The sequence below is a fragment of the Paenibacillus sp. FSL H8-0537 genome (genome assembly GCF_038051995.1).
Taxonomy (GTDB): Bacteria; Bacillota; Bacilli; order Paenibacillales; family Paenibacillaceae; genus Pristimantibacillus.
Genome location: NZ_CP150290.1, coordinates 5,575,001 through 5,632,671, shown reverse-complemented (window position 1 = coordinate 5,632,671; position 57,671 = coordinate 5,575,001). Strand labels below are relative to the sequence as shown.

Below are 57,671 nucleotides of genomic sequence, written 5' to 3'. Positions count from 1 at the left end.
GCTGCGAGCAGTCAGCAATAAAATCGGCAGCTCGGATATGCTGAATCGTTTGCGAATCGTTTGAGTCAACTCATAGCCCGACATTTGCGGCATCATAACATCGGCGATAACTAGATCCCACTCCTTCGTTTCAAGCAGCTTGAGTGCTTTTTTGCCGCTCGTGACGGTAGCCACTTCATAAAACTCTGAATCCAGCAAGCTGGATAATATTTTTAAGTTAATAGGATCATCATCTACGGCAAGGACAGTGGCTTTATTTTGTTCTGTGTCGGATGCCGCTTGTCTCTGATCAAGACGCAGTAATTGAGAATTAGCAGCAATGACGGCTTCTGTAGACACGGCTGTTTCAGCTTCGCTTGGCAGCGTAAATTCTGGTTCGTCGGCAGCTGCATGGGCGTCAAGGAGCATGGTGAAGGTGAACGTAGAACCTTTACCCGGAACCGACTGTACCGTTAGCTCACCCCCGTGTAGCTCGACTAATTGCCTGCAAATGCTGAGCCCGAGACCAATACCGCCGCTCATGGCGGTCATGCTGGAATCACCCTGCTCGTAAGCTTGAAAAATAGTGCGCTGTACGTCTGTATCTATGCCGACCCCAGAATCCTGTATGTGGATATAGGCTTTATCCCCAATCGCTGCTGCATGAACGCTAACAATACCCTCGTTCGTAAATTTAACAGCATTATGGATGAGATTAAATAAAATCTGAATCAGCCTATTTTCATCGGCAATTATTTTAGGAAATGAACGGGATATATTCATTTCTAGCTGAACGGGTTTGTCCTCCGTTAAATAACGCAGCATATCAAATACGCCGGAAATGATGTTTTGCAGCCGGATGCTTTCCTTATTCAAATGAATATCTCGTTCCTTAAGACGTGTGACATCGAGCAAATCATTAAGCAGCAGCGACATGCGGCGTCCAACGGTAATGATCAGCATTAAATTATTTTTGCTTGCTTCATTAATGGAATGGGTCGTATTAGCCAATACGGTCTGCGCCATATTAATCATGCCATGCAGCGGATTTCTCAGCTCGTGAGAAGTATTAGCGAGAAATTCATCTTTCGCTTTATCGGCTTTTTGCAGTTTATAAGCAAGCTGCTCCAAATTGGTTCTAGTTTGCAGAAATTGTTTGAACCAGAAGGAAGCAAAACAGATAAATGCAAAAATTAAATCAAATGGATAATAAGGCAAATCCCACTCTGTTCTTAATTTGAGGGTAGCCCAAACAATACTGGAAGCGAGGCTTATAGCAGCAAAAAGGAGGAAAACCATGTTGTCCTCACCCTTAAGTGCTAGGCGCAAGATCATAATCAATATAATTAAAGGCGGAAGTGAGATCGCCATAATCCTAAGGGGGGACAAGGAAATAACTAGTTCATACGGCAGCAACAAAGTGACGATTGCGTAAAGGGCACATAGCAATAAATACACGCGTATGGCTTTATCCTTCCGATATATAGGAAAAAAATTGGCGGAGAATGCTAACAGCATTGTAGATGCTCCAATTAAACTAAGCCTTAATAGTTTAATACTCCACTCTAAAGGGATAGGCAGCCAGGAGAGCAATAATTTATTATCATCCACGAGAGTACCTAGCATCATACAGAAAATAACGATGGACAAATAAATGAGCTCTTTCTTCCGAACGCCAAGCAAAGGAAGAAGGCCTACATAAATAAGATGAAGTATATAGATGACGGCAACCATAAGCTGCATAGCAATTAACAAATAATCTTCACGCTGAACGGCGGCTAACGTCCCGAATTTAATCGGCTTGGTAATACCGCCTCCTTCAGGGAAATCATAATTGGAGATATGAAGCACCAAATTCATCTCATTTGTGTCTGCAACAGAAGAAATAAGAGGATACATCTTCCCTACATGCTCTTGTGGGTTTTCTGATGGTTGGCCGAGCTTGGATACAGAACGGCCGTTAACGAATAACTCATAGCTGCTTGAAATAGCCATCGTCTCGATTCCAAATTGCTGAGTGCCATTGTCAGGAAGCAAAATACGGAGACGATAGGTTCCAAAGCCAAAGCCAGAACCATCAGTGTCTTTATTTAAATAATTACCCCATTTATCTGGAACAGCAGCCCAGCTTTTGCTGCCAGGCGAGGCGCCTAAGGGATCAGGCGTAAGGAAAATATTTGGATAAAACTCCCACTGACCATTAAGCCTTATCGTTTCTTTGTCAGTAAAATGCCAGCTGCGCAAATCTAGTACACCCTGCTTTGCAGCAGGATGGACAGGGGGGTTAAACGCCGCGTTCCAGATGAAATGCAGGCAGGTTAGGAAGCTAATAAATACAACAATATAAATAAACAGTCTGAGTTTGGGTGTGTTTTTAAGTATCATATTATTTACAATTCGACAGAAATAGACAAGTTCCTTTTCAGGTAGTGTCTAGTTACAACAGAAACCTGTATTATGAAGTGATCACTTTTTCTTTATGCTGAAAATGTGTTGGAATTCGCTCCAGCAGACTGTCTTCATAGATATTTCCCAGCTCCAGCTTTGGCATATGGATATAGCCGATATAACATCCGCATTTCTTCATGCCGCAAGGTCGTTCTACGGATAAGCCTTCCAGTCCGTCCCGATAAAGTTGTCCGATGATACGCCGATCTTTGTAGCAATGTTTGACGACACCGCTTCCTTGAATATAGAACACGGAGGACCCGGCGGAGCAGCGCTGACCGAAGCTATCATAGTCCCTCGTATTCCATAGAAAATAAGGATCAACGGCTTCAAGCCGGGCGATTTCTGCTTCTGTGTAATAGTTAGGTTTATCTTTAAAGGCATTCACCCAAACATATACATCCTCTGGCAGGTTGCTGCGAAGCGCTTCAATTTGCTCGAAAGCACTTCGCAGCCCTACGGTTCCAACGCTAAAATTAAGTCCTTGTTGGTGCAACTGCATGCACTGTGACAGCATCTGGCTGAGCGTCGTCTGACCGGGGTGGTAAGTAACCCAAAAAGCAGCTTTCTCTGGATTTAACAGGCTTGTCCAGTCTAGCTTAGTAGAGAGATTCGTCTGGACGGCTACCTTGGAAATATGGGGCATATGTGACAACTCAATCATAGCCTCGCGATACCAGCGATGGATAAGGGCTTCACCATAGGGGTTGAAAAAAATAGATAATTCATGGCCGGCGTGCCCTTGCTCCCGAATCCAATCCATGAAAGTATGCAATTGCTCCTCGTCTTTGCGCAGCGTAGCGGCACTGTCTTTATTTTTGCTAAATGGACAATAAGGACAATCATAGTTGCAGGAGGACAGTGACCCCCGATAATACAGCACAGCCTTCATGACAGCTCGTACCCTTCCATTAATTCTCTAACATCACCGGAGATAAACTCATCGCCGATAGCATCGGAATAAGCCATGCCAAGCTCTGTTAGACGAAGGATTTGTCCGCCATCCATCATTTGGGCAAAGCCGAGTTGAATAAGCTCAGCCAGTTCGGAGTGATCGGCAAGCGCTTCGCTGCGAAAACGTTCTGAATAGCTTGCAAGTGAGAGGCCTTCGGCATGCAGCAGTGCCTTTAAAACAAACCGCCGCTTCTGTTCAGCGACATTTAATTTAAATCCGTAATTCGCGGATTGGAAGTTTTCTGTTGCAACATAATCGGCAATGATGCTTCTTGTAGCCGCTGCGCTTACCCCATAACGGGACGCATAATGCACTTCGCGCGTATAAGAGCGTGCACCACAGCCGAGTCCAGCCATGCCTTCCTCCTGACAGCTAAATGGTAAAATGTTTTTGTGCGTAAACGTTATGTCTTTAGCAAACCGCCGCATGGAAAATTGCTTGTAACCTGCCGCCTTAAGGCGTTCGCATGCAATATGATATAGTTCCAGCCGTGCATCGGTACCCTGACGCTGAATTTGATCTGGCTTTAAAATCGTATGTTCTCGCGTATACAGCGGATAAATGAAAATTTCACCCGGAGCAAAGCTAATTGCTTTCTCCAATGAATATATCCATGAATCGGCAGTTTGTCCCGGCAAACCATAAATCAGATCAATATTCAGCAATGGAAAATCAAAAGCCTGCAGCATCGTAATTGCTTGTTCAGCAAGCTTTGGCTTTTGTGGTCGATAAATGGCCGAAGCCTCCTCATCGATAAAGCTTTGCACACCAATACTAACCCGGTCGGTCCGTCGGTCTTTTAAGATTTGCAGCCGCTCTTCACTCACCGTATCAGGAGAGGTCTCCACAGAAATGGAAGCCTGTGATGTATCCAGCCCCATAACATCCTCAGCAATGGTAAACAGCCGATTTAACTGTGAAGCCTCAAGCAATGTAGGCGTACCGCCACCAATGGCGAAGCGGGAAAAAGGCTTTCCTGTAATAATGGGAGCCCACTGCAAAGCTTGACGTTCAAGTGCATCTACATATTGCTCATGCACATGGGTACGACGATCAGGAAGGGTGAACAAATTGCAAAATCCGCAGCGTACCCCACAGAATGGGATGTGCATATATAAGAAATAATAATCGGCAGCTTCGTCTTTCCAAAGTTCCTCAAGCGGCAGCGCCGGTGTTAGTGTCCGATAAGCGGTTTTATGCGGATAAGAATATAGATAGGAGCGGTAAGGGGAGGCGAACCAGCGCTTGCCCCATTCTGGCAAATCCGCTGGTCTAGTTAGTGATGTTGGCATAGACATCCGGCATCTCTCCTCTTTCATTCTAAAATAAATTCACGGTATGGTACGTTCCATACAACCTCATGTGCGAGTCGATGTCCGTCGTATCCGTCTTCGCCATAGGCGGTTCCATGATCGGAGAAGGCGAGGCAAAGGGTTTTGCCGCGGCTTCGCAGCGCATCGAACAATATGCCAAGCTGGCTGTCTACGTATCTGAGTGCTGCACGCTGCGACTCGATGGAGTCTTTACGTGAACTGCTAGGGAGAAAATAATGATTCGGCCCATGAATAGCTGAGATGTTCAGGAACAGAAACAATCTTTCATTGATATTAGCCTTCTCCAGCAGCTTTAGAGCATGATTGACCTGATGCTCAGTAGAACGAGGGTTGGTTACCCCGAAATTCATGCGCCAGTAGCTTTCTTGAAAATATCCGGGAAGTACTTTTGCCAGCTTATTTTTCTTAGTGAAAAAGATGACTCCTCCAATGCATATCGTTCGGTATCCTTCTTCGGCAAGGCCGCTTACAAGATCAGGTGCATCAAACTGCCATGTGTGGGGATGTGTTTTTAAACCTGTATTTTTGGTGTGGAATAATCGCACATGTGATGCTTTATCCGTATTGGCAGGAGTAGGGAGAAAGCCTCCAAAAAAGGCATGATGTGCAGCATACGTGAAGCTGCCAGGCGTATGCCGCTTCTCCCATGGTCCGTCTGCGCATAAGTTGCGGCAGTTGGATTCTTCGAGCTTGGCTACATCATAACGCAGCGTATCAAGCGTAATCATAACAATATCATGAGAGCCCACGATTTGGTTCATATCTATCATCCTGAGCATCCTCTCCGTGCAGGCTTTTTACTTCTGTAGAAGCGACATTTGCCATTCGTAAGTATTCATTCCCTTATGCTCGGCATGATACAGTAAATCACCGAAGGGATTAACATCGCATATGTAGGTCCGGCCCTGTTTTTTTTGAACAAGCACATCAATTCCAGCGACCGTTGAACCATTAAATGCAGCAAGTGCGGATACAGCTGTATCTTCTACCTGGTTTTTCAAAGCAGCTGAAAGCGTGCCATCTGTTATTAAGCGACGCTCATTGCGCAAATGTAAATTAGTAATAGGAGTGCGGCTTAGCCTTGCTAAGGCATGGCAAGGGGAACCGTTAACGACAAGCTGCCTAATATCATAGCTGCTGCCATCGATACTGTCCTTTTCAATCCAACGCTCAATTTGAGCACCTTCACGACATACCCAGTCAATGATTAATCGGATCGTTGAATGGTCGGTATAACGCTGCAATTTACCAGAATTGTAGTAAATCTGTTCATTTTTATGCTGCTCTATGCCAATCGTTGTAATCGCAATTTCTGAGCCAGTTACAGGATGACGCTGATAGGCGATAACGCCTGAGGCTCCTGAGCCATAAGCAAGCTTAATGAATAAGCGGTTCATACGGCTCGATTGAACAGCCGTCAGCAGCGATTCATAATCTCGGATAGAGCCAGTGGGAGCTGGCAGAGCAGGCGTAGGGACACCATTTTGTGAAAGCAGCTGCTGGCAGCGCCGCTTGTCGAACATAACGGCAACATCCGCCGGATCGTTGACCCAGCGGAATGGAAAATCACTTTGCTGCGCAGCTTCACGAAGCTCGGCTAGCAGGCGACAATAGCCACGGTACCATTGCCCTGGATAAAGGATGCGCCCATATTGTTCGGGAAGCCGCAATGCTTCGGTCGGAGTAACAGATATACCGCTAGTTAAATCTTTTCTGTTGCTTTCAAATTCTGCTCCCCACGCAATTAATTCACGCTCCACAAGTGAATTTTCTCCAGGAGCATCCAGCCGTAGAACAATGGGCTTTCCTTCTATGGGCTGTGAGTTTGTTGCCGCCTGCCGAATCGATTCACCTAAATGGGTAGAACGTTTCAGCAGATCCGAATAAGGAAGAACAATAGCTGGGGGAAGCCCAAGCTTCTGCCTGGCAGCTTGTAGGCCAAGCGTACGTTTGTTGCCTGGGTTCCCAATTAACAAATAGGGTTGTACTGAAACTGTGGCGGTCATTATTCCGTAATATAGGGATAGCGCCAGTCATCCTCATCAGCATCTTGCCCATCGCTAAGGTCAACAGAAAGACCAGTTGCTTTCCAGCGTTCGACCATTTTATCGCTCATATAGTGGTAATTAAGATCCAAATGTTTAAGCTTCTTCACCCGCTCGCTCGTTATGAGGGCTTCTGCTCCCACATCGGTTAGAGTACCGTAAGACAAATCAAGCGTATCCAATTGGTCGACAATTGGAAAATCAGCAATCGCAATTGCAATCTCGTCCTGAATCTCGCTATTTTTCAAGCCCAAATAGGTGAGCTTTGGGAATAGCTCTGGATTAGCGACTGCCAGAACCTCTTCCAGCGATGCATCAAACCCATAATTATCTACACCAAGATACAATTCAAGTCTGCGAAGCTCAGGAAGCTGGGAGCCAGCGATTTGTCCAATTACACTATTCGGCAATCCGCCGCAAATAATTTTCAGTTCTTGAAGCGCTGCATGCTGCAGGGGTTCGAAACTTAAATCGGTGCTTCCTTTAACGGTAAGGGATCGAAGATTAGGATAGGCTTCAAGCAGTGGAGCGATGTTTGTTTGATTAATCCAGGATACTTCACATTCCTCCGAGTCCATATCTCCAAGAAATACGCTGCTCAGCCCTGTGAAAATATGTTTGTGTTTAACGAGTGATTCGATTGCATCATCAGGTCCGTTCTCATAGGCTTGTCCCCAATCACCGATCGTAAGCACGGAAATATTAGCTGCGTTCGGTTTTTCAGTGAGCTGGTCAATAAGCTGGGAAATGCGAACACCATTTTCATATTCATCGTAATCAACGGATAAGCGAATCTCAATCATTCATATCCCTCCAAAAGTTTCCATGTCCAATTTAAAATAACACGCTCTACTCAGCAGCGTCAATCCAGCTGTTTTCCTGAAAATGATTAATAAACAATGAAGCATAAAATCAAAGTTTCCAATAGAGGGTTATACCCGTGCTAAGGAATGCTCAAACATTGTTTCTTTAATGAATTTTCAAATCCACATATCCAAAAACAGAAGGAAGAGGTTGGAATTTCATTGACTAAGAACGTATGTTCCTGTAATATGAATTATAGAACCTATGTTCCCTTTTGGCAAGCCGTAAATATTAAAGGACAATTAAACATACTTGAAGACGAAATAATAAAAATTTATACATTGTTCTATTCATATGCGATAGGTGTAAATAGTCTATATCACGTATTTTTAAGTGTAAAAGGGCCTGGATGTGTAGAGAAAGTTTCATTATTTCCTCCTAAAGGCATGAAGGGCGTCCTTTCCTAAATATGGTACTATTATGGTAGTCAGGGGACATTATAAGTATCCGGAGGTAGTCGGTCATGATTGTGTACATAACGGTGAAGAGTCTTGGAAAGAAGAAAAGCTATTTAAATCGTCTCGAGTGGACACTTACAAATAAACCGGATACGTTGAAAGCGCTAATTACGGACCTGGTTACTGTAAATGTTCAGAAATTCAATCAAAAGGAGACGGACGTTCCGCTTGTGCCATATTTGACGCAAAGTGATGTGGAGCTGCAAGCCGAGACGGGCAAAGTTGGCTTTGGCTCAATATATAATGAGCAAAGAGCAAGTATAGATGAAGCGCTTTGTACTGCAATACTGGCGTTTGAAGACGGACTATATAAGGTATTTATTAATGGCGATGAAATCGAACAATTGGATAGTCCTTTACATATACAGGATGGCGACGAACTCGCATTGATTCGTTTTACTATGCTGGCAGGTAGAATATGGTAGCTGGACTGGTTCATATTTTATTTTAATAAGCAGGAGGCTGTTACAATATGGAGTTAGAAGCGAATAAGGCGTATTTTCAGAAGATGCTGGATAAAGCGGGTACCTTGGATAAGGATGAGTCTTATCACAAACTTGCTAGTCTAGTCATCGAATTTGCTAAACAGAGATATATGGATAGCGACGCGAAGAAAGAATTAAAGCAATTGTTGAAGCAATTGTCAGCAGATGATAGCAGCAAATGGTTCGATCCGCTTGTTGCTATTATGGATAAGCTGTTTGACGCCCCTTATGCAGCTGTATTCCGATATATTGTTAACCGTTGCGTGGAGTATCCGTACAGTAATGGTTATTTGCGCCGCCCATTCCGCACGTCAAATTTAGAAGTACATACGGAAAGAGTGATAGAGAAATGTATCTCTCTCTTTTATATACAGGCGGCGAACTTCAATGTGAAGGATTATTTGACGAAAGTTAATCATTCTTCTCTATCGGATTACAATCACCCAATGCTTGCCGCGGCGGATATGATTGCTTATGAGCTTGATAGGGAAAACGAAGAAACGTTTGAGGATTTGAAAGAAATTATATATGGTGACAATAACACCGCCTTGCTTTCCCGTCCTATGATTTCTGGTATATTTTTGAGCCATAGTAAGCGAGCTTATCATATGATAGGCGAGCTTCTTGTTGCTGCCCGTCTGCAAGAAGGACTCAGACAAAGTATTGTCGAGCAAATGGACTCGGGCACGATTGAGGCCATGCTATTTATGTTGAAAATTGTGGAGGAAAATAATTTAATCCGATTTAGCTCGGTTATTCGCGCGTTGGATGTTTGGACAGGCCTGAATTTGGAAGCCGCGAATGCCCGAGTAGCGAAGCAGTGCCTCAGCTACGTGATCCAGTCCCTCGGAAATAAGGCATTATGTGAGCAGTGGCTGGAAAGCAGCAACGTCAATGAGGTATTTATGGCTCTGTGGACGACAGCTGTGCATGAGGAAAATGATTTGCATGAAAAGATTTCTTATATAATGGGAAGCCAGGATACGTATCGTAAAGTGGTTGCTCAGTATGTTCTTGCACAGAGCACCAATACAGCTATGCGTTTTTCCATTGCTAAAAATTGGCTTGATGAGACAGATTATGAGCTGCAGTATTGGCTTCTTGATAATTACGCCTATGGATACAGCTACGAATGGCATATGGATAGAGATAATACGTTGACTTATACAAGTACACCATTTCTTGAGGAGAAATCGGAGAGACAGAGCCATTTTTCGAAATTTTTCAACATGCTTTCCGGGATGAATGAGAAGGAAATAACGAAAAATTCCCGTGTATTTGATTGGAGGAGCTATACGCTTCATGCCGATGAAATCGTAAGAAAGATGCTCTATCTGATTGCTTATGATATGGATAATGAAATGATTGCCGAAATAATAACTATTAAAGATACATTGAGTCCTAGTATGCGGGGCGAGTTGTTAAAGTATTTCCTTCCCGATCCAGAAAATAAAGCACAAAGAGGCTTTTTATTTGCAAGCCTTTCAGATAAAAGTACAAGCAATCGCGAATTAGCGATTCGGAAAGCTGCAAAGCTCCAAATGAGTGTGGAGGAGCTGTCTTCTATATCCGCTCTGCTGAAGCTTAAGAAAGGAGCACTTCGTCAAGGTGCTATTGAACTTCTGCTCAACCAACCAGCTTCCAGTCTTAAGGCTGTAACAAAGGAGCTTCTGCAAAGTCGGGTGGAGCTGCAGCGTCTGGCTGCGTTGGAATTATTGACTGAGATGAAGGAAGACGAGCAGCATGCGGGGCTGTTTGCTGAGCTTCAGGATCAGGTAGAAGTACTTACCGAGCCAACAGACAAGGAACGGCTATTACTAGCGAAGCTGAAACAAGAGGCTACCTATTCTTTGGCAAATGGCTTTGGCTTGTACAACCTTCCTGAGAAAGTCGATCGGCTTGTACAAATAGAACCAATGCCTTTGTCGGCTTTGGAAGAAGTGAAGCAATATTTCACTTTGCCGGTGGACAAGATGCAGCATTTTTTACAAGGGTTATCTGAGCTTGTTCATGAATATCGGGAACATGAATATGAAATTCAAGATTATTATGAGGCTAAACAGACGGTGCTTCTCGGGACAAGGCTGTCAACAACAAGCTGGCGTTACGACCCCGAAGATAACACACCTGTATTGGAACGTTATCCCCTTACTGACGTATGGAGAAAATATTTGGATTCGAGCGGCTTTGGCCCGCTTGAGTTAATGCAGCTGGAGTTTTATCGTCATGCAGATTTCTTGCATCGCTGCTGCACGGGACAATTGAAAAGGTGGGAAATGTACGATTCCAACTTTCAGGCGCTGGAGTCTTGGGGCAAGGAACTAATAGAAACCATCTATCCTATGGAGAAAGTGGTGGATATGCAAGCGATTTATAATCAATTGGATTATGGGGATCAGGTCAATGAAATTATTGATGCTTATATTTCAGATAGCAATAAACAGGAGCGATTTGACAAGTCGAATCATGCGCTGCGTTTAATTATTAGCTGCTTCCCTCATGACAAAGAGGATGGAAATCAAGGTATTTTAAATGCAGTGACGAATTTCTGGCGGCGCTGGCAAAAGTCTGAACTGCATAGCGATCATTCATTCAAACCGTATTTTGAAGTTTATTACTGGTTATTTGCACTGCAGGGTTACAATGGTTATTTGCTTGGAATTGAGGATTTTGCAAGGGCGTATAGCTTGGAAATACTGACTGAAAATGAACTTATTCGATTATTAATGTCCAGACCACGCAGCAATAATTACATCGGGGAAATGACTAGCCCGAAAAATCATGATTTAAGCTCTTACTCAGAAATCGTTGTTATTAAAAATAGGGTTATCGAGCGGATATTGGAAATTGAACTTAACCGCGGCGATCTTGCGACGGATGTCACGGAGCTCGCAACAAGCATTTCACTTATTCAGGGGACTTCATATTTCCTTCGTATTTTGACTGGGTTGGATAAAGAATCATTCGTCCGGGGCTACATTTATAGCAATGGCAAAAATACGACGAAAAAAGAATCGTTCAGCCAAATGCTTAAAGTATGCCACCCTGCTGCGGGGGAGAACGAAGAGACGTTGAAAGAGCTGCTTAAGGGAAGCAAAGTTAACGAGGTCAGACTGCTTGAAGCAGCGATGTATGCACCGCAGTGGGTTGATATTATAGCAAAATATTTGGGCTGGAATGGTCTACGCAGTGCAGCCTGGTATTTCCACGCTCATATAAATGAGACATTTTCAGGGGAGAAAGAAACGATTGTAGCCCATTATTCCCCGATTTTACCGGAGGATTTCAATGATGGCGCATTCGATGTGAAGTGGTTCCATTCTGCTTATGAAGAGCTTGGAGAGACGCGGTTTGATCAACTCTATCAGTCTGCAAAATATATTTCGGCCGGTTCCAACCACAGACGCTCTCAATTATTTTCCGACGCGGTGCTGGGTAAACTTAAGCTTGCAGACTTGAAAAAATCAGTAGCGGATAAACGCAATAAAGATCATTTGCTGTGTTATAGCCTAGTTCCATTAGAGCAAGACAAACAGCGCGATGTACTGGAACGTTATGAATTTATTCAGCAATTTCTTAAAGAAAGCAAAGCGTTTGGAGCCCAGCGTCGGGCTACAGAGTCAAAAACAAGCTCCATTGCACTTGATAACTTAGCCCGAAATGCAGGGTATAACGATGTGGTTCGTTTAACTTGGGATATGGAAGGACGGAAAATAGACGAGCTTCTGCACTACTTTGATCCTGTCGCTTTGGATGAGGAAGTTACGGTACAGCTGATCATTGACGAAGAAGGAAAAGCAGAGATCCGCTTGCTCCGCAAAGACAAGGAGCTTAAGTCCGTTCCGGCTGCTTATAAAAAGCATGATTATATTGAGACGCTTAAGCAAATTAAATCGGAGCTTTCCGATCAATTCAAGCGGGCGCGCAAGGAACTTGAACGCTCCATGGAAACGGGAAGTCTTTTCACTAAAGAAGAGATTAACAAGCTCGCGAAAAATCCGGTTATTGCCCCTTTAATTAGAACATTGATATTTGGTGCTAATGGAAAGCTAGGTTACTTTGAAAACGGAACGCTGCTCGGAGCAGCAGGGGAAGCCTATGAAGCTGCCGAAAGCGATGAGTTGCTTATTGCCCATCCTCTGCATTTGTTCAACAGTGGACAGTGGAGCTTGTACCAAAAGGATATGTTTGACAGGCAGTTGAAACAACCGTTCAAACAAGTATTTCGTGAATTGTACATGCCGAATGTTGATGAGCTGGCTAGTGGTGCGATTTCCCGCAGATATGACGGACACCAGGTACAGCCTCGCAAGACGGTTAGCTTGCTGAAGGGCCGCTTATGGACGGTAAGCTATGAGGAAGGACTGCAGAAGGTTTATTACAAGGAAAATATCATTGCGAGCATTTATGCGCTAGCTGATTGGTTTTCTCCGTCGGATGTTGAATGCCCAACTCTAGAAACAGTCCGTTTCTTTGATCGCCATACGTATAAACCGATTGATATTAAAAATGTACCGCCACTCGTTTTCTCTGAAGTGATGCGTGATGTGGATTTGGTTGTCAGTGTGGCACATGTAGGCGGAGTAGACCCTGAGGCGAGTCTGACAACAATTGAAATCCGCCAAGCTATCGTTCGAGAATCGTTGCGACTGCTCAAAATCAATAATGTAAGACTGGAAGGCAACCATGCTTTAATTGCAGGGCAATTAGGTGAATACAGCGTTCATCTGGGCAGTGGAATTGTATATAAGCAGGCTTCTGGCGCAGTTGCCATCATTCCGGTTCATTCTCAGCACCGAGGCAAGCTGTTCCTGCCATTCATGGATGAAGACCCAAAGACAGCAGAGATTTTATCCAAAATCGTTCTGCTTGCACAGGATACGAAAATTAAAGATCCGCAAATTCTTGAGCAGATTAAACGTTAAGAAAATCAAACATTTCACAATAGAAAAAGAGGAGCAGATTTTAGAATTCTGCTCCTCTTTATAATACATGGTAGATTCACTTCTAATGCTTAAAAGAACAGTGGCTTATTGTTTGGCAACAAGCAGAACGCGGCTGATTGTTTGCTCGCTAAGCATTGTTGCCGTTTTGCCATCGCTGCTTAGGTGGAACAGTTGTCCGTAGCCTGTATCCTTGGAATCGTCATTGATGTAGTAAATGCCATCCATGTCATCATTGATACGCATGAAATCACCGTTCAATCCAGGAATCTTTTGAACCGACAAATCCGATTTCAGCAAGTAGCTGGCATTGTCTCCGAAAAAGATCGTAGAAGCGATTTTTCCACCCCACATGATGTTGTATACGGAATAAAGCTTAGAAATATTAAGATTTTTTTTGCTAATGACTTTATTGTTTTTTATCGTTGCAACATAACCTTTATTCGCTGAATCAATAAAAGCCATTTTGTCTGTGCCTACATTAGCTACACCGTAGACGCCTGTGCTGTGCAGGGAGAAGGTTTTGCCGCTAGTATTCAGGAGGTAGCCTTTACCGGTGTTATAGTTGAAATGTCCTTCGGAATCAAGGCGAATGTCCTTGTTGAATAGGTAATACGTATTCGTTGCCCATCTACCGGAATAAGCCGCATTTGCATCAATTGGAGCGTTTAAGTTAAGGGCTTTGGCTGCGCCGCCTTTTTTAGGTACGCTATAAAGTACAACGCAGTCAAGGGAATAAAATTGCTCTTCTGGCTTGGTGTTGACAATAATATTGACGGAATTAGCAGTTGTTTGAATATGGTGATCCTGTTCTATGGCACCGGCTGCAATATATTGCACTTGTCCTGCGCCTGTAACTGCTTTGGAGGCTACCCACGTGGAGCGACCATTACGGACGGTATTGTAGTAGATTTTCCCATCAATGATTTTGAATTCTTCAAAGTCTGTATCAGCTTTATCGGCAATTTGCTTTGCTTCTGATACAGCAGCAGCATTAGCAGAAACGGAATAGATTTTTCCGGCGCTTGTCATGTAGTACAGCGTTCCGTTCACAATGGAATAATGCAGCACATCATTATGAAAAATTTCATCCTCAGTTGCTGTACCGTCGATTGGCAAGCGCAATAGTGTAGTTGATCCGTTGTAGGACAGATAATACAAATATTTGCCGCCACGATTCAGAGCAGTACCGGGAACGTCAAAATCCTCCATTATGAGAGCGGCACCAGTGCCATCTGTTTTAATTCGGAACAGGTCATTGTCAGACGTGTAATATACATAACCGCTGGCTGTTATGGCTGCCTCGGCTTTCGGAGCTGTTACTGTGCCGAAGCTAGTAAACAGCAGGGTGAAAATAAAAAGCAAACAAACATTTTTTTTGGTGAAAAGGTGAAGCTTATTCATTACTTAATCTTCCTTTCTAGCGCTGTGGAATAGTATTTGCTGTAAACAACCCTCTTTTAGTAAAAAAAGGAAGTCGCTTGAATACTTATCGGTTTATATGGCGGAAAACATTATACTAATTATATAAATACTTCTACAAATCTTATTGAATAAATAGGGATAAACCTGAGTGAGCTAATTTACTCTGAGATTGTTGAGGCAAGGTTAGTTAGAAATTGCAGGACAGCGTCACGTAACTGTTCAAGCCCTGGCTGCTCAATCGGAAAATGTCCGGCTCCTTCCAGCATTACCAGCTTTTTCGGACAGGCTAATCTTTTATAAAAGCTTTCGCTAAAAGCATAAGGAGTCATGGGATCAAGTTCTGGGTGAACAAGCAGTACCGGACAGGACGTAAAGTTTTCTGGCTGTACTTCAGGTTTCATGTTTAGAAAGGTTCTAAGTAATTTAAGGGGTACACGGGTTGCTGCTGCACGGGGATCATGCATAATAAGCTGGGCTAATTCAGCATGGTTAGCAATCAGCTCCATGCGCGATACTTTGGAAACAGGCAGCCGAAATGAATCCAGTAAAATCGGGAAGGCATCCATTAACCATTTGCCATACACCGCAATATATTTATTAGGGGCAAGCTGGAGGCGCATAGCAGCGTCACTAGTATCTACGAAGGTTGTAGCAATCAGGCCTTGCACATGCGGACTGCGCGCGGCAACATGATAGGCGAGCATGCCCCCAATGCTGGCGCCAAGCAGAACAATAGGTTTGCCATCACGTATATATTCGCTTTCTACTAAATCAACGAGAAGCTGAATCCAGTCTTCATAACGAATTGGTTTGGAGAAAGAGCCTAATTTGCTAAGTCCATAGGGAGGAAGGTCTGGGGCAAGCATTTCATAGCCTTGCATTTGGAGCATTTTTCCATAAGGGGCGAATAAACGGCCGTTGCCTCCAGCACCATGAACGAGTACAATCTTGAGCGGGCTTTTGGCTGCTGGCAACCGGTCTAAATGAATCTCGCAGCTATGCCAATTCCACCATTCCTCGTTGGGCAGGTTATTTTCTTTTAACTGTATTTCTGAAGGGAAAAATCGCTGATAGCTCTCCCAGTAGCTGCTGTTATTATTGTAATCCCTGCGCTTGTTCATTGTTGATCACTCCTATTCTGCTATCTATTATGAATGGATAAATTCGTAAATAGCAACATTTTGAATAAAAGTCTGATTACGCAAATGAGCCATGGACTGCTCGCCCACGGCTCATTTGCGCATCAACTGGATACCATTTTTCTAGAGAATCTGCTGAAGTGCTTCGTTTTCCCTAGCTCTACCTAGAACTTTATCCTTAGCCTTAACGGGAAATGCGGCGACATCACGACGCTTCCATTTTATTTCGGAGGCAACGACAGCAAGCAGCACGAATGCAGCTCCCACATAGCCCAGCGGAGGCAATATTTCATGAGCAAACCAAAAGCCTACTGCTGCCGCAAACACAGGCTCAAGGGAGAAAATTAGCCCCGTCCGTGTTGGGGTCGTGTATTTTTGGGCAATGGGCTGAATAATGAAGCCAAAGCCGCTGCATAAAAGGCTTAGTGCAAGCACAGCGCCCCAGCTAGCGGGTGTTTGCGGCAACGTCGGCGTCTCGAATAGCAGCATGCCGATTAGGCCGAAACCGCCCGCAAAGCCTAGCTGTAAAATACCTAGGTTCAGCGTATTTGAAGCTTTCGCCGCAGAGTTCGTTAATATAATATAAAGCGCATAAAAAACAGCTGACAGCATGCAGAGGACATCTCCGCCACCGATGCTGAAGGGCATTTTCAGAGTGAGCAGCCCAATGCCTACAAGGGCGAGCAGGACACTGACCTTCATAGACGGAGCAAGCTTCTGCTTAAACAGAATGACCGACAGCAGTGGAACGAAGATAACGGTCATACTGACGAGGAAGCCGGCATTGGACGTCGTGGTCGTCTTAAGCCCAAACATGATGCAGGCAAAGACAGCGAACAGCAGGAAGCCGAGCATCGCACTATATTTGATCGTGCGCCAATCGACTTTGCGCAGCGATTTCCAGAAGAGAAGAGACGTCAGCAGGAAGGCGAGTCCAAAGCGCAGGGCAATTAAATTAAAAGCAGCAATGGATTCAAGCCCTATTTTCATAAATAAATAAGAACAGCCCCAAAATACGGTTGCGAGCACGATGAGCAATTCGGCATTTCTAGGTTTCATGAGGGTTATCTTCTCCGACTTTAATAGAATAGGCTTATGGGCCGAAACCTAGTATACTGGGGTTTGACATATAAGTATAACGGGGATTTCTTATTATAAACATGAGAAATACTCATGCAAATAGAGGAGACGCAGGATGAGTATTAATAAGTATGAAATATTCGCACAGGTTGCCCGGCTTGGCAGCTTGACGAAGGCGGCGGAAACGCTGGGCTTTACCCAATCGGGCGTTAGCCATGCAATCAACAGCTTGGAGAGTGAAATTGGTTTTAGACTGCTGCAGCGCAGCCGTGCGGGCATTCAATTGACAGCGGAAGGCGAGCGGCTGCTAAAGCCTATGCGCGAGGTGCTGCAGGCCAATGCTCGTCTGCAAGAAGAGATAGCTGCAATTCGGGGGCTGGAGGCTGGCACGATTCGCATTGGCACATTCACAAGCGTATCCGTGCACTGGCTGCCGCGGATGATGAAGGCTTTTTTAAACGAATATCCGCAAATTGAATTTAAGCTGATGGAAGGGGATTATCAGGAGGTTGAGGAATGGTTGGAGGAGGGGCAAATTGACTGCGGCTTTTTCTCCTTGCCCACGAGCGACAAGCTGGAGGTATTTCCTTTAAAACAGGACCGGATGCTGTGCATATTGCCCCAGGAGCATCCGCTTTGTGGAGCTGCCTTTTTCCCACTTGCTCGGCTTGCGGAGGAACCATTCATTATTCCTAAATTAGGCTCGGATTATGATGTTCGGCGCGTACTTAAGAAGGCAGCGATTACGCCAAACGTCCGATTTGAGGCAGGTGATGATGCTGCTATTATTGCCATGGTTGAACAGGGACTTGGTATTAGCATATTGCCCGAGCTGGTCATTGAAGGGCGCAATCATCATGTCCACGTCATGGAGCTGGAAGAGCCGAGCTTTCGCTCGCTAGGTATCGCTGTCCATTCAATGAAGTTTTGCTCGCCTGCCACAAGGCGTTTCCTTGCACATGTCCAATCGTGGTTGGATGAGCAGCAGCTGCTGCAAGTCAATAACGCATAACTAATTGATAAGAATGGCACAAAGTGGAATACTTGTACATAAGGAGCGTGAAGCAGATGGCAAAAAAATACGAGCTGACGGCGAATAAAAAGGTTGTTTTGAGCAGCATCAATCCAAAGGACAAAGGTCCCTTTGACCATAAGGAAGAGGTGGAGAAGGAGGCGCTGAAGCTGAAGGAGGAATTGGAGCAGCTTCAGGAAAAGCTGGCGGCTTCGAAGGACCAGGCGGTGCTGTTCGTCATTCAAGGGATGGATTGCAGCGGCAAGGATGGTGTAACGAAGCATGTATTTGCGGGGTTGAACCCGCAGGGCGTGTCCGCTCACAGCTTTAAGGCGCCGACAGATGTGGAGAAGCGGCATGATTTTATTTGGCGGGCGCATAACAACGCGCCTGAGCTGGGGCAGATCGCTATTTTTAACCGTTCCTATTATGAGGATGTTCTGATTACACGGGTGCATGGTGCAGTATCCGATCAGGAAGCGAAGCGGCGCTTCAAGCATATTAACCATTTTGAGTCGCTGCTTGCGGATAGCGGGGTTAAGGTTGTCAAAATCTTTTTGCACATTTCCAAGGAGTTTCAGCTGGAGAAGCTGAAAAGCCGAATCGAGGATTCATCGAAAAATTGGAAGTTTGACCCTTCGGACCTTCAGGAACGGAAATACTGGGAGCAATATCAGGGCTATTACGAGCAGGTGTTTGAAAAATGCAGTAAGCACGCGCCTTGGCATATCGTGCCTTCCGACCATCGCTGGTATCGCAATTATGCTGTGCTGCGCATCGCTGTGGATGCCTTGAGAAGCATGGAGCTTCAGGACCCGCCAGCAAATCCGGAGCTGAAAGCCTTTTTGAAGGAAATCAAGGAGCAGGAGCGGCCATAACGAATGCGTTCATTATAAATACGATACGAAAATAACCGGCAATGCATCGCCGATCACATCGCGATATATTGCCGGTTATTTTTATAAGCCGAGCGAATCCCTAGCTCTAGCTAAAGAAAAAATCCAAATACTGCTGACCATGCTTGCGTCCAATCATCACTGGGGCAAGCTCCATCGCGCGTTCAATAAATTCGCTTTTCACTTCGGAATCCTCTTCCGTGGCATCGAGCTCGAATTCTTCCTCCTCTACCTTCATCAACGCAGTGGTCATAGCGAAAAAGTCGGCCAGCGAAGCGGCGATTTGCGAATGCCGCTTTTGAATGCTGCCATATACCGGCCCTTGCGGATCGGTCGTATCAACAATAAGCGCATCGCCATTGTAATCGGCGAAGACGATCCAGCCATCCGGCCACTTCGGATCAGGAGCGAGTCCAGAAGCCGTCATTATCCAGCGCCAGCCCTGCTGCGCCCGTTCCAGCTCCGGCAAGCGAAAAAATTGCACCGCCAAGACACCGCCAATCATCGGATGCTCCTGCAATTCCAGATAGCTATAAAAGGTCCGCAACGCTTCTCCAAGCGGAAGCGGCTCTTGAACGGGTAGCGGCTCATCATGAAAATAAACCTCGCCTAGGTCAATGTCATGCCTCCCAAATACGGAAGCGAATTGCTGTAATTGTGTCATTAATGTATGGTTTGCGCTCATGTAGCATTCCCCTTCGTCGTCCATTTTTCCAAAATATCGATTAAGTCTTGTCTTAATAAATCCACGCGGTAGCTTAGCTTTTTCTTAAGCAGCTTCTCTTCCAGCAGGTCCACTATAACGAGCATATCCGCTCTAAACAGCTGCTGCTGCTCGCTTAAAGGCAGTTCGCCCTCCGCTCTCGTAAAATGCCTGGTCACTTCCAGTTTGAGCTCGCCCTTGCGGGAAGCCAACTTGCCAACTGCAAATTTTGGCCTTATGTAATAACCCTGCTCAAATCCGTCTGGAACATCGTTTTGCTCATGAAAATATTCATATTGCAGCGTACGCTCGGCGTCGTCATGATGGCTAAAGTGGCAATGAATACCGATGTAGCTAAAGGAAGCGCCGTAAAGCTCCTGACGCATATGCTCATCCAGTGCGCGCCGCAGCTCGCTCAGGCTGTCGATGAAGGGCTGGGCTGACAGCTGATAGTTGCCGGAGCGGACGAGGCGCAGCGGATTTTTCGGCAGCAGGTTGCGCTGGGAAGCAAAGGCGGCAATGCCATAATCGGTGTTGTCATTACCTTCATGGATGACGAAGCTGCCCTGCTGCTTGCTCCAGCCTTTGCAACAATCTTTGATTTGCTCGAAGGTGCGGGTGCGCAGCTCGGTGTAATAGGAGCCGTTGATCCATTTGTCCGCTACTGCCTCTACAGGCGTCATAGATGCGCCCCAGCCGGCAACAGCAAGCGCTTCGCATACACGCACTAGCTCATTCCACTGCTTGATGTTGGCATAATGAAAAAGCCGATGATATTCGGTGATTAGCAGTTCGCGCAGCTCGTCCTTAACTGGAGCCGTTTGTATGACTTCGCTTAGCTGCTCGATTGTTTCTGATTCATAGATAGAATTCAGCATCATACATTCCTCCCGTAGAAAAAAATAGCCATCAGAGGCCTCTGACTATCTCTTATTATGCCATATCATACTTTGAATTTCCTGCTTGGCAGATAAACGGAAAAACCTTCGAGCTCCACAGCAGACCATGTGGATTCGAAGGTTTTTCTAAGCTGAAATCATGATGCAGCAATCAGGTCGATGCTTTCCGGAGCAGCTCTACCTCCAACTCGTAATTGCATCTCTCGATAGGCTCATTGTTGATCAGGCGAATTAAATAGTCCATAGCGGTTTTGCCGAGCGAATAAATTTGTTGGGAAACGGTGGACAACTCGGGATATACCATATCCATCCGAATACCGTCGAAGCCAATTAGCTTGAGCTGAGTGGGGACGGTTACACCGAGCTCATGCAGTGCTTTAAGAGCCCCGGCGGCCATAAGATCATTGCCGGCGAATACGCCGTCCACATCAGGATGTTGATGGAAAATATTTTTCATCGCCGCGTAGCCTCCCGCAACGCTGAAGTGGCCGAACGCGATCAGGCTGGGCGTAAACCACGGCAGCTGAGCGCACATTTCCTCATAAGCAAGCGTCCTCTCACGTGCGGAATGCACATGAGAGGGGCCGCATATATGAGCGATTTTACCGCAGCCTGCTTCGAGTAAATGCTGTACGGCGAGTTGTCCGCCGTATCGGTTAGCTGTCGTAATTGTCAAAATCGGATGGTCAGGAAAGCTTTTATCAATGACGACAATTGGGATCGAACGCTTCTGTAAGGCAATAATTTGCTCTGGTGAAATCGTATAAGAAGATATGATGATGCCGTCAATTTGTTTATTGATTAACGCTTCAATATACATTTTTTCCTTATCGGGGTTATTGTCCGTGTTGCAAAGGACGAGCGTATAGCCTTGGGAAGCAGCTGCATCCTCAGCAGCACGAGCGATTTCCGGGAAAAACGGGTTCAAAATGTCGGGTACCATTAAAGCGACAGCAGCTGTTTTTTTGCCTGCGAGGCTTCTGGCAATCGTATTGGGCTTGTAGTTAAGCTTCTCGGCAGCTGCTTGAATGGCGGTCTCCGCTTCCTTGCTCACATATCCGCTCTTATTGTACAGCCGAGAGACAGTGGCAACCGATACGCCAGCCAGCTTGCTGACATCTCTGATCGTAGTCATTTCTGGCAAATTCCTTTCAATGGTCTGGCCTTTTGAACAAGCGAGCTAGCGGGCGAGCAAAACAAGTGTGCTCACGTTTGGGAAAACGTTAGCACACTTGTTTTTGTCCGTCAAGGGAGCAGGAACCAGCTATTATTTTGCAACTGCAGAATCTTTCGTTACAAGCTCAAGATCAACGGGAATTGATTTTTCAACTGTTTCTCCTTTGGCGATTTTAACGGCCGTTTGTACAGCTAAAATGCCCATCATATCCGGTTTTTGAGCAACGGTTGCGCTCATGGTTCCGGCGAATACTTCCTTCACTGCATCATCGGTTGCATCAAACCCTACGACGATAATATTTTTTAAACCAGCTGCTTCGATGGCTTTCAAGGCGCCGAGTGCCATTTCATCATTGTGTGCGAATACAGCTTTAATATCTTTGCCCGCCTGCAAAATATTTTCCATAACGGTCAGCCCTTTTGCGCGGTCAAAGTCAGCGGGCTGCTTTGCAACAATTTCAATGCCAGATGCTTTGGAGATTTCTTCATTAAAGCCTTCGCCTCGCTCACGAGCGGCCGAGGAGCCTGGAATGCCTTCAAGCTCAACAATTTTACCATTTCCGCCTAACTGCTCAGCAATAAATTTTGCTGCTAACACGCCGCCAGCCTTGTTGTCTGAAGCAATATGGCTGGCAATTGTGCCACCATCAGACATACGGTCTACCGTGATAACTGGAATGCCTGCAGCATTCGCAGATTCAACAGCAGGTACAACCGCTGCGGAGTCAGTAGGATTAATGATAATAACGTTAACCTTTTGCTGGATTAAATCCTCAATGGAGGAGGCTTGCTTCGCAGCATCATCCTGTGCATCTACTGTAATCAGTTGTACCTTACCGTCAAGCGCCGCTTTTTCCGCTCCTTCTTTTAAGGTTACGAAAAAGGGATTGCTTTGCGTGGACACAGCAAGACCGATTTTAATAGTGCCGCTTTGCGGAGCGGTGCTGGCAGATGTATTGGATTCGCTGCCTGGAGCTGTCGTTGAGCATCCTGCTAGGGTAAGGGCAGTAATCAAGGAAATGCTGGCGAGTTTAATCATTTTTTTCATGTTGTAACCACCTTTGTCTATTTGTTTGTTTATCATTAGCTGCTAGCCTTCTTGCGATCGAGCAAGACCGCTAGCAAAATAACGAGCCCTTTAACAACCTGCTGATAGAACGATGAGACACCCATCAAGTTCAGGCCATTGTTCAGCACACCTATAATGAGTGCGCCAACCAGAGTTCCGACAATCCAGCCGCGTCCACCTGATAGGCTTGTACCTCCGAGAACGACGGCTGCAATGGCATCCAATTCATAGCCGGTTCCGGCATTTGCCTGTGCTGAATTGAGTCGGGAAGCAAGAATAATGCCGGCGAGAGATGACAGCAGGCCCGTCAGTGTATAAACATAGATTTTAAAGCGCCCCGTCTTAATACCGGACAGACGCGAGGCCTCTTCGTTGCCGCCAATTGCGTATATATTGCGTCCAAACGTTGTTTTCCGCAAAATGAAATACAGCACGGCGAACAAAACAATCGTAATCATAACCGGAACAGGGATACCAAAAAAATAGCCCCCGCCAATCATTGTGAAAAACTCGCTGTTAAATCCAGTAATCGGACGACCATCGGTATAAACAAGGGCGAGTCCTCGGTAGATGGTCATGGTGGCGAGAGTGGCTATAAATGGTGCGATATTTGTCTTTGTAACGAGAAGACCATTCACCGCACCCATTACCGCTCCAGCAAGCAAGCCGATAATAACAGCTGTAATTGGATCAAGCCCGCTGCTCATCATGCCTGCGGTAAGTGCTCCCGATAGAGCGAGAGTCGCGCCAACCGATAAGTCGATACCGCCTGTTAAAATAACGAAGGTCATACCGAAGGCGATTAAAGCATTGATGGAAACCTGACGAAATACATTTAAAATATTGTTAATCGTCAAAAAGTTAGGGCTTGCTAAAATGAGAATGAGAACGATGATGCAAAGCCCGATCAACGGGCCAAGCTTTTGCAAAACGTTTGATAGCTGTCTGTTCTTAATGGCCATTGCTGCTTCCTCCAGTCGCCGCATGCATAATTGCTTCCTGATTCATTTGCGTTTTGTCGAGTACAGATGCGATATGCCCTTCATGTACAACAATGACGCGATCGCTGACACCGAGCACCTCGGGAAGATCCGAGGACACCATTATAATAGCGACACCTTGCTCGCTTAGCTCGTTCATCATGCTGTAAATCTCCTTCTTGGCGCCAACGTCTACACCGCGAGTAGGCTCGTCCATAATAAAGACCTTTGGCAGCTTGCCGAGCCATTTGCCGATTGCGATTTTTTGCTGATTGCCCCCGCTGAGCGATTTTACGGTCTGCTCGGCGTCACGGGTACGAATATTAAAACGTTTGATCATTTGCTCGGACAATTCCTGTTCCTTGCCGCTGCTGATGATACCCTTGTCGGCGATAAAGGGATAATTCGTCAGCGATAAATTTTCACGGACGGACATATTGAGAATTAAGCCCTGATGCTTGCGGTCCTCAGTGACGAAGACGATGCCGGCTGCAATTGCGCTGGCTGGGTCGCTGATGTTGACTATCTTGCCGTCAAGCCAAACCTGACCTTTTTTCTTCTTGTCCGCTCCGAACAACAAACGCATGATTTCTGTTCTACCCGCGCCCATTAAGCCGGCAACACCGACAATTTCACCAGCTTTTACCGAGAAGCTAATATCGTTCAGTTTTTTGCCATCGCTTAGACCATTGACGCGAAGCCGCTCCTCGCCTATAACCGCATGGCGCTGCGGATAGCGGTCGCCAATTTCTCTCCCTACCATCAAACGGACAATGTGCTGTACGGTTGTGTTAGCTGTCTGTTCTGTCCCTAGAAATGAACCGTCGCGCAGCACAGAAATTTCATCACACATGCGGAAAATTTCTTCCATCCGGTGGGAAATATAGACGATACCAACACCTTCGCCGCGCAGCTGATTCATAATTTGAAACAAAGATTCGATCTCGCGGTCAGTCAGAGCCGCTGTAGGCTCATCCATAATGAGCACTTCCGCATTTTTAGATAGCGCTTTCGCAATTTCGATCATTTGCTGCTGGCCGATTGATAAGCTTTCTGCTACTGCATCGGGGTCCAACTCAACGCCGAGGCGCTGCATATATTCCCGGGTCTTCTTTTTCATCTCCTTATCTCGTAAAATGCCGGTCCGACCATATACAAGCTGCCGACCGAGAAACATATTCTCGGCGACCGTAAGCTTAGGAATAATGTTAAGCTCCTGATGAATGATCGCGACACCGCTATTTTCCGCTTCTGTTGGGTTCGCAAAGGTTCTTTCTTTACCTTTTACTTGAATGATGCCTGCATCAGCCTTATAAACACCCGTCAAAATTTTCATAAGCGTAGACTTGCCGGCGCCGTTTTCGCCCATTAAAGCATGAATTTCACCTGCTTTAAGCCGGAAAGCGGCATTTTTCAATACTTGTACGGATGAGAAGGATTTATTAATGCCGGTCATTTCGATTAAATATTCCATCTGCTCTCCTCCTTTGCACTAGCTGGGACAGCTTTACTTAAAAATAACGCCAGCTTGAAGAATGATGTTGGCGTAAGGGGTGGCCTCTCCTGTACGAATGACCGCCTTAGCCTTATGCGTTAACGCTTTCAATTGCTCATGTGAAACTTCTTCAATCGTGATATTGCCCAGTTGCGTTAGCGTTCTTGAGTGTAGTTCTGCGTTGTGCGTCAGTATCTCCGTGGCAATTATAGCCTTCTCTACCTCCATATCTGCGAGCACGGCCCCAAGTGTATCCATAAAAGAGGGGAGGCCGGGCATAAGTGCCAGATCAATGCGCTTTACCGAGTCAGGTATAGGCAGGCCGCAATCGGCAATAACGATGCAGTCTGTATGCCCAAGTCGACCAAGTACGGATGTAATTTCGCTGTTTAGTATGCCTAATTTTTTCATGAAAATATCCTTTCAAATCAAATCAATTTCGGTAGGGGAATCAGCCTGACTGTTTAATAAATGCCTCGACAGCTTGTCGAAGCGGCATACCGCTTTGTGCGCCAAGCTTGGTGACAGACAATGCGCTCGCAGCAACGGCAAATTGGACAGCTTCCTGAAGAGAGGCTCCTTCACTTAGCTTTACAGCTAAAGCGCCATTAAACGTATCGCCTGCCCCAGTCGTATCCACAACTTCGACCGTATGGCCTGGAATATGACCAAGCTCGCCATCTGCTCCCTTGTAATAAGCGCCTCTGCTTCCTGCTGTCATTACGATGGGATTTGGATATTGCTCTAGCAGTTCTTCTGGCGTACTCTTGCGCTCCATCCCCGTTACAATAGCCAGCTCGGATTCATTCGGTGTAATAAGATGAAGCTGGGCTAGCAGTTGCTCGGGCAGTCTTACCGCAGGGGCAGGATTCAAAATGACTGGAATGCCAAGAGAATGGGCAAGCTTAATCGATGCCTCTACGGTTTCAAGCGGTATTTCATGCTGAAGCATAATCATATCGGATGCGGCAATGACTTCTTTCAGCGCAAGCACATCCTCCGGAAGCAAGCAGTGATTTGCACCTGGAATGACGATGATGCGATTGTCGCCTTCCGTGACGGTTATCGCAGCGATGCCGGTTGATTTATAGGGAACCGTTTTCACATAGGTTGTGTCAATGTTCTCAGCATCAAGTGCTTCCCTCAACTGCTGCGCCATTGCATCCTCGCCCACACAGCCAATCATCGTAACTACTGCTCCGAGCCTTGCACAGGCTACAGCTTGATTTGCACCTTTTCCGCCTGTGAAGCTTGAGAAAGCGCTGCCAATTAAAGTCTCGCCTTGCTCAGGTATTACATCCGTTTCTGTTACCATATCGATATTTAAACTGCCAATGACGGTAATTTTCGCTTGAGCCATAGGAACACCTCTATTTGTAGAATGTGTGATGTGTAATCGGTTACACATTGATGTTTCTCATTTTAAGCCGCTAGATGCCAATTGTCAATAGGCAGGCGCAGGAAGAAGGGGATATACTAGTTCTATTGGCATAGCTGAGGCGAATAATCAGTCGACAGGCTGATATTATTGGGTTATTGCCGTATGATACAATTGCAAAATAACATTTTTTTATTAAGTTCCAGGGTCGATTTGCCTTGGCTAGGGGGTGTTTTTATGGGGAAATTAGGAATTGCCTATAGGCTTGAAACGGATGGAGCGGTGTATAAGAACGAGTCAGTTGAAGCATCGGTTATCACAGATATAATTCATGGATTTGATCCGAATTGGGAAGATTTTATCGTGCTCGAGCCGAGCATGCCGCTGGAAAACAGTATCTATTTGCAGGCGGCAACCGAAGGGGAAGGCATGAGCGGCTTCGTTGTGGAAATCCGGTTCGTGTATGCCGATGATTCTTTTAAACACTATGATTACAAAACGACGGATAAAGGCGAGATTGTTCGAATGTTTCTTGAATATTGGGGAGCACAGAAGCTGCCTGATCTGTCGCAATGGAATGATATTACAAGCACATTCGCGTAATCGTTACATAAGCTTAAGCGGAGGCGTAACATGCAGTACAAGCGTTTTATTCTTTTTTCAATAGTCATAGTGTCCTTGCTTTTTTTGCTCTTTAATACCAGCTCGTTTCAGGAAAATGCGGCTAAGGCAGCTTCCCATTATTATGTGCGCTCTCATTATGCGAGCAGTGATTTTACCTTTCTGAAAATGGCCTATGATACCAACCTCGGTGACTACATTGTTACTTATAAGGACAAAGCGGAGCAGCAGTTTAGCTTTACAATGGCTCCGCGCTATTTTCCTGTATTTGTGCGTTCCGATCCTTTGAACAGCGACCTCTAAATAAAAAAGTTCCGATCCTTCCAGCGGAGGATCGGAACTTTTTTGCTATTTAATTAGATGAATTGAGCTCCGCCACAACATCATCGATTTTCATGCTGTTCGCCAGAGGGCCTGAGCTGATCCAATGTCTTGCATTTACGAAAATGACATGGCCCGCTTTAACGGCTGGCACCGATTTCCACACAGCGGATTGCTCAATCGTGCTGAAGCTTTCCTTCGCCTGTTTGATTTCCTCATCCGTGCTGCCGGCTCCGCCGAGCGTAACGAATAAGTAGTCAGCCTGCAATTCGGGCAGCATCTCAAGTGAAATCGTCGCATTTTGAAAATTCGGCTTTTCCTTGTGCCATTGCTGGACGGTTGGATCAAGCTTCATTCCTAGCTCATTGTATAGAACGCCGGGATAGGTTGGCCATTCGATTTGTGTTTTTTCATCGACATAATTAGGGAAATAAACACGGAAATCTTTAGCAGTCATGCGGATGAAAGCTGCACTTTTGTCTTCTGCTAGCAGCTGATTCAGAGCTGTTTTGGCATCGGCAGCCTTCGTATCATAAGCGCTGATTACCGCTTGGGCCTGATCCTCTATACCTAACGCTTGTCCGATGGCTGTAAGCGAATTTTTCCAATCCTCACGATCATATACGATGGTTGGCGCGATTTTGGATAGATTGTCATAACCTTCTTGCATAATCGCGGTGCTTGCAATAATCAAATCCGGCTGAGCTGCAACAATCGCTTCGAGATTCAGGCTATCTCCCCAAATTTCCAAAGCGGCTCCTTGCTCTTTAAGCCGATCGTTTAAATAATAGCCTTCGCCAATCGACATTCCAAATACAATAGGGACATTTAATGCGAGCAGCATATCCTCTAGATTAATCGAAGCAATCCGCTCATGGCTCGTTGGAAGCTCAGTTGTGCCGAAAGGATGTGTGACCTTGAGTGCTTGTGGTTCAAAAGCAGCTTCCGATGAAGAAGTTGATGGCGAAGCAGTTGAGACCGTGTTAGAAGCTGAACTGGACGGCTGCCCGCTTCCCGAGCTGTTCCCACAAGCTGACAACAGCAGAATAGCAGCAATAAGGGCAATAGACAGGAAGGAATGACGGTACATATACATTTTGAAACCTCCGTTTTGACAATAATGTTAAGGCTTATCATGATCAAAACGTATTATACGCTCCCGCCGCTTCGCAAAACATGGACATTCGTGTTTAGTTCATTGTAAACAGTCCTTCTACCTGCTCTACCATGAGATTGTGGGCAAAAGGGGAATAGTCCAGCCAAGGGCATTCCTGTATTCGCCGTACATTTCCCGCCTTTACAGCCTTGAGCTGCTTCCATACGCTGCTATGCTGAAGCTGCCGCCATATATGCTGCGATGCTTGGTCAGAATCAATAATGAGCAGCAGACGATCTCCCGTAAAAATTGGCAGCTCTTGCTCTTTAATCGCGTGCAAAATCGATATGTTTTCTGAATCATAGGGACAGTTTAATTTCAAATCCTCATACAAGACAGCCCCTCCATTACGGCGTCCATACACAACGATATGCCCCTGCATCAGATGAACAATGGAAATGGTCTCTCCTTGAAAAAGCTTCCTGACCCGTTCTCCAGCGCAGGCCGCCTTCTGGTCATAATCGGCAAGCCAGCATTCGGCAGCCTCTCCTTTACCAAGCAGAGCTGCAATTTGCCTGAACTGCTGCCGCCAATCTAGCTCCAGCCAAGGAATAACGACGGTGCGGGCGATTTTACCGATTGAGCCTATAATCTGCTCATTCACCATATCATCGCATAAAATGAGCTCGGGTCTTGCCTGCTGAAGCGCACTGCGATTATAGTCGACAAGGTCCGGCTCCATTCGTTTGGAGCGTCTAAGCGGGTAGGGAATATGCTGAAAAAAAGCATGGCGGTGCACGTCCCTTTGCGGATCAACCTGTGTGGCACACGGAATGATGCCTAAAGCGAGCAAATGTCCCGCATAGGGAAATGAAAAGGAAGCTATTCGTGTTTTTGTCCAATTGGCATATTGTTTTGGCGTTATGCCGGCCACTTTTTTAAACTTTCTGCTGAAATAAAACTCATCTTCAAAGCCGACTTGCTCTGCAATTTCCTTAATCCGCATATTAGAATGAAGCAATTGCTCCTTTGCTTTGTTGATCCGGATGCGGTTCAAATAATCAATGGGGCTTTGCCCAACCCAATGCTTGAATTGATGGGAATAATGCCATAGACTCATGCCTGCAATGGAGGACAACTTCTGCCTTGTCATGCCTTCTGCATATTTTTCATTCATATAATGGATGGTCCGGTCGATCATGGCTTTGGATTCCGAAGGCCAGTTATCGTTATCGCTCAAAGCAGGTGCTTGCTGCTCGAAATCCGCCGTGGCGGCTTGCCTTTTCCAATAGCTGCAACCGCTGCCCGTTTGCAGGGCTGAAGCTGGTTTTCTCATATTTCGCCCCTCCTTTGTAAAGAAGCTTCTATAATTTATATTTTTCAGCAGCATAGCGCTAGATTAATTCTTTAGCTTATCAGCATCAAGTGAGAATTGTTATCAATTGTAGTTTATACGAAATCAACCGTCTGTACAACCTCTTTTCCCGTATTAAAAAAGCATAGCTTGTCACACTAGATTTAAATAATAGCTGGACATATATTATTTGTTTGGTAAGCTTGTTATAAGGCCTCTGACGAAGAGGCCTTATATTATTTTAGGAGGAGAGCAGTATGAAAAAAGCGGTTTTTTGTTTATGTGAAATCAGTAATGTGCGCATAGGGAGTGAGGTCTACTATGAACCATAGTATCGGAATGTCCTATGCACAAGTACAGTTGATGGCGCAGCTTGCCGTGTTAGGTGTCGAGAAGAAACGCTTCCTCGACGCCCATTTTGTTATGCAAGGGAAAGAGCGTATGGAGATGGACCAATTTCTATTCTTGTATACGGAGGCTGTGCAAGAGCTTCTCTCGGAAACGGACGTACTAATGGAAGAAAAGCTTCAAGCCATGGTGCTTATTGGCAGCCATATTACGATTGAATATCCTGAATTTGATACGAAGGATTCTTTTACCATTGTGATGCCTGAGCAGGCCAATCCAGACGAAAACCTGATTTCGTTTCTATCCCCTGTTGGCAGGCAATTGCTGCTCGCACGTCTTGGTGAGCTGATCTCTGTAACGACGCCAGCTGGCGCAATGCGTGTCAGTGTCGCCTCCATTACGTTTGCAGAAAACACATTTTCCCGGGGAGGAGGAGCTATAAGTGGATCTTAGAGAATCTGAACTGCCGGGTATTGGCCAAAAATACAGCCTGCGCACCCGCGGTGGGGAGCAACTGGTTATTGTCGTTCATAATGATGAAAGACGGGATATGTTTCACATGGATGCTGATGAGCCTGATGAGATGCGGTCAATGGTTTCGCTTGACGACGAGGAAGCCAGAGTTGTATCGGCCATCCTTGCAGGGATCACCTATAAGCCGAAATTTCTCGAAAACCAGGAAATAGCGTTAGATAGCTTAGTTATCGAATGGATTCGGCTGGAGCCATTATCCAAATGTGTTGGCAAGCGAATTGGCGAGCTGGATATCCGCAAAACAACGGGTGCGACCATACTGGCTGTAGTCGAGAAGGATAAGAACAAGCATATTAATCCCGGCGCGGAATACGTGTTTACGCCAGGGGTAACCTTAGTCGTGGCAGGTGAACGCATTCAACTGAACCAATTAAAAAAACTTTTGCTGAATGGGATGCTTTAGCCCATGGAGACGCTCATATTTGAAGTCGGGATGGCACTGGCACTCATTACGCTGACAGGCTTGCTTTCAGCGAAGCTTCGCTTCTCAGTTATTCCTTTTTATATATTAATTGGAATGGCTGTTGGACCGCATGCGCCGCATTTTTGGATTATTGATTTGCGGTTTATTGAGAGCTCTTCCTTTATCGAATTCATGGGACGTTTAGGCATTTTATTTTTGTTGTTTTATTTAGGGCTGGAGTTTTCTGTGAAGCGGCTGTTGAAATCAGGAAAAGCGATAATCGTAGGCGGTTCCTTCTACGTAGCGCTGAATTTTCTCTCAGGGCTGCTGCTTGGCTGGATCGGGGACTTGCCCATCAAAGAAACGCTGGTTGTTTGCGGTATTATGACGAGCTCATCAACTGCAATTGTGGCAAAGGTATTAGTTGATTTAAAGAGAACCGCTAACCCGGAAACGGAAATCATAATGGGTATGATCATGTTTGATGATTTGTTCATTGCGGTGCACATTTCGATTTTGACGGGACTCATCTTGAGCGGCGCCTCTTCATTCTGGAGTGTTTTGCTAATCTCTTTGACCGCCCTGGCATTCATCGTTGTATTTTTATTTATTGGCAGGAAAATTATTAAATATATTGATTTTGCGCTTAATATTAAATCGTCAGAGCTGTTCCTACTGATGATTATGACGCTGCTGTTTCTTGTCGCAGGCTTCTCGGAAACGCTGCATGTGGCAGAGGCGATAGGAGCGCTGATGATCGGACTTGTACTGGGCGAATCTAGGCATGTGAAGCGGATCGAGCAGCAGATTTTGCCCTTTCGCGATTTTTTCGGGGCGCTGTTTTTCTTTAGCTTCGGTTTAACAATCGAGCCTGCCTCCTTGGGCGGTGCGGTAGGGATGACGCTGATTGCGGTCGTTTTGACGCTGATTGGCAATTTTGCAGCAGGGATGCTGGCGGGCCGTATTTCAGGGATTACGCCAAAGGCGTCGCTTAATGTAGGCTTTACGCTCGTTTCCCGAGGCGAGTTCTCCATCATTATGGCGAACATCGGCAAAGCGGGCGGCTTGATGGCCTCCATTCAATCCTTTGCCGTACTGTACGTCCTTATTCTTGCTGTGCTGGGGCCTTTGCTTACGAAGGAGTCCAAATGGATTTACCGAAGCTTTGAGCAGCTGTGGAAGAGGTTAAGGCGTTCAAGAGGATAACGGACATTGCCCGTAAAAAAGAACAGGAGCCACTCAGAAAGCAGTATGACTGCTAAAGGATTGGCTCCTGTTTATATTTCATTCTCGAAACGGCAGCTTTGCCGCCAGAGGACGGCGACAGCCGTTTACGCTTAGCTGACGGATTTTTTCTGCAATAACCGCTGCAGCTCTTCCTCTACTCTTGCGCTTTGCTGCTCGTTTTGCTGGGTATTTGCTGCCGTGTCACGACCCGCACCATAGGGGGCTTTAGACAACTCCTGCTGTGCTTCCCGTTCCATCAGCTTCTGCTCAATACGGTCAAAACCTCGGGAAGCGAAGCTCCCCTGCAACGAATCTCCTGATGAATAGCCAGTGGCCCCGTCTGTTTTCTTCAGGCGCAGAATGAGTTCTTTGCGTTTTTCCAGCAGCCGGATTTTTTCTTCCTTAAGTGATTCGAGACGAAGACCGAGCTCAAACGCGCTCTGCTTGGCTAGCTGAGCCAGCGTTGAGGTTTCTTCGCGCTGATCGGCGTAAGCTAGTTTAGCTTCAAGTGCAGCACGGGCCTCTTCCTCGCGTTCACCTGCTACCGCTTGCTCTGCTTTGCTTTCATAGTAGTCGGCTTGTTGCTGCAGCTCAGTGAGCTTAGCTTCTAAAACACGCTCTTGCGCTTGCTGATGCAAGCTCTCACGTTCAGTGCTTGCGATGTCCACGTCCAGATCCCGCAAATATTGGTTAAGCATGGTCACGGGGTTTTCCATTTTATCTAACATCTCATTGGCCGCTGCCTTCGTCATACTAAATACACGCTGTAAAATTCCCATTCTATCATCTCTCCTCAAAATTAATTTTAGTAGTGATCAGCAAATCTGAAATCGCCTTGCGGAGCTTTTGGAACAATCAAAACTGCAATGAAATAAGCAAGTATGACAGCACCTAAGCTGAAAAGCGATGCAACAACAACAAGCAATCTTATAATAGTAGGATCAATGCCAAGCCATTGTCCTAAACCTCCGCACAGACCAGTCAGCTTACTGTCCGTAGTTGAGCGAAATAATTTTTTCATATCGTTCATCCTTTCCCGTGTTCGTCTATGTCCTTATTGTAAGGCGCTCCGCGAGATTACGTAACGGACCACAGTCCGTTCAGCATACTAGCCTTTAGACGGGCATCAACGCGACAAATGGCGGGGAAGCTTTGATTCGTTTTCACAGCCAGCTTGTCAAACTAGTCCGCATAAATGTCCAAGTTATCTCATACACATGAATCAGATGGCAAAACATTGTGAAGAGGGGATGATTTTAATGCGTCGCATGACATGGGCCGCGGCAATGATATTATGTTTTTCACTCGTATTGGCTGCCTGCGGGACGAAGGATGCCGAGTCCGTGGTGAAGGATCTGGACAAGGTAGTAAATGGGCTTGAGAGTTATCAAGGAAGCGGGACAATGACACTGCATACGGGACAACAGCCGCTTACCTACAAGGTTGAAGTATCTTATCAGAAGCCGCAATATTATCGCATTAAGCTAACTAATGAAGAAAAAGACATTACCCAAATTGTACTGCGCAATGACGATGGCGTTTTCGTCCTGACGCCACGCCTCAATAAAGTGTTCCGTTTCCAAAGCGATTGGCCGCAAAATCAAGGCCAGGTTTATTTGTACCAGACGCTGGTGCAGAGCATTCTGCTTGATAACTCGCGCCAATTTGCTTCTGAAGAAAGTGCCTACGTCTTCGATGTCATGGCGAATTACAATAATGGTTCATTGGCACGGCAAAAGATTTGGCTAGACAAGTCGAGCTACAAGCCAGTCCATGTCGAGGTCAGCGACGCCAATGCTGCGCTTATGGTCGAGGTGGAGTTCAATACCTTTGAATTTGGTTCCAAATTCGATAAAAGTGTATTCGAGACAGAAGCCAACATGAAGTCGACCCCATCGAGCAGCGGCACAGGCGACCAAGCGACTTCGGCTATGCCTGAGGATAATGCTAATAACAATGGCACAAACAATAATCAAGCTGCTGGTTCAGACAATAACGCAGGCGGGCAGAACGATGTGGACAGCAGCACAGGCATTTCCGGCAATGCAAATACAGAAGCCAATTCGGAGCAAAACACTGGCAGCGATCAAAATGCGAGTACAGATCAAAATACAGATGGCAGCTCGAATGCGGGTGAGGAAGCTAATGAGACAAGTGCGCTGCCGGATGATGGCGTGTTCCTGACGATGGCTCCGACTTATTTGCCGGATGGCGTCGTTTGGAAAGACAGCAGTGATGTGGAGTTCGCTGGGAATCCTGGGCAGCTGACTCGCTATACAGGCGTTTACGACTTCTCGCTCATTCAGACTCAGCCGCATGATCAAGCAGCTTCGCTCGTACCGGGCACCTTGGTGGATCTTGGCTTTACGTGGGGAGAGCTGACCTCAGGAGCCGAGCAGCAAACGCTCAGCTGGACTTATGAAGGTGATCAATTCAGGCTGACAAGCGCCGCGCTGCCAGAAACCGAAATGATCAAAATTGCCCAATCCGTGCAATCTGGTGTCGATAAATAGGAATCTCCCTGAATTTCCAAGACGTGCTAATCAAATCCGGCGGTCATTTCATTGACAGTCCTGACGGCAACGTATAACATTATTACTATTGATGTTTACTGGCCCTAATGTATGGGGCTGCCGGATAAGGAGAAGGTGAACGACTTGGAGGGGTATTATCGCCCAACACGGGTAGAAATTTCTTTGGATGCGCTGCGCCGCAATTTAAGCGTGTTTCGAGCGCATATGGGCGAGGGCGTACGCCTGATGGCTTCTGTGAAAGCCAATGCTTATGGCCATGGAGCGGTGGAAATTGCACGGGAAGCTGCAAACAGCGGAGTCGATTATTTAGGGGTCGCTTTTCTAGATGAGGCATTGGAGCTGAGACGGGCAGGCATTTCCATCCCTATATTGGTACTCGGCTATGTTGCGGCGGATGCGCTGTGGCTTGCAAGAAAGCATGACATAACGATAGCCTTGTTTCGTGAGGATGTTTTGGAGGCAGCGTCCAAGCTGCCAGCTCCGGATGAGGATCATTTTAACCATAAGCTAAAGGTTCATATTAAAGTGGATTCCGGCATGGGACGGCTTGGGCTCATTGGAGCGGATGCGGCTATCCCTTTTATCGAAAAGGCGCTTTCCGTTCCCCAGCTTGAAGTCGAAGGCTTATTTACCCACTACTCTCGTGCGGATGAGCATGACAAAAGCTATACGATTTTGCAGCATGAGCGCTTTCAGGAAATTGTTCGTTATGTGCTGCAGCAGGAGCTGCCCATTCCGATTATCCATGCGGCGAATAGCGCTGCAGGCATGGATACGCCGGAGCTTGCGGGCAATATGCTGCGGCTTGGCATCAGTATGTATGGCCTTTACCCGTCGGATGAGGTGCGCCATGATGAGCTGCAGTTGGAGCCCGTATTATCGCTTAAGACGGAGATCGTTATGGTGAAAAATGCACCTTCAGGCTGGGGTATCAGCTATGGCGCACGTTATGTGACGGAGGGCGAGGAGCGGATTGGCACGCTCCCGATTGGCTATGCCGACGGCTTTAGCCGGATGCTCACAGGCAAAGCACAAGCGCTCGTCCGTGGCGTGAAGGTTCCTGTCCGCGGTACGATTTGCATGGATCAGTGCATGATTGCGCTTGATGCAGCGGCGACGGAAGCTGGAGAAGCCGTAGAGCAAGGCGAAGAGGTTGTGCTCATTGGCGAGCAGGGCAATGCGCGGATTTCTGTAGAAGAGGTTGCGAAGCAGCTCGATACGATTAATTATGAGGTTACCTGCATGCTGGCCGCTCGTGTACCGCGTGTCTATATGAAGGACGGAAAGGCGCTATCCGTCGTAAATCCTTTAATTTGACAGCATAAGCATGCGGGAAAAATTTCAAATGCCATTTTTACGCAAAAAAAGAGGGATTTCACCATTTGTCTCGAATTAATGCTAGGTCGGGTTTAAAGACGCTAAAGTACGTCATGTTCGTACAGCATATTTGATATATCGCTGACATAGATATGTTGAAGTATAGAGGGGCCTTATTATTGCAATAATGTGTATTAAAGGTTGTGGAGAAGTTTTGGAGGTGCTTGTTCGGTGGCCAATGTGCAGAACACCAAGAGGATCATGATTAGCTTGCCGGATCATTTACTGGAGGAGGTTGACGGTATCGTAGCTAAGGAGAACTCTAACCGCAGTGAATTTATTAGGCAGGCTATGAAGCTGTACCTTGTGGAAAGAAAGAAACGGCAAATCCGCGAGTCCATGCAGCGTGGGTATCTGGAGATGGCTAAAATCAACTTGAACATGGCCTCGGAAGCTTTTCAAGCGGAGGTAGAGGCTGATCACACGCTCGGCCGTCTTGTAAGCGGGGTGTAGAGCTTGATCGTAAAACGTGGAGACGTGTTCTTTGCTGATCTGTCACCTGTCGTCGGATCGGAGCAGGGAGGAGTGCGGCCTGTTCTTGTCATTCAGAATGATATCGGCAACCGGTTTAGTCCGACCGTCATTGTGGCGGCCATTACCGCGCAGATTCAGAAGGCGAAGCTCCCTACACATGTAGAAATGAACGCGGCTGCACATGGCTTTGACCGGGATTCCGTCGTTCTGCTTGAGCAGATTCGAACGATCGACAAACAGCGGCTAACCGACAAAATTACGCATTTGGACGATGAAACGATGCGTAAAGTTGATGACGCGCTGCTGATTAGTGTGGGCCTGATTGATTTTTAAACGATGGCGTCTATAGAAAGGACGCCGTCAGGCCTTTCTTCTTAACGGGCTAAATCCTGTATAAATGCGCTTTTTTATAGCATCGTTGATGCTGTAGGAGAGCGCATTTGTGCATAAGCGGCGTGTGAAAATTTATTTTTTAAAAATAGATGGACAAGAAATGTTTCCTTTGCTATTATGTGGTTAATCAAGGAACAATCCAATTGTATATGAGCAATACTTAGCGAAGAACGCTAGTAGTTAAGCCTTTTACAGGCTGCTGCTGCGTTCTTTTTTTGTTGTCTGCTAATGGCTCGGAAGGGAGAAGGGATGAATAGAAAAAGGAATATTTGGATAAGTGTGCTGGCTGCGCTCTTCTCGGGTGCGCTTGTGTACGGCCTGTTTCAGATTCAGCAGCTGCAATTGCAGCGTCAAGAGATGGTTGCCGTCGTCGTACCCAAGCGCTTTATTGCTGCTGGGGTGACTATAATGGCAGGGGATCTCGCCTATCGGTATGTGCCGAAAGCGGCTTATGACAATGGAATGCTGCTGGACGTTGCGACTGCTGTTGGAGTGGAGACGATTGTGCCGCTGGGCACGCAGGAACCGATTCTCGGTTGGAAAATCGATCGTTTTCACCTGCTGCCGGGCAGTAGCGAATCGACCTTTCAAATTCCGCGGGATTATGTACGTTCCATTTCTAACGGCATTCGTGCCGGGGATAAGGTCGTGCTTTATTTATCCGGTGAAGGAGAAGACTCCGGCCGCTTGTTTGATCTGGCTGTTACAGTAGCGTCAGTCAAATCTTCAGGAAATGTTGAAATCGATAATATGGAAGATCCGAATCTGCTCTCCTTAGCGGATGGGGATAAGGAAAAGATGTACGCCTCGCGACGTGAGGCCAATGGCATGATCGATTATATCAACCTCAATCTGACCGAGAGGCAGTGGCTCGAAATCGATGGTTATTGCAAGGATGGAAGCTATAAGCTTGTCATAGCTTTCAGCCCGGAATCGCTCAATGTTGTGGATGAGACTAAGGAGGAACAGCCTTGATGGAGCAGCGAATACCCCTCATTGCCTTTGTTGGAACGACGCCTAATATTGGGACTACGACAGCTGCTTTTGCCGCGGCGTACCGAATGGCCGAAGCCAGCGGCCTTCGTGTCGGGTATTTATGTCTGCATCTTAAGAGCGCGAAGCTCCATCGCTACCTTGGCATCCAGGAGCCGCAAAGCACACTCGACAAGCTGCGGCCCGAGCTGCAATCCGGCTCACTGACACCAGAAAGATTGAAGAGTGCTATGCATAAGGTCGAAGGAAGAGGGAATTTGCGAGTGCTGTTCGGCAATGTCGTGCGTGATCAGGCCGAATTTTTCACACCCGATGAGGCGGAGCATTTAATCCATATTGCAGAGCAAACCTTTGAGGTGCTTTTTATGGATGTCAGCGCTTATTGGGATAATGCAGCTACCGTTTGTGCATTGCGGCTGGCGAGCACGCGAGTTGTGGTTACGACGGCTGCGCTTTCCCATTTCCAGGAGGATGGGAGACGATGGATAACACAAATTTCCCCGTTATTCGGCTTAACAGCTGACCAATACAATACCGTTATTATACAGCCCCCATGGGGCAGAGGAGGGTATCGAATGAAAGATATTTGCAAGGAAATGGGTACGGTGAAGCTGGGTGAAATGCAAATGACGAAGGATACGTTTATACATTTGGACAGCGGCAAGCTTGGCCAATGGCTGGGGGAAGATCAAGTGGGCAGAGCGGCAATGAAAAAACCATCGCAGCAGCTAATGGAGCGATATGGCATTCGAACGGTGGCACCTGCTTTTAAGCTGCAGCCTTGGTACCGCAAGCTGCTCTCGCATCGTAATGAGGCCCGCTCTTGAGGGCGGGGGATAGCCGATTCTCTCCTTTCGATTATTCAGCTCAGTTGAGAGTGGGGGTGACTGGAAGCAAGGAGGGGCAAGCCGGAGAACCGGAGCTGCCTGCTGCGTCACATGAAGCGGATTTTGACAGACTCGCTGACGAGATGAAAGCTTTTCTGGCTGCGCCGCGCGGACTGAACGATGAGGAGCGCAGACAGTACAATGAGACACTGAACCGGGCTGTGCTTGGCTTTATGCCAGAACGGGAACAGATCTATGCGGTCATTAATGATCGGCTGCGGCGACTGCGCATTCATAATCAAGATGGTTATCATCATCCCTACCAAACACTTGCTGAGGCCCTATTCGCTGAGGTTATTGGGCTGAATGTACTGGAGCTGGTTTTGCAGCATAAGGATGGGCTGGAGGAAGTGCAGGTCGTAGGCACACAAATTTATGAGGTCCGCAGTGGCGAGGCTGTTATGTCTCAGCATCAATTTGCAAGTGTTCGCGATGTTGAACGCATCCAGAGTAATTTGGTGCTGTATAACAACGATCGGTTCACCCCGCGCAAGCGCTGGGCGGAAGTAATGCTTAGCGACGGCTCGCGCGTCACGATGACAGGATTCGGCTTCACCTCGAAGCCAACGCTGACGATTCGCTTTTTTACTGTAAAAAGCTTCGGTCTGCCTGTACTTTGCGAGCCGGAATACGAAACGATAAGTGGTGCGATGCTTTCAATGCTGCAAGCTGTGCTTCATGCAAGATTCAACCTCATTATTATTGGACCGACGAATTCCGGCAAGACCCACCTCATGAAGGCGCTAATTGCCAGCCTGCCGGATGAGGAGAGAATCATTACTATTGAAGGGCGCTTCGAAATGATGCTCGGAAGAGATTTTCCAACAAAAAATATCGTTGAATACGAAACCGACGAGGACGATCCGCAGCACCGCGCCAGCCGGGCATTCAAATTGGCGCTCAGGCAATCTCCGCAGCGCATCGTGCATGCGGAGATCAGGGACAGCGATGCGAACATTTATGTGAGAGCCTGCACGAGAGGGCATTCCGGCAGTATGACAACCGTGCATGCAAGTACGCTTGAGGATGTGCCAGAGGCGATCACCGATATGTGCATGCAAGATGGGCGAGGCATGAACCCAGAACGGCTGACAAAACGAATTGCTGAGTATGTAGTAGAGATTGGAATTGAAATGCAGAGCATCAAGGGCCGGCGTATCGTATCGCGTCTTGCTGAAATAGGCTGGGCTGACAACGAGGTAAAGGTACGCGATTGGGCGGTTTATGATGAAGCGCTGGAGCAGTGGCAATATCCGCAGCGGCCTTCGCAGCGAGCGATGAGGAAGCTGGCGAGGGGAGGTTTGTTTTTTGACTAGGCTGTACGTTTTTGGAGCCGGTGCGCTGCTGTTTTTATTTTTGTTTATTATGCTTGCTGCGCTGCTTGTCATGTGGATGGAAAGGCATGAGCGGTTAGCGAGACTGGCCTATCGGGAGCGAGGGCGGTTCCGCCACCTTCTAGAGCAGCGGCTGCAGCGGCTGGACAAGCTTTATCGCCCGCTTGCTGATTTATTGGAGGCACTCCAGATTAAGCTGCAGCCATTGGCATTTTTATGCTTGTCGGGACTGCTGCTGCTGATTGGGCTGGCGGCTGGCGGATTGTTTTTTCAGACGGTAAAAGGCACCTTGCTATTCGGGTTTGTACTGGGCTTTATACCGTATACGGTGCTGCGCGCGCTGCTCGTCCAGCGTCAAATGCAGACACAGGTCGAATTTTTGCCCGCCATTGAGCTGTTTTACCAGTGTTATCTAGTATCCGGAGGGATACAAGTGAGGGCAGCGCTGCAGCGAACGGTTGACGAAAGACGGCTGCTTGGCCCGATGAAAGCCGTTTTTGAGCAATTATATCGCAATTTGTCTGTCCGTGGTGATGATGAAGCGAGTTTGCGGATTTTTGCTGCATCGCTTGGGCATACGTGGGCGGATTACTTCGCTAATATTTTGCGGGTTGCGCTTGCTGAAGGCGTGCCGATGGCAGATGGCCTCAAGAATTTGCTGGCGGACATGCGTAAGGCGCGCCGCGCGAATGAGCAGGAACGGAACCGGCTGTTGGAAATCCGAATTGCCAATTTTACGCCGTTATTGTTTCTGGCTTTATTTATTGGCATCAATTTGCATTATAACGAGCAGAATGCCTACTACTATTACGTTCTCGACCCAAAGGGCAGAGATATGCTTTTAAATGCGCTGCTGCTCATTTTTGCCTCCTTCCTAATGGGACTATGGTTATCTCGAAAAAAAATGTAAGCGGCTGTGAACTGCGTATTTGCAAGCTGAAAAGGAGGCAAGGCTGCGATGCATCATTGGGTGGAAGGCGGCGTGCGTACTGGAGCAATTGCGGCCCAGTTTATATTCGGATTTATTGCAGTGGCCGCTATACTTAGGCTGCTGCCGCAAAGGAAGCCGCGATGGCTGCATCTCACTGGAATCAACTGGCGTTCGAGAAAAATATCAGATAGCTGGCTCAGCAAGCTTAGGCTCTCAAGGGAACAGCAGTCATACGTTGACCGTGAAATGCTGCTCGCCGGATGCGGGGTGGAGGCAGATGCCAGTTGGTACGCAGCTGCACGCAAATTGCTGCTCATCGTATTGTTGATAGGCATTTCCATAGGTGTTCCTGTCAGTGTGGGTCTGGGTCAAGGCAGCACAATAGCCTATTTAACCGCGGGGCTCGTTTTTTGCTGGATTATGCTGGTGTGGGATTTGCCTTGGCTGCGTTTGCTGCGTAAGCTTCGAACTGAACGCATGACGAAGGAGATTTATGTAATAAGCAATCAATTGCTTTATTTGGCCGATTCGTCGCTGCATATTCATACGAAGCTATCGCGCTGCATTCCGTATACGAGTACGCTTCGCGGCGATTTGGAGCGATTGCTGGCGGAATGGTATCACGATGCCGAACAGGCATTACGTCAATTCAAGCTTAGAATGGGAACGGATGACGGCATGAGCTTTGTAGAGACCATTGATTCCCTTCGCATAGATGACAGCGAGGAATATTATATGCTTTTGCGCGACCGTATTCAGGAGTATAAGGAGAAGCTGGAGCTTGCCAAGGACAGCCGCAAGGAGACTACATCGTATTTGCTCTTTATGCTCGCTGGCGTTCCTATTTTGTATACGTTTCAAGTATTCATTTATCCATGGGTGATGGAGGGACAGAAGCTGTTCGCATCATTGGGCTGAAGACTTGGCAGCCGCCACATAACAAGGAGGTGAATTCATAATGCGCAATATATTAATGACCGTCATGCTGTTAGTTGTTGTTATTTTGCTTTTCAACGGCATTATTGCTAAAGATACAACGGGCACAAGCAGCCAAATCCAGTCGCAAGGAGACGCTGCCAATGAAAAAATCAGCAAGCTGCTGCAGTAAGTTGCAAGCCGTTTATAGCGGTAGGAATGGAGGGGAAGACGATGCGAAGCCTGCTGGCAGCCATATTGCTGCTTGTAACGATGGTTATGATTTACTCTGGTATTGCAGAAGGGGATCAGGGAATGAACAAACAGCTCGAACGCTCAGGTGATGCCACAAGCAGCTATATAAGGACTATGAGCCCGTGAAGAGCATTTTAGTATTTGTGCTGTTTGCTACGATTTTATGCTGGCTGATGTTCTCGCCTATTTATAAACATGTGCTCATTGTTAGGCAGGCTGTACTGCAGCAGGAGGTCGATTATTTACTGGAAATCGGGGCGAGCGGCAAGCATGGCTACATCAGTCCGGAGATGGTCGAGCAATCGCGGCAGCGACTGGCGAAGTTTGGAATGAAGCCGGAAGGGCTGATTTTTGAGGTGGCATCCGATAATGGCGAGCAGGCAACCAATTCTACTATGCCGTTGCTGCGCGGGACAGGATTGATTGTTCTGCTTAGCTATCCCTATGAGGGGCTGTTTCAATTGGATCGCTTAATCGGAGTGAAGCCACCTGATGAAAATGGCAGGCTTCGCGCTACAGGCATCAAAATGAGCGAATATGTACCTTGAACAGGCGACAGGGAGTTATGCTATGTATAAGCTGACAATAATTGTGCTGATGATGACAATGTGGCTCATGCTTCACGTTATGCAGACGGATGAGGAGATTGCGATGAAGACGCTTTTTCAGGGCAAGCATGCACTAAACCGTGCCGTTCATGCGGCCGCACAGCAGGTCGATAAAGCAGCTTTGGGAGACGGTGTCATCCGCATTGATCCGATAACGGCTGAAGCGGCAGCAAGCCGCTATTTGCAAGGCAACCTGCAGCTTGATTCGGCAGGGAAACCGCTCGGCAGCTCCTTCCTGCATGAGCCGGTTAAAGTTATGGTCTTCGAGGTCATTAACGGTGAGCATACTTTTCCTTATCAATATGTAAATGCAGAGTTCAGTTATGAGGCTACGCTGTACCGCCCGGGAGTTGTGATGATTATAAAGGTTGTGAACCCGAGGGTATTCACAGTGCTTAAGCCAATTGAATGGACGATTAAAGGCGTATCCGAGCTGACTTTTAATTTTTAATCCTTTAATAGAGGGAGATGTTGATCATAAAAATGCTTGCGGCAGCTGCCTTGCAGTTGACTGCCTTTTGTAAAATTGTTCTAATGAAGGGGAGGGATAAATGATTTTGGGAGTTGAGCAAAGCGATGGATAAGACAACGATAACTAGAGACATACCGGATGACTTGGTTCATGAGCGCATAAGCAAGCTTCAGCTGGAGCTGGGGAAGAAGGCCATTGACGGCATGCTGCTTACGCAAAATATAGATTTATATTACTACACAGGCTCGATGCAAAATGGCTATGCTTTTGTTCCAGCCGAAGGCATGCCCGTATTTTTTGTCAAACGCAGCCTTGAGCGTGCAAGACTGGAAACGCTAATTGCTGTAGAGCCATTAGGCTCATTCCGCCAATTCGGTCAGACGCTCGCAGAGCGTTTTCCACAGCTGTTTAAGTCAGGAAGTACTGTTACTGTGGCTGCGGATCTTGATGTGCTTCCTGCACAAACCTATTTTAAGCTTAACCAGCTGCTGCTAGCGGCAGGGGCAGGCGAGCTGGTGGACGGTTCAGCCCTTATTAGAGGGCAGCGTATGATAAAGTCACCTTGGGAAATCAAGCGAATTGAAACTGCAGCACAGGCTGTAGACGAGGCGCTAGGTGAAGCTTTGAATGTATTGAAGGAGGGCATTAACGAACTAGCCTGGATAGCGCGAGTAGAATATGAGCTGCGGCTTCGCGGGCATATCGGCTTGATGCGTATGCGAGGCTACAATCAGGAAGTAGCGACAGGGATGGTCACGTCAGGAGCCGCTGCTGCGGTGCCAACTTATTTTGATGGTCCGGCAGGGGGCCTTGGCTTAGGGGCTACTTCACCGCAAAGCGTCAGCCGCAGAGTCATTGGACGAAATGAGCCTATACTCATTGATGTGGGCTGCTGTATTGACGGCTACATTATCGATCAGACGCGTACTGCGGTTATTGGCGAGCTTTCAGAGCAGCTTGCTCATGCTTACCGAACGTCGGAGGAGATGATGCGCGCAGCAGAAAAAGGGATGATTTCCGGGACGCCATGCTCTGAGCTGTATATCGCTTCTCTTGATCAAGCGGCTGCTGCAGAGTTGTCTGCGCATTATATGGGCTTTGGCCATGATCAGGCCAAGTTTCTCGGACATGGTATTGGCCTTGAAATAGACGAGTGGCCTGTGCTGGCTCGCGGCTTCGACCTGCCGCTTGCTGCTGGAATGGTGCTTGCGGTCGAGCCGAAATTTACTTTTCCGGGGCAGGGTGTTGTCGGAGTGGAGAACAGCTATGTAATAACTGACGGCACGCCCCGCCAGCTTACATGCACGAAAGAGCAGCTTATTGTGCTGCCATAGGGGGATGAGAGATGAATCGTGCTTTAACACAAAGAGTCGATAGAGATTACGTTAAGGTTAGCCGAATGGGAGCAGCTATTGCAGCGGCTATTGGCTATTTGCTCGTATGCGGTTATGCGGCTTTGGCGATATCGAAAGGGTGGACGCTTATCCCGCTGTGGATCGGGCTCGCTGTCGTTACGGCTTATAGTGTATTAGATATTTGGGTAGTTCCTAGCCTCCGCTACCGTCACTTTCAATATGAACTGTTTGAGGAAGAGCTTGAGCTGCAATATGGACTGATTATTATTAAAAATGTACTCGTTCCGATGGTGCGTGTCCAGCATGTCGAACTGGAGAGCGGACCGCTCATGCGGAAGTTCAAGCTGGCTAGCGTAGCGGTTGTAACGGCAGCCACGACCCATCGCATTAAAGGGCTCAAGCTGGAAAAAGCCGAGGAGCTGAAGCGGAAAATCGGGCAGCTGGCGAAAGTGGATGATCAGCATGAGTAATCTGCGAAGACTGCATAAAGTATATGTTGTTTTTACGCTGTTTCAGTTTATTAAAGGACTACTGCCGCTCATAATCATTACAATGCTTAGGAAATCGGGATTGCTCGGACTGGAATGGTACTGGTATGCGGGAGCAACCGCCCTGGTGCTGCTATCCTTGTTATTCGGGTGGCTGGAATGGAGAGCATTCACCTATACGGTAGAGGAAGACCGGATCATTTTGCGCAAAGGCGTTTTATTCAAGGATGAGAAGACGATTTATTATGGACGCATCCATTCGGTGAATGTAGATCAGCCCTTTTTGCAGCGAATACTTGGCGTTGCGGAGTTGAAGATTGAAACCCCGGGCGGCGGAAAAACCGCAGATGGCATTTTGCCTGCGCTCGCCGCTGGCGAAGCGGAGCAGCTTCGCCAGCAGCTGCTGTCTCGTCACAATCATGTTATGGAAGAGGGAATAACGCGAAATTCGCAGGAGGAGTCCGAGAAAGCCGACACATTCGGCTCTGATGGAGAGCTGCGCGGTGATGCTGCCTCCGTATCCGAACGGCATATCGATGCTCTTTTTCAAAAAAGTTCGGGCCTCCCTTCAACAGAATCAAGAGATAGCGCTTATTTCCGCTTAACAAGCGGACAATTGTTGATGGCGGCTGCAACATCGCTCAATTTAGGGCTGGCGATTGCTTTTATCGCTGGTATTTATTCATTTGCTAATGATTTTTTGGAGAAGTTTACTCCAATCCGGTTTTTTGAGCAATTGTATACGGAATCGCAAAGCCTCGTACCCGGCTACTTCATCATCGTCATTGTAATTGCTGCTATTATTGCATTGGCCGCAGGTTGGGCACTATCGCTAATTTTGTATATTATCAAGTACAGTGGGTTTACTGTTAAGCGGGAGGGTAAGCGCATATCGGTTTCCTATGGACTGTTGAACAAAAAAGCATATTCGTTTGACCCCGATAGGGTGCAGTCCGTGATCGTTGAAGAAGGGCTTCTTCGCCAATGGATAGGCTACGCTCAAATTAAGCTGCAAGTCGTTTCTTCCGACAAAAATGAGCAGCTCATGCTGCATCCCTTTTTGCCCATAACAGAGATGGAGAAGATGATTGGGCTTTTTGTGCCGCAAATGAAGTGGTCAGCTATCGAGGCTAAGGCACCGAAGCGGGCTTTGTTCTATTATATGAGAATCTGGCTTCTTCTCACGCTTGTGATCTGTGCAACGTTAATCGTCATCTGGCCTCTTAATGGACTATGGTCGCTGCTATTGCTTCCGCTTGTTGCGCTCTGGAGAAGGGCATGTCATCAAACGGCGGGCTTAACCCTTAAGGATGGTCAACTCATTTTGCGGCGCCGGCATTTTTCCAAGGTCACGTATTTGCTGCGCAGACAACAAATTTTGGCAATGACTCTAAAACGCAGCCGGGCCCAGCAGAGGGAAAATCTTGTATCACTGAGCGTGCAAACAATGGGTACGGTCAATGATTATAGTGTGTCGCTACTGGAATATCGGGATATGGAGCGGGTTTGGAACTGGTATAGCAGGGAGGGACGAAGCTAGCAAAAGCGTCGCTCTCGGCTTCCGACCCGCGATAGTTTCAATCCCTATTGGACACCGCTACTATTTTTTAGTAGGATAATAGTTATAGGTTAGCGTCCGATAGATAGGAGTGAAGACGATGCTTAGTTTGGGAACTAAGGTAATTATTATATCTGATCATTTTGAGCAAAATCTTCCCGTAGGGGAATATGGTTATATAATTGCTTACGATCGCAATGCTGACAATGTATTTGATTACGTGGTGCGCGTTCCGGCCGCCAATCGCAATTTTTTGCTGCCCGATGAAGATGTGGAGCTGGAAGATGTGTTGCTTCAAGAAGAGGTTGACCGCATCGAACGCGAATCGCTGATCGACTTCGCGCTGGCAACTCATAATGAAGAGCTGTTTAAGCGTATAATGAGAGGCGAAGAGTCTGCTCCAGAAGCGGAGCCAGCAGCTGCTGAAGGCCAAAGCCAGAAGGATTTTATAAGGCAGGTTAATTTGAAAGCGTGGATTTAATAAGCTTCTGCGAGATGACCCTTCCGCCAGGTGCGGGAGGGTCATCTGCTATTAATAGGTATTGCAGAACATAAGCGTTCTAGCCCATGTTTGTGCACTTTGTCAAAATGTGATTCTAGGCTATAATAGAAAGAATGATTGCAGGCTTAAGAAGGGGGAGGAACATTCATGAGCATTACGATTAAAGATGTCGAGCATGTTGCGAATTTGGCTCGCCTTGAGCTGTCTGACGAGGAGAAGGATAAATTCACCGAGCAGCTTAATGCGATTTTAAAATATGCAGAAAAGCTGAACTCGCTTGATACAGAAAACGTCGAGCCGACCAGCCATGTGCTGCCGATTACGAATGTGACACGCGAGGATATAACGCAGGAATCGCTGCCGATCGAGAAGGTGCTGCTCAACGCACCTGATGAAGAAGACGGCCAAATTAAAGTGCCAGCTGTATTGGAATAGTCCGCTTGATCGAGCGCGATAGCTTTAAAGGCTTACTGCGCTTTTATATTGAAGGGAGGAACATGTTTTGTCACTGTTTGATTTGCGTCTTCAGGATGTACATAACAAGCTGAGCCAAAAGGAGCTTTCCGTCACCGAACTGGTTGATGAATCCTTTGCTCGTATTAAAGCAACAGAAGCTTCCATTCAAGCGTTCCTTACGCTTAATGAAGAGGGAGCTCGCCAGCATGCAGCCGAACTGGACAAGCAGCTTCAAGCAGGAGTGGAACGCGGCTTGCTGTTTGGTCTTCCGGCTGGAATTAAAGATAATATCGTTACCGAAGGCTTGCGCACAACATGTGCCAGCCAGTTTCTAGATAACTACAATCCAATTTATGATGGAACGGTTGTCAGCAAGCTGAAATCGGCGCAATCCGTCACGATCGGCAAGCTGAACATGGATGAGTTTGCGATGGGCGGCTCGAATGAAAATTCCAGCTATTATCCGACTCGCAATCCGTGGAATACAGAATATGTGCCGGGCGGTTCCAGCGGCGCTTCTGCAGCTTCTGTTGCTGCGGGCCAAGTTTATTTCTCGCTTGGCTCTGATACAGGCGGTTCGATCCGTCAGCCAGCAGCATATTGCGGCATTGTCGGTCTTAAGCCAACGTATGGCCTTGTTTCCCGTTTTGGGCTTGTTGCTTTCGCTTCATCGCTGGACCAAATCGGTCCTTTGACGAAAAATGTTGAGGATTCCGCATTTGTGCTGCAAGCGATTGCTGGCTATGATGCGAAAGACTCTACTTCCGCGAACGTAAGCATTCCGGACTATTCGTCTGCCTTGACAGGCGATGTCAAAGGCTTGCGCATTGCGGTACCGAAGGAATATTTGGGAGAAGGCGTCGATCCAAAGGTTAAGGAAGCGGTTTTGAATGCACTGAAGGTGTATGAAAGCCTTGGCGCAACATGGGAAGAGGTTTCGCTGCCGCATACCGAATATGCTATTGCTGCTTATTATTTGCTTGCTTCTTCTGAAGCTTCATCCAACTTGGCCCGTTTTGATGGCGTTCGTTACGGCGTCCGTGCAGACAATCCAGCGAACCTGATTGATTTGTACCGCAAATCGCGCAGCGAGGGCTTCGGTCCAGAAGTTAAGCGCCGTATTATGCTGGGAACGTATGCGCTTAGCTCCGGCTACTATGACGCGTATTATTTGAAAGCACAAAAAGTGCGCACGCTCATTAAACAAGATTTTGACCAAGTATTTGAAAAATATGATGTCGTCATCGGGCCAACTGCCCCGACAGCAGCGTTCAAGCTTGGCGAACAAGTTGGCGACCCGCTAACGATGTATTTGAACGATATTTGTACGATTCCGGTCAGCCTTGCAGGCGTTCCGGCAATCAGCATTCCTTGCGGCCAAGCGGACGGTTTGCCAATCGGCTTGCAAATTATCGGCAAAGCCTTCGACGAGTCGACGGTTCTGCGCACGGCCCATGCCTTCGAGCAAAATACCGAATTTCATAAGCTGCGTCCGCAGCTCTAATATATTCAGTCTTACAGGGCTAACCAGAGGGTTCTGCCTGTAGGTTGATTGTACAGGCTTAGCCCGATAGGTTGTACCTTATAGGTTTTCTTATTTATGTTGTCTTATGTAAGTTTTACCTTGCTATAAAAGCTAGCTTGCGACGCGATTTTTACCTTTTTGCTGCCATAGAAGCTAGATGGAAAAGGCAAGCGGAGTGGAAAGGTTGAACTGTAGAAGCGCAAGTGTTCGCCTTTGCCCAAGAATTTTACCGCTGAGCGGGATTGATCAAGCGCAAACGGCTGCCGCCGTCCTCTGGCGGCTAAGCTACCGTTTCGCGTAGAAATATAGAGAAAGGATTGGGAAATAATATCCTTTCCTATATTTTCAAAAAAAATGCTTGGGCAACAGCGATCGAAAGTCAACCTTTTCACGCAGCGCAGCTCCTTTTTCATCATGCTTTATGCCACCAAAGTAACCTCGCCCAGCAAAATTCTAAGGAGGATTAACGATGTCTGAAGCGACTCAATATGAAACGGTAGTCGGGCTGGAGGTGCACGTTGAGCTGCACACCAACAGCAAGATTTTTTGCGGCTGCTCCACCGCTTTCGGAGCTCCGCCTAATACGCATACCTGCCCGGTCTGCCTTGGTCATCCCGGCGTGCTGCCGGTGCTGAACAAGCAGGCGGTTGAATACGCGATGAAGGCTGCGATGGCGCTCAATTGCACAATTGCTGATGTCAGCAAATTTGACCGTAAAAACTATTTTTATCCCGATTCGCCTAAAGCTTATCAAATTTCGCAATTCGATCAGCCTATCGGCGAGAACGGCTGGATAGATATTGAAGTAAATGGCGTTACGAAACGAATTGGCATTACCCGTCTGCACTTGGAAGAGGATGCGGGCAAGCTGACGCATGTTGATGGAGGTTATGCCTCACTCGTTGACTTTAACCGTGTCGGCACGCCGCTCGTTGAAATTGTTTCCGAGCCGGACATTCGTACGCCTGAGGAAGCGAAAGCCTATCTGGAGAAGCTGAAAGCGATTATGCTTTACTGCGAAGTATCGGATGTGAAAATGGAAGAGGGCAGCTTGCGCTGCGACGCGAACATCAGCCTTCGTCCTTATGGACAAGAGAAGCTTGGCACGCGCGCTGAGCTGAAAAACATGAACTCCTTCCGCGGTGTTCAGCGTGGCCTTGAATATGAGCAATGGCGTCAGGCCGAGGTGTTGGACGGTGGCAATAAGGTTGTTCAAGAAACTCGCCGCTGGGATGAAGCGCAGGGCAAGACGATTTCGATGCGCGGCAAAGAAGAATCCCATGACTATCGTTATTTCCCGGACCCGGATTTGGTTCGCCTCTATATCGATGAAGAGTGGAAAGAACGTGTCAAAGCTTCGATTCCTGAGCTTCCAGATGCACGTAAAGCCCGCTATACTAGCGATTACGGCTTGCCTTCCTATGATGCTGATGTTATTACGGCATCGAAGAAAATGGCAGACTTCTTTGAAGCAAGCTTGTCCTATACGAAGGATGCGAAAGCTGTATCCAACTGGATTATGGGCGACCTGCTCGGGTATTTGAACTCGAACAGCCTGGAGCTGTCCGATGTGAAAATTACCGGACAAGGGCTTGGAGAAATGATTGGCTTGCTGGAGAAAGGCACAATCAGCAGCAAAATCGCCAAAACCGTCTTTAAGGAAATGCTGGAATCCGGCAAGCTGCCGCAGCAAATCGTTGAAGAGCAGGGCCTCGTACAAATTAGCGACGAGGGGGCAATCATTGCCATCGTCGATAAAATCATTGAAGCGAATCCGCAATCGGTTGAGGATTTCCGCGCAGGCAAAGAGAAGGCGATCGGCTTCCTTGTCGGCCAAATTATGAAAGAAACGAAAGGCAAGGCGAATCCGGCAATGGTTAACAAAATGCTGCTTGAGCGTCTTCAACAAGCCTAATATAGCTTCATTAACATGCAAGTTGATTAATGATAATCAATGAAGAGCTGTCCACAAGCTGGACGGCTCTTTTTTTGCATTTTCAAGCAAAAGCCTATGAGCGGGGCATCTATGGTACAATAATAAGCAATAAACTTGCATATACGGGGGACATGTTTTGCAGGAGCATGGGATGAACACGGGACGTAGGAAAAGTCGATTGCTTACGGTGCTGCTAGCCTTTCTATGGCCGGGAGCGGGACATTTATATACAGGGGAATATACAAGAGGGCTGCTGCTTGCCGCTGGTATTTTGCTAGATGGCGGCACTATTGTTCGTTTGGCGGATGCGGATGGTGCGAAGCATTTGCTGCTTATTGTTTATTTAGGGCTTGCGCTGCCTGTATTTTATTTTATTAGCGTCTATGATGCGCTGCAAAGCTTGGATCGGCGAACGGAAACGCAGCCCGGTTTAAAGCTTAGGGACGGCATACTCATTATGGTGGCGGGCATTTTGCTTATGCTGCTGCTCATGCTTCGGCAGCCGACTTCTTTGTTTACTTGGTTTGATGAAGCGGCAAATTATGCGGTAGGCCCTGTTCTAGGGCTGATCGCCGTATGTTTAGTTTTGCGCCAGCGGCTGGCGGCGGTGTTTCGGTTAGGAAGCTTTACGGCTTCTCTATTTATTGCCGCTGCAGGAGGGCTGCTGTTGTGGGATGAAATACACAGCAGCAATGTTTTTGCGCTGATGCGTTATTGGTGGCCTGTCTTGTTTATATGTCTGGGAGGCGAGCTCGTCGCTTACAGTCTATTGCAGCGGCGGTCGCGAAAGCAATTGCGACTTGATTTTATCGGAAGCATGGCAGCGGTTGTCATTGCTGGCTTTGGCTTTTTAGTAACACAATATGCAGATCTGCCTTTTCGCTGGATTGATCAATATGTCGATTTGAATGGCGCACAGGATTATGGCGAGGAAAAAGGCTTCCATTATCAGAAAGAAGTACTCATTGTTCCGATGGAAGAAAAGACGACAGCTATTCAGATTTATAATGTGAATGGCAAAGTGACGCTTCAAAGCGGAAATAATGATTATATCAGCATAGATACCGAGGTATGGGTTGATATCGCTGATGAAGCTGAGGCCGATAAAATGGCCGAAAAATCGAAGATCGAGGCGTCATCAAGCGGTGAAAAAATCACCCTGCAGGCCCAAAGCAGCAGCTATGGGGAGAACGGGACGCGCAAACCACGTATAAATATTACCGTAACCGTGCCTCGTTTGCCGAATGTTCAGGTGGAGGACTCTCCACATAATGTGGAACAAGCCTCTGCTTCAAACGCGACATCAACACCAGCTCCTGAGCAGTCTCCCCTACAAGTGGAGGGGCAGCAGCGGGACGAACAGCCGTCGAGACAGCTTTCTGTACTCGTGCATACTGATAATGGACCGATAAAAGTTAAAAACCTTGATGCTCCCGGTGGTGTGGAGCTCTCCAGCGATACAGGCGAAATTTTAGCAGAAGGAATACAGGGCAGTGTTCAGGCGAAAGCAAATAATGGAACGATTACTCTTCGTCATATAATAGGCGATACAAGTATAACCTTATTAAATGGGGCTGTTACCGCAGCATCTATTACAGGGAATGTATTTGCAGAAGCGACTAATGGGGCTTTGAAAATGACGAACATTTCGGGAGATATAGAGGCCGATACGAAAAATGGAAAAATCAACATTAATGAAGCTAGCGGCACCATAAAGGCTGCTACCCTAAATGGCGGCATAGAGCTGGCGAGCTCGGTAGTCGGCGGTGACTGGGATGTTGATAGCTCCGTAGGGGAAATTAAACTGACTGTCCCGCAATATGGTAGTTATACGGTGTATGGGTCGGTCACTTTTGGCGCAATTACAACGAATTTGCCGCTCGAAGTCAGTAAAAAGACAGTGAGGGGAACGATTGGAGACGGCCAATACCGTCTGCAAATTAATGCTAATAACAGTATTGCCATACAGCATGGCGCCACGGACCAATAACCGCATTCATTGACAAATCATTTTGAAAACACGTACAATAGCTTTAAATACTAATTGAAAGGCGTGAGGGGAATGGGAGCCGTCAATGCAGCATTGCAGCAATTAAAAATGAATGGTGTCCGTATGACCCCGCAGCGTCATGCCATTTTAAGCTTTTTAATGGAATCGATGACTCATCCGACAGCCGATGAAATTTATAAATCACTGTCGCCTAATTTTCCAAGCATGAGCGTGGCGACCATATATAATAACCTACGGTTATTTGTAGAAGCGGGGCTTGTTAAGGAACTGACATATGGAGATGATTCCAGCCGCTTTGATGCGGATACATCGGAGCATTATCATGCCATATGCAATGACTGTGGCCAAATTGTTGATTTTGAATACCCGCCGTTACTTGAGGTGGAGCGTGTGGCATCGCAGGAGACCGGTTTTATCGTGCAAGGGCATCGAATGGAAATTTACGGTTCCTGCTCTACTTGTGCAGCGGCTAAGAAGCAATAGCTAACCATTAAGCAAGAATTAAACCTAACAAAATGATGGCGTGCAGGGAAGCGTTCAACCGCGGATATGCACGCTTTCGTCTTTTATAAAGGAGCGCGATACGCTTGGAAACTATGCTTCGCCGAACTCCTCGTCGCCGCAAGGGCAGTGGGGTTCGGAATACATTTCTCTTTTTAATCGTTATTTTGGCAGCAGGTGGTGGTTGGTTTGTATATGACCGCTACATTCCTAATTTTAAACAAATAGTTCCCGATTATGGGATGAAAAATCCAATCGTCGTTCATGGCGAAGCAATGAAGCAAGGTGCCATTATTGAAAATAACGAAGTGAAGCTGCCGCTTCCTGTCCTTCAGCAGGTGCTTGGGGCAGACCAGCCTATACGCTATGAAGCGGATAGTGGATCAATTATTTTCACAACAGCGAATAAGGTGCTGCGTTTGCAGACAAATTCCTTGACGGCGACTGCGAATCGCAAGCCCTTTGACTTGACGATTACAGCTGAGGTGCAGGATGATGTGGTTTACATTCCAATTACGCCGATTGAAGAGCTTTATGGTCTACAGACAGAGTACGTTGAAAATTCGGGAGTTGTTTCCCTGCTTCAGTCTGGGGAGGCTATTCAACTGGCGGAAGCCAATCGGGAGAAAGGATCGGCTATACGGACAGAACCTACTATTAGGGCGCCGATTGTGGAGAAGGTTCCACTCGCGGGCAAGCTCAGAGTTTGGGGAGAATATGGTGGCTGGCTGCTCGTTCAGGGACCGGATGGCCATCCGGGTTATATCGCTAAGGGTGATACCACGCTCACTGGCATGGAGCAGATTGCGCCTAGCGATAATGAAACGGATTTTGTTGCTTGGAAGGTTACAGGCAGCAAAATCAATCTGACCTGGGAGGCTGTTTATCAACGCAAGCCAGATCCAACGACAATTCCGGAAATGCAAGGCGTCAATGTCGTCAGTCCAACCTGGTTTGAGCTTCAGGATGCGAATGGGACAATTAAAGGTAAGGCTGATCCAGCGTATGTAAAATGGGCTAAAGAGCAGAAGATGCAGGTGTGGGCGCTCTTCAGCAACGGGTTTGAGCCTGATCGGACGAGTGCGGCTCTGGCGACAGTAGATACGCGTTTTCATATGATCCAGCAGCTGCTTGCATTTGCAGAGCTGTATCATTTGCAGGGCATTAATGTAGACTTTGAAAATGTATATACGAAAGATAAGGAAAACCTGGTCCAGTTCGTCCGTGAGCTGACGCCTCTGCTTCATGAAGCAGGACTAGTCGTATCTATCGATGTGACGCCTAAGTCCAACAGCGAGATGTGGTCTGTTTTTCTAGATCGTAAAGCTCTTGGCAAAGTTGTAGACTACATGATGGTTATGGCTTATGACGAGCATTGGGCAACAAGCCCAGTTGCGGGGTCGGTCGCTTCGCTGCCTTGGACGGAGCAATCCTTGAAGAGAATATTGGACGAAGATGGTGTTCCTGCAAGCAAGCTTATATTGAGCATGCCGCTATACACCAGGATTTGGACGGAGACCGAAGAGAATGGCGAAACCAAGGTAAGCTCCAAAGCGCTTGGCATGGATAAAGTGAAAGAAATTATTACGCAAAATAAGCTGAAGCCTGTACTCGATGGAGATGCTGGGCAGCATTATGTGGAGTATAAGGAAGAGGATGCGCTCAAACGCATCTGGATTGAGGACGAGCTGTCGATCAAAGCTAGAGTTGCATTGGTTAAAAAGTACGGGTTAGCTGGAGTAGCAACCTGGCAGCGCACTTTTCAAACGAACGCTATCTGGGAAACGATTGATAGCGCGTTGAATAAAAAGCCGTAATTGCAATAATAACGCTACAATTTTATTAGAAAGAAGGCCATCGCGAGTTCAGCGATGGCCTTCTTTCATTCTAATATGAAAATTTATAAGCTTGATCTTCAAGCTTACCTGCTATATCTGGACGAAAAGGGCGATGCCTCCTTTTGGCGGCATCGCCCTTTTACCTTTATGTAACATATTTTTAAGAGCGGCGTATTATTCGGAAGGAGCATGTGTGGCTTGCGCCGGATCGAGAGTCAGAATCGTTTTGCAGAACATGCAGCGATCCGTTTTTCCGAGCATTTTCGTTGGACGATTGCATTCGGGGCAGGTTAGCATCGTTGCACTGGTTGACATCATGCCTGCCCAGAAATAAACGGCAACGCTAACGAGCAATGAAATCATCCCGATAACCATAAAAATCGCGGCAACGATTTTACCAGCTTGTCCCCAAAGAACGATTCCGGCTGTACCGAGAATCATAACACCCATGCCGACGAGTGTGAAAATCAGCCCCCACAGACGAAATTCGTTTATTTTCGCTGATTTGAAAAAAAACTTATTCACTTTGTCCATCCTCTCCGTGGTATTCTTATTAAAATCAGACGGTTTTCCATCCATGTAAGCAGGAAACTGTCCTCGGTTTGTCGAAATAACAAACACCGTAGATTATTATTATATCTTAATCATATTGGATTAGCTATACGGAGGCCCAAGTGAAACATATAAAAGAACATTTCATTCAAACGCATCAATCACAGCGAGAATTGCTTGGTCTAATCGCAATCGAGAACTCTTATGCTTACAGTCCGTTGACCGAAGGATTGGATTTGCTACTGCTTGCAATTGTCGAGCAGACTGCTGTTCAAAGTATTGAGCATGTCCGTATTGAAGGCCAGCATGTGCTGATCCGCAGTGCGAGTGTAGGTCATCTGGAGCAGTGGATGGCAAGCGGGGAGAACAAAAGTATTATTCAATGGATAGTTCGGGGGGAGATACTGTTGGAGCGCGACAGCCGTATAAGCGATATTCGTGAGCGCATTATACAATTTCCGGACGTCATGAGAGAGCAAAAGCGGTTTGTAGAGTTCTCCGGCTTTCTGAGAAGTTACCTGCAGGCAAAGCATGATTACGAAGAGCGCAATATACTGGATGCATACAGTAATATATTAACTGCTCTGCATCACTGGGCGCACATTGTATTAATTGAAGAAGGGCAGCATCCAGAGCTAACCGTGTGGCGTCAAATGCGCAGGGTTCATCCTGGGGTTTACAAGCTTTATGAAGAATTAACCGTTAGCCCTGAAACGCTGGAGCAGCGTGTTCAACTTGTTATGCTTGCTTGTGAGTTTACGGTAATCAATAAAATGAAGGACTGCTGTTCCTTGCTCATTAATATCATGATGAGCCGAGAGGAGCCATGGAGCATCAGCGAGCTTCAGGAGCATGAGCGAATAAAGACCCTTCATGTCGATTTATCATTGTTGTTGCAACGATTGGTTAAACGCTCGCTTATTCGCGAGGTAGCGGTGATGGCAGCTAGCGGAGATACTGAGGCGTTGGAGCTTCGATACATGACGCTCGCTGTATAAAATAGAACGGAAAAAGATACCCAGCTCGCTTGTTTCAAGCAGAGGGTATCTTTTTTTGAAATAGGGCTTGACTAATTTTTGCGAGCTGTGATATATTAATACACGCCGCTT

Annotated in this window: 56 protein-coding genes (1 of these 56 cut by a window edge); 33 read left to right on the top strand and 23 right to left on the bottom strand. The window is 47.0% G+C overall.

The genetic code is table 11. From position 1 onward, the window contains the following. From MHB80_RS23935 to MHB80_RS23910, 6 genes are all read right to left on the bottom strand, one after another. Positions 1–2,223: the 5' portion of an ATP-binding protein gene (locus tag MHB80_RS23935; RefSeq protein ID WP_341279316.1), read on the bottom strand. Its footprint begins 753 nt before the window's first position; only the first 2,223 of its 2,976 coding nucleotides appear in the window; the start codon lies at positions 2,221–2,223; its stop codon lies beyond the left edge, outside the window. Between the two features lie 211 nt (positions 2,224–2,434). Further along, entirely contained in the window at positions 2,435–3,319 is an 885-nt protein-coding gene (locus MHB80_RS23930; protein WP_341279315.1) for an STM4011 family radical SAM protein, read from the bottom strand. Next, positions 3,316–4,674, bottom strand: a complete 1,359-nt coding sequence (locus tag MHB80_RS23925; RefSeq protein WP_341283062.1) for an STM4012 family radical SAM protein — start codon at positions 4,672–4,674, stop codon at positions 3,316–3,318. Before MHB80_RS23925 ends, MHB80_RS23930 begins: the two co-directional genes overlap by 4 nt. Before the next feature lie 23 nt (positions 4,675–4,697). Further along, positions 4,698–5,486 (bottom strand): STM4013/SEN3800 family hydrolase, encoded by a 789-nt coding sequence (locus MHB80_RS23920; protein ID WP_341279314.1) that lies wholly within the window; start codon positions 5,484–5,486, stop codon positions 4,698–4,700. Positions 5,487–5,513: 27 nt separating this feature from the next. Next, positions 5,514–6,692, bottom strand: coding sequence for an STM4014 family protein (locus MHB80_RS23915; RefSeq protein ID WP_341279313.1), 1,179 nt, complete (start codon positions 6,690–6,692; stop codon positions 5,514–5,516). 29 nt (positions 6,693–6,721) lie between these two features. Next, positions 6,722–7,564, bottom strand: a complete 843-nt coding sequence (locus MHB80_RS23910) for an STM4015 family protein (RefSeq protein ID WP_341279312.1) — start codon at positions 7,562–7,564, stop codon at positions 6,722–6,724. 524 nt (positions 7,565–8,088) lie between these two features. Between MHB80_RS23910 and MHB80_RS23905 the strand changes: the two genes are divergently transcribed. Both MHB80_RS23905 and MHB80_RS23900 read left to right on the top strand, forming a co-directional pair. After that, entirely contained in the window at positions 8,089–8,508 is a 420-nt protein-coding gene (locus tag MHB80_RS23905; protein ID WP_341279311.1) for a hypothetical protein, read from the top strand. Between the two features lie 47 nt (positions 8,509–8,555). Then, complete coding sequence (locus MHB80_RS23900; protein ID WP_341279310.1) at positions 8,556–13,493, top strand: DUF4132 domain-containing protein; 4,938 nt, start codon at positions 8,556–8,558, stop codon at positions 13,491–13,493. Between the two features lie 105 nt (positions 13,494–13,598). On the opposite strand, the gene MHB80_RS23895 is transcribed toward MHB80_RS23900, so the two are convergent. From MHB80_RS23895 to MHB80_RS23885, 3 genes are all read right to left on the bottom strand, one after another. Beyond that, positions 13,599–14,915 carry a DUF5050 domain-containing protein gene (locus MHB80_RS23895; protein ID WP_341279309.1) on the bottom strand — a complete coding sequence of 439 codons (1,317 nt, stop codon included), beginning with the start codon at positions 14,913–14,915 and terminating at the stop codon, positions 13,599–13,601. Positions 14,916–15,094: 179 nt separating this feature from the next. Continuing rightward, entirely contained in the window at positions 15,095–16,057 is a 963-nt protein-coding gene (locus MHB80_RS23890; RefSeq protein WP_341279308.1) for an alpha/beta hydrolase, read from the bottom strand. Positions 16,058–16,198: 141 nt separating this feature from the next. Beyond that, the gene (locus tag MHB80_RS23885) at positions 16,199–17,134 is read right to left on the bottom strand and encodes a DMT family transporter (RefSeq protein ID WP_341279307.1); all 936 of its coding nucleotides are present in this window, start codon (positions 17,132–17,134) and stop codon (positions 16,199–16,201) included. A gap of 136 nt (positions 17,135–17,270) precedes the next feature. On the opposite strand from MHB80_RS23885, the gene MHB80_RS23880 reads away from it, so the two are divergent. Next, entirely contained in the window at positions 17,271–18,167 is an 897-nt protein-coding gene (locus MHB80_RS23880; protein ID WP_341279306.1) for a LysR family transcriptional regulator, read from the top strand. A 56-nt stretch (positions 18,168–18,223) separates the two neighbouring features. Next, positions 18,224–19,045 (top strand): PPK2 family polyphosphate kinase, encoded by an 822-nt coding sequence (locus MHB80_RS23875; protein ID WP_341279305.1) that lies wholly within the window; start codon positions 18,224–18,226, stop codon positions 19,043–19,045. A gap of 106 nt (positions 19,046–19,151) precedes the next feature. Here the strand turns inward: MHB80_RS23875 and MHB80_RS23870 are convergent, their stop codons facing one another. The 8 genes from MHB80_RS23870 to rbsK form a co-directional block, all read right to left on the bottom strand. Further along, positions 19,152–19,748 (bottom strand): hypothetical protein, encoded by a 597-nt coding sequence (locus MHB80_RS23870; RefSeq protein ID WP_341279304.1) that lies wholly within the window; start codon positions 19,746–19,748, stop codon positions 19,152–19,154. Next, the gene (locus MHB80_RS23865) at positions 19,745–20,647 is read right to left on the bottom strand and encodes a hypothetical protein (protein ID WP_341279303.1); all 903 of its coding nucleotides are present in this window, start codon (positions 20,645–20,647) and stop codon (positions 19,745–19,747) included. The genes MHB80_RS23870 and MHB80_RS23865 overlap by 4 nt, the downstream gene beginning before the upstream one ends. Positions 20,648–20,816: 169 nt before the next feature. After that, entirely contained in the window at positions 20,817–21,800 is a 984-nt protein-coding gene (locus MHB80_RS23860) for a LacI family DNA-binding transcriptional regulator (RefSeq protein WP_341279302.1), read from the bottom strand. Between the two features lie 132 nt (positions 21,801–21,932). Next, on the bottom strand, positions 21,933–22,889 hold the full coding sequence (gene rbsB / locus MHB80_RS23855) for a ribose ABC transporter substrate-binding protein RbsB (protein ID WP_341279301.1): 957 nt from the start codon (positions 22,887–22,889) through the stop codon (positions 21,933–21,935). A 35-nt stretch (positions 22,890–22,924) separates the two neighbouring features. Next, positions 22,925–23,872, bottom strand: a complete 948-nt coding sequence (rbsC, locus tag MHB80_RS23850; protein ID WP_341279300.1) for a ribose ABC transporter permease — start codon at positions 23,870–23,872, stop codon at positions 22,925–22,927. Then, positions 23,862–25,364 (bottom strand): sugar ABC transporter ATP-binding protein, encoded by a 1,503-nt coding sequence (locus tag MHB80_RS23845; RefSeq protein ID WP_341279299.1) that lies wholly within the window; start codon positions 25,362–25,364, stop codon positions 23,862–23,864. Before MHB80_RS23845 ends, rbsC begins: the two co-directional genes overlap by 11 nt. A gap of 33 nt (positions 25,365–25,397) precedes the next feature. Further along, positions 25,398–25,796, bottom strand: coding sequence for a D-ribose pyranase (rbsD, locus tag MHB80_RS23840; RefSeq protein ID WP_341279298.1), 399 nt, complete (start codon positions 25,794–25,796; stop codon positions 25,398–25,400). Between the two features lie 40 nt (positions 25,797–25,836). Next, a complete protein-coding gene (gene rbsK, locus MHB80_RS23835; protein ID WP_341279297.1) occupies positions 25,837–26,745 on the bottom strand; it encodes a ribokinase in 909 nt (302 codons plus the stop codon). Positions 26,746–27,000: 255 nt separating this feature from the next. Between rbsK and MHB80_RS23830 the strand changes: the two genes are divergently transcribed. Together MHB80_RS23830 and MHB80_RS23825 are read left to right on the top strand one after the other, a co-directional pair. After that, complete coding sequence (locus MHB80_RS23830; protein ID WP_341279296.1) at positions 27,001–27,366, top strand: hypothetical protein; 366 nt, start codon at positions 27,001–27,003, stop codon at positions 27,364–27,366. 30 nt (positions 27,367–27,396) lie between these two features. Then, complete coding sequence (locus tag MHB80_RS23825; protein ID WP_341279295.1) at positions 27,397–27,687, top strand: hypothetical protein; 291 nt, start codon at positions 27,397–27,399, stop codon at positions 27,685–27,687. Between the two features lie 49 nt (positions 27,688–27,736). Here MHB80_RS23825 and MHB80_RS23820 read toward each other — a convergent pair whose 3' ends face one another. Further along, complete coding sequence (locus MHB80_RS23820; protein ID WP_341279294.1) at positions 27,737–28,801, bottom strand: iron-siderophore ABC transporter substrate-binding protein; 1,065 nt, start codon at positions 28,799–28,801, stop codon at positions 27,737–27,739. A gap of 94 nt (positions 28,802–28,895) precedes the next feature. Next, complete coding sequence (locus MHB80_RS23815) at positions 28,896–30,137, bottom strand: AraC family transcriptional regulator (protein ID WP_341279293.1); 1,242 nt, start codon at positions 30,135–30,137, stop codon at positions 28,896–28,898. A 339-nt stretch (positions 30,138–30,476) separates the two neighbouring features. Between MHB80_RS23815 and MHB80_RS23810 the strand changes: the two genes are divergently transcribed. Genes MHB80_RS23810 through MHB80_RS23800 form a run of 3 tightly spaced genes read left to right on the top strand, consistent with a single transcriptional unit; the run spans position 30,477 to position 32,646 of the window. Then, positions 30,477–30,956, top strand: a complete 480-nt coding sequence (locus MHB80_RS23810; protein WP_341279292.1) for a GreA/GreB family elongation factor — start codon at positions 30,477–30,479, stop codon at positions 30,954–30,956. Further along, the gene (locus MHB80_RS23805; protein ID WP_341279291.1) at positions 30,946–31,440 is read left to right on the top strand and encodes a cation:proton antiporter regulatory subunit; all 495 of its coding nucleotides are present in this window, start codon (positions 30,946–30,948) and stop codon (positions 31,438–31,440) included. The genes MHB80_RS23810 and MHB80_RS23805 overlap by 11 nt, the downstream gene beginning before the upstream one ends. A gap of 3 nt (positions 31,441–31,443) precedes the next feature. Further along, positions 31,444–32,646: a cation:proton antiporter gene (locus tag MHB80_RS23800; protein WP_341279290.1), complete on the top strand. Its 1,203-nt coding sequence runs from the start codon at positions 31,444–31,446 to the stop codon at positions 32,644–32,646. Between the two features lie 131 nt (positions 32,647–32,777). Here the strand turns inward: MHB80_RS23800 and MHB80_RS23795 are convergent, their stop codons facing one another. Continuing rightward, positions 32,778–33,446: a PspA/IM30 family protein gene (locus MHB80_RS23795; RefSeq protein ID WP_341279289.1), complete on the bottom strand. Its 669-nt coding sequence runs from the start codon at positions 33,444–33,446 to the stop codon at positions 32,778–32,780. Between the two features lie 26 nt (positions 33,447–33,472). Further along, positions 33,473–33,688, bottom strand: coding sequence for a PspC domain-containing protein (locus tag MHB80_RS23790; RefSeq protein ID WP_046233828.1), 216 nt, complete (start codon positions 33,686–33,688; stop codon positions 33,473–33,475). 238 nt (positions 33,689–33,926) lie between these two features. Here MHB80_RS23790 and MHB80_RS23785 point away from each other — a divergent pair, with 238 nt between their 5' ends. The 19 genes from MHB80_RS23785 (at position 33,927) to gatA (ending at position 49,703) form a co-directional block, all read left to right on the top strand. Next, a complete protein-coding gene (locus MHB80_RS23785) occupies positions 33,927–35,180 on the top strand; it encodes an outer membrane lipoprotein carrier protein LolA (protein WP_341279288.1) in 1,254 nt (417 codons plus the stop codon). A 144-nt stretch (positions 35,181–35,324) separates the two neighbouring features. Further along, positions 35,325–36,518 carry an alanine racemase gene (gene alr / locus MHB80_RS23780; RefSeq protein WP_341283061.1) on the top strand — a complete coding sequence of 398 codons (1,194 nt, stop codon included), beginning with the start codon at positions 35,325–35,327 and terminating at the stop codon, positions 36,516–36,518. Positions 36,519–36,749: 231 nt separating this feature from the next. Beyond that, on the top strand, positions 36,750–37,031 hold the full coding sequence (locus MHB80_RS23775; protein ID WP_046233825.1) for a CopG family ribbon-helix-helix protein: 282 nt from the start codon (positions 36,750–36,752) through the stop codon (positions 37,029–37,031). 3 nt (positions 37,032–37,034) lie between these two features. Beyond that, positions 37,035–37,385 carry a type II toxin-antitoxin system PemK/MazF family toxin gene (locus MHB80_RS23770; RefSeq protein ID WP_046233824.1) on the top strand — a complete coding sequence of 117 codons (351 nt, stop codon included), beginning with the start codon at positions 37,035–37,037 and terminating at the stop codon, positions 37,383–37,385. Between the two features lie 309 nt (positions 37,386–37,694). Further along, the gene (locus MHB80_RS23765; RefSeq protein WP_341279287.1) at positions 37,695–38,420 is read left to right on the top strand and encodes an SAF domain-containing protein; all 726 of its coding nucleotides are present in this window, start codon (positions 37,695–37,697) and stop codon (positions 38,418–38,420) included. Beyond that, a complete protein-coding gene (locus tag MHB80_RS23760; RefSeq protein WP_341279286.1) occupies positions 38,420–39,265 on the top strand; it encodes a hypothetical protein in 846 nt (281 codons plus the stop codon). The genes MHB80_RS23765 and MHB80_RS23760 overlap by 1 nt, the downstream gene beginning before the upstream one ends. 56 nt (positions 39,266–39,321) lie before the next feature. Continuing rightward, on the top strand, positions 39,322–40,641 hold the full coding sequence (locus MHB80_RS23755) for an ATPase, T2SS/T4P/T4SS family (protein WP_341279285.1): 1,320 nt from the start codon (positions 39,322–39,324) through the stop codon (positions 40,639–40,641). Then, complete coding sequence (locus tag MHB80_RS23750) at positions 40,634–41,569, top strand: type II secretion system F family protein (protein WP_341279284.1); 936 nt, start codon at positions 40,634–40,636, stop codon at positions 41,567–41,569. The genes MHB80_RS23755 and MHB80_RS23750 overlap by 8 nt, the downstream gene beginning before the upstream one ends. Before the next feature lie 48 nt (positions 41,570–41,617). After that, positions 41,618–42,508 carry a hypothetical protein gene (locus tag MHB80_RS23745; protein ID WP_341279283.1) on the top strand — a complete coding sequence of 297 codons (891 nt, stop codon included), beginning with the start codon at positions 41,618–41,620 and terminating at the stop codon, positions 42,506–42,508. 40 nt (positions 42,509–42,548) lie between these two features. Continuing rightward, the gene (locus MHB80_RS23740) at positions 42,549–42,698 is read left to right on the top strand and encodes a hypothetical protein (RefSeq protein ID WP_200931697.1); all 150 of its coding nucleotides are present in this window, start codon (positions 42,549–42,551) and stop codon (positions 42,696–42,698) included. Positions 42,699–42,739: 41 nt separating this feature from the next. Next, the gene (locus tag MHB80_RS23735; protein ID WP_341279282.1) at positions 42,740–42,886 is read left to right on the top strand and encodes a hypothetical protein; all 147 of its coding nucleotides are present in this window, start codon (positions 42,740–42,742) and stop codon (positions 42,884–42,886) included. Further along, complete coding sequence (locus MHB80_RS23730) at positions 42,883–43,308, top strand: hypothetical protein (protein ID WP_341279281.1); 426 nt, start codon at positions 42,883–42,885, stop codon at positions 43,306–43,308. Before MHB80_RS23735 ends, MHB80_RS23730 begins: the two co-directional genes overlap by 4 nt. A 22-nt stretch (positions 43,309–43,330) precedes the next feature. Further along, the gene (locus MHB80_RS23725; RefSeq protein ID WP_341279280.1) at positions 43,331–43,819 is read left to right on the top strand and encodes a hypothetical protein; all 489 of its coding nucleotides are present in this window, start codon (positions 43,331–43,333) and stop codon (positions 43,817–43,819) included. A gap of 125 nt (positions 43,820–43,944) precedes the next feature. Beyond that, positions 43,945–45,174 carry a Xaa-Pro peptidase family protein gene (locus MHB80_RS23720; RefSeq protein WP_341279279.1) on the top strand — a complete coding sequence of 410 codons (1,230 nt, stop codon included), beginning with the start codon at positions 43,945–43,947 and terminating at the stop codon, positions 45,172–45,174. Between the two features lie 11 nt (positions 45,175–45,185). Continuing rightward, complete coding sequence (locus MHB80_RS23715; protein ID WP_341279278.1) at positions 45,186–45,665, top strand: PH domain-containing protein; 480 nt, start codon at positions 45,186–45,188, stop codon at positions 45,663–45,665. Beyond that, positions 45,658–47,223, top strand: coding sequence for a PH domain-containing protein (locus MHB80_RS23710; protein ID WP_341279277.1), 1,566 nt, complete (start codon positions 45,658–45,660; stop codon positions 47,221–47,223). The genes MHB80_RS23715 and MHB80_RS23710 overlap by 8 nt, the downstream gene beginning before the upstream one ends. A 118-nt stretch (positions 47,224–47,341) precedes the next feature. Continuing rightward, on the top strand, positions 47,342–47,722 hold the full coding sequence (locus MHB80_RS23705) for an ATPase (protein ID WP_341279276.1): 381 nt from the start codon (positions 47,342–47,344) through the stop codon (positions 47,720–47,722). Between the two features lie 168 nt (positions 47,723–47,890). Then, a complete protein-coding gene (gatC, locus tag MHB80_RS23700) occupies positions 47,891–48,178 on the top strand; it encodes an Asp-tRNA(Asn)/Glu-tRNA(Gln) amidotransferase subunit GatC (protein ID WP_341279275.1) in 288 nt (95 codons plus the stop codon). 67 nt (positions 48,179–48,245) lie between these two features. Continuing rightward, positions 48,246–49,703 (top strand): Asp-tRNA(Asn)/Glu-tRNA(Gln) amidotransferase subunit GatA, encoded by a 1,458-nt coding sequence (gatA, locus tag MHB80_RS23695; RefSeq protein WP_341279274.1) that lies wholly within the window; start codon positions 48,246–48,248, stop codon positions 49,701–49,703. Positions 49,704–49,807: 104 nt separating this feature from the next. Here the strand turns inward: gatA and MHB80_RS23690 are convergent, their stop codons facing one another. Then, on the bottom strand, positions 49,808–50,140 hold the full coding sequence (locus MHB80_RS23690) for a hypothetical protein (protein ID WP_341279273.1): 333 nt from the start codon (positions 50,138–50,140) through the stop codon (positions 49,808–49,810). 53 nt (positions 50,141–50,193) lie between these two features. On the opposite strand from MHB80_RS23690, the gene gatB reads away from it, so the two are divergent. From gatB to MHB80_RS23670, 4 genes are all read left to right on the top strand, one after another. Next, positions 50,194–51,639 carry an Asp-tRNA(Asn)/Glu-tRNA(Gln) amidotransferase subunit GatB gene (gatB, locus tag MHB80_RS23685; RefSeq protein WP_341279272.1) on the top strand — a complete coding sequence of 482 codons (1,446 nt, stop codon included), beginning with the start codon at positions 50,194–50,196 and terminating at the stop codon, positions 51,637–51,639. Between the two features lie 172 nt (positions 51,640–51,811). Continuing rightward, a complete protein-coding gene (locus tag MHB80_RS23680; RefSeq protein WP_341279271.1) occupies positions 51,812–53,650 on the top strand; it encodes a DUF6677 family protein in 1,839 nt (612 codons plus the stop codon). A gap of 72 nt (positions 53,651–53,722) precedes the next feature. Then, positions 53,723–54,154, top strand: coding sequence for a peroxide-responsive transcriptional repressor PerR (gene perR, locus MHB80_RS23675; protein WP_341279270.1), 432 nt, complete (start codon positions 53,723–53,725; stop codon positions 54,152–54,154). A gap of 113 nt (positions 54,155–54,267) precedes the next feature. Next, entirely contained in the window at positions 54,268–55,989 is a 1,722-nt protein-coding gene (locus MHB80_RS23670; protein WP_341283060.1) for a glycosyl hydrolase family 18 protein, read from the top strand. 195 nt (positions 55,990–56,184) lie between these two features. Here MHB80_RS23670 and MHB80_RS23665 read toward each other — a convergent pair whose 3' ends face one another. Then, positions 56,185–56,535, bottom strand: a complete 351-nt coding sequence (locus MHB80_RS23665; RefSeq protein ID WP_231594383.1) for a YgzB family protein — start codon at positions 56,533–56,535, stop codon at positions 56,185–56,187. 149 nt (positions 56,536–56,684) lie between these two features. Between MHB80_RS23665 and MHB80_RS23660 the strand changes: the two genes are divergently transcribed. After that, entirely contained in the window at positions 56,685–57,560 is an 876-nt protein-coding gene (locus MHB80_RS23660; protein WP_341279269.1) for a nucleotidyltransferase-like protein, read from the top strand. Positions 57,561–57,671 lie beyond the last annotated feature (111 nt).

Coding starts and splice junctions, on each gene's coding strand:
- MHB80_RS23930 (WP_341279315.1), bottom strand. CDS start 3,319: ATGAAGGCTGTGCTGTATTATCGGGGGTCACTGTCCTCCTGCAACTAT.
- MHB80_RS23925 (WP_341283062.1), bottom strand. CDS start 4,674: ATGCCAACATCACTAACTAGACCAGCGGATTTGCCAGAATGGGGCAAG.
- MHB80_RS23920 (WP_341279314.1), bottom strand. CDS start 5,486: ATGATAGATATGAACCAAATCGTGGGCTCTCATGATATTGTTATGATT.
- MHB80_RS23910 (WP_341279312.1), bottom strand. CDS start 7,564: ATGATTGAGATTCGCTTATCCGTTGATTACGATGAATATGAAAATGGT.
- MHB80_RS23905 (WP_341279311.1), top strand. CDS start 8,089: ATGATTGTGTACATAACGGTGAAGAGTCTTGGAAAGAAGAAAAGCTAT.
- MHB80_RS23900 (WP_341279310.1), top strand. CDS start 8,556: ATGGAGTTAGAAGCGAATAAGGCGTATTTTCAGAAGATGCTGGATAAA.
- MHB80_RS23895 (WP_341279309.1), bottom strand. CDS start 14,915: ATGAATAAGCTTCACCTTTTCACCAAAAAAAATGTTTGTTTGCTTTTT.
- MHB80_RS23890 (WP_341279308.1), bottom strand. CDS start 16,057: ATGAACAAGCGCAGGGATTACAATAATAACAGCAGCTACTGGGAGAGC.
- MHB80_RS23885 (WP_341279307.1), bottom strand. CDS start 17,134: ATGAAACCTAGAAATGCCGAATTGCTCATCGTGCTCGCAACCGTATTT.
- MHB80_RS23880 (WP_341279306.1), top strand. CDS start 17,271: ATGAGTATTAATAAGTATGAAATATTCGCACAGGTTGCCCGGCTTGGC.
- MHB80_RS23875 (WP_341279305.1), top strand. CDS start 18,224: ATGGCAAAAAAATACGAGCTGACGGCGAATAAAAAGGTTGTTTTGAGC.
- MHB80_RS23870 (WP_341279304.1), bottom strand. CDS start 19,748: ATGAGCGCAAACCATACATTAATGACACAATTACAGCAATTCGCTTCC.
- MHB80_RS23865 (WP_341279303.1), bottom strand. CDS start 20,647: ATGATGCTGAATTCTATCTATGAATCAGAAACAATCGAGCAGCTAAGC.
- MHB80_RS23860 (WP_341279302.1), bottom strand. CDS start 21,800: ATGACTACGATCAGAGATGTCAGCAAGCTGGCTGGCGTATCGGTTGCC.
- rbsB (WP_341279301.1), bottom strand. CDS start 22,889: ATGAAAAAAATGATTAAACTCGCCAGCATTTCCTTGATTACTGCCCTT.
- rbsC (WP_341279300.1), bottom strand. CDS start 23,872: ATGGCCATTAAGAACAGACAGCTATCAAACGTTTTGCAAAAGCTTGGC.
- MHB80_RS23845 (WP_341279299.1), bottom strand. CDS start 25,364: ATGGAATATTTAATCGAAATGACCGGCATTAATAAATCCTTCTCATCC.
- rbsD (WP_341279298.1), bottom strand. CDS start 25,796: ATGAAAAAATTAGGCATACTAAACAGCGAAATTACATCCGTACTTGGT.
- rbsK (WP_341279297.1), bottom strand. CDS start 26,745: ATGGCTCAAGCGAAAATTACCGTCATTGGCAGTTTAAATATCGATATG.
- MHB80_RS23830 (WP_341279296.1), top strand. CDS start 27,001: ATGGGGAAATTAGGAATTGCCTATAGGCTTGAAACGGATGGAGCGGTG.
- MHB80_RS23825 (WP_341279295.1), top strand. CDS start 27,397: ATGCAGTACAAGCGTTTTATTCTTTTTTCAATAGTCATAGTGTCCTTG.
- MHB80_RS23820 (WP_341279294.1), bottom strand. CDS start 28,801: ATGTATATGTACCGTCATTCCTTCCTGTCTATTGCCCTTATTGCTGCT.
- MHB80_RS23815 (WP_341279293.1), bottom strand. CDS start 30,137: ATGAGAAAACCAGCTTCAGCCCTGCAAACGGGCAGCGGTTGCAGCTAT.
- MHB80_RS23810 (WP_341279292.1), top strand. CDS start 30,477: ATGAACCATAGTATCGGAATGTCCTATGCACAAGTACAGTTGATGGCG.
- MHB80_RS23800 (WP_341279290.1), top strand. CDS start 31,444: ATGGAGACGCTCATATTTGAAGTCGGGATGGCACTGGCACTCATTACG.
- MHB80_RS23795 (WP_341279289.1), bottom strand. CDS start 33,446: ATGGGAATTTTACAGCGTGTATTTAGTATGACGAAGGCAGCGGCCAAT.
- MHB80_RS23790 (WP_046233828.1), bottom strand. CDS start 33,688: ATGAAAAAATTATTTCGCTCAACTACGGACAGTAAGCTGACTGGTCTG.
- MHB80_RS23785 (WP_341279288.1), top strand. CDS start 33,927: ATGCGTCGCATGACATGGGCCGCGGCAATGATATTATGTTTTTCACTC.
- MHB80_RS23765 (WP_341279287.1), top strand. CDS start 37,695: ATGAATAGAAAAAGGAATATTTGGATAAGTGTGCTGGCTGCGCTCTTC.
- MHB80_RS23760 (WP_341279286.1), top strand. CDS start 38,420: ATGGAGCAGCGAATACCCCTCATTGCCTTTGTTGGAACGACGCCTAAT.
- MHB80_RS23745 (WP_341279283.1), top strand. CDS start 41,618: ATGCATCATTGGGTGGAAGGCGGCGTGCGTACTGGAGCAATTGCGGCC.
- MHB80_RS23740 (WP_200931697.1), top strand. CDS start 42,549: ATGCGCAATATATTAATGACCGTCATGCTGTTAGTTGTTGTTATTTTG.
- MHB80_RS23735 (WP_341279282.1), top strand. CDS start 42,740: ATGCGAAGCCTGCTGGCAGCCATATTGCTGCTTGTAACGATGGTTATG.
- MHB80_RS23725 (WP_341279280.1), top strand. CDS start 43,331: ATGTATAAGCTGACAATAATTGTGCTGATGATGACAATGTGGCTCATG.
- MHB80_RS23720 (WP_341279279.1), top strand. CDS start 43,945: ATGGATAAGACAACGATAACTAGAGACATACCGGATGACTTGGTTCAT.
- MHB80_RS23715 (WP_341279278.1), top strand. CDS start 45,186: ATGAATCGTGCTTTAACACAAAGAGTCGATAGAGATTACGTTAAGGTT.
- MHB80_RS23710 (WP_341279277.1), top strand. CDS start 45,658: ATGAGTAATCTGCGAAGACTGCATAAAGTATATGTTGTTTTTACGCTG.
- MHB80_RS23705 (WP_341279276.1), top strand. CDS start 47,342: ATGCTTAGTTTGGGAACTAAGGTAATTATTATATCTGATCATTTTGAG.
- gatC (WP_341279275.1), top strand. CDS start 47,891: ATGAGCATTACGATTAAAGATGTCGAGCATGTTGCGAATTTGGCTCGC.
- MHB80_RS23690 (WP_341279273.1), bottom strand. CDS start 50,140: ATGATGAAAAAGGAGCTGCGCTGCGTGAAAAGGTTGACTTTCGATCGC.
- gatB (WP_341279272.1), top strand. CDS start 50,194: ATGTCTGAAGCGACTCAATATGAAACGGTAGTCGGGCTGGAGGTGCAC.
- MHB80_RS23680 (WP_341279271.1), top strand. CDS start 51,812: ATGAACACGGGACGTAGGAAAAGTCGATTGCTTACGGTGCTGCTAGCC.
- perR (WP_341279270.1), top strand. CDS start 53,723: ATGGGAGCCGTCAATGCAGCATTGCAGCAATTAAAAATGAATGGTGTC.
- MHB80_RS23670 (WP_341283060.1), top strand. CDS start 54,268: ATGCTTCGCCGAACTCCTCGTCGCCGCAAGGGCAGTGGGGTTCGGAAT.